The sequence below is a fragment of the Lysobacter firmicutimachus genome (genome assembly GCF_037027445.1).
GTDB classification, from domain to species: Bacteria; Pseudomonadota; Gammaproteobacteria; order Xanthomonadales; family Xanthomonadaceae; genus Lysobacter; species Lysobacter firmicutimachus.
Window position 1 is genome coordinate 4,646,188 of the sequence record NZ_JBANDL010000002.1, and the last position, 56,912, is coordinate 4,703,099.

49 protein-coding genes (2 of these 49 only partly in view) are annotated in these 56,912 nt (G+C 69.7%); 23 read left to right on the forward strand and 26 right to left on the reverse strand.

The genetic code is table 11. From position 1 onward, the window contains the following. From V2J18_RS20140 to V2J18_RS20150, 3 genes are all read right to left on the reverse strand, one after another. Window positions 1–1,520 carry the 5' portion of an alpha-amylase family glycosyl hydrolase gene (locus V2J18_RS20140; protein WP_336132702.1) on the reverse strand. The gene continues 169 nt to the left of window position 1, outside the view, so 1,520 of the gene's 1,689 nt are visible here — the first part of the coding sequence; its start codon is at window positions 1,518–1,520; the stop codon falls past the left edge of the window. Next, window positions 1,517–3,010, reverse strand: a complete 1,494-nt coding sequence (locus V2J18_RS20145) for an MFS transporter (RefSeq protein WP_336132703.1) — start codon at window positions 3,008–3,010, stop codon at window positions 1,517–1,519. The genes V2J18_RS20140 and V2J18_RS20145 overlap by 4 nt, the downstream gene beginning before the upstream one ends. A 216-nt stretch (window positions 3,011–3,226) precedes the next feature. Further along, window positions 3,227–6,037, reverse strand: a complete 2,811-nt coding sequence (locus V2J18_RS20150; protein ID WP_336132704.1) for a TonB-dependent receptor — start codon at window positions 6,035–6,037, stop codon at window positions 3,227–3,229. A 290-nt stretch (window positions 6,038–6,327) separates the two neighbouring features. Here V2J18_RS20150 and V2J18_RS20155 point away from each other — a divergent pair, with 290 nt between their 5' ends. After that, the gene (locus tag V2J18_RS20155; RefSeq protein ID WP_336132705.1) at window positions 6,328–7,980 is read left to right on the forward strand and encodes an alpha-glucosidase; all 1,653 of its coding nucleotides are present in this window, start codon (window positions 6,328–6,330) and stop codon (window positions 7,978–7,980) included. A 28-nt stretch (window positions 7,981–8,008) separates the two neighbouring features. On the opposite strand, the gene yihA is transcribed toward V2J18_RS20155, so the two are convergent. After that, window positions 8,009–8,674, reverse strand: coding sequence for a ribosome biogenesis GTP-binding protein YihA/YsxC (gene yihA / locus V2J18_RS20160; RefSeq protein ID WP_064746679.1), 666 nt, complete (start codon window positions 8,672–8,674; stop codon window positions 8,009–8,011). Window positions 8,675–8,846: 172 nt separating this feature from the next. Here yihA and V2J18_RS20165 point away from each other — a divergent pair, with 172 nt between their 5' ends. From V2J18_RS20165 to V2J18_RS20180, 4 genes are all read left to right on the forward strand, one after another. Then, the gene (locus V2J18_RS20165) at window positions 8,847–9,719 is read left to right on the forward strand and encodes a c-type cytochrome (protein WP_336132706.1); all 873 of its coding nucleotides are present in this window, start codon (window positions 8,847–8,849) and stop codon (window positions 9,717–9,719) included. A 246-nt stretch (window positions 9,720–9,965) separates the two neighbouring features. After that, window positions 9,966–10,631: a thiol:disulfide interchange protein DsbA/DsbL gene (locus V2J18_RS20170; RefSeq protein ID WP_064750031.1), complete on the forward strand. Its 666-nt coding sequence runs from the start codon at window positions 9,966–9,968 to the stop codon at window positions 10,629–10,631. 144 nt (window positions 10,632–10,775) lie between these two features. Then, window positions 10,776–11,651 (forward strand): thiol:disulfide interchange protein DsbA/DsbL, encoded by an 876-nt coding sequence (locus V2J18_RS20175; protein WP_336132707.1) that lies wholly within the window; start codon window positions 10,776–10,778, stop codon window positions 11,649–11,651. A gap of 25 nt (window positions 11,652–11,676) precedes the next feature. Further along, on the forward strand, window positions 11,677–12,435 hold the full coding sequence (locus V2J18_RS20180) for an endonuclease/exonuclease/phosphatase family protein (protein WP_064749379.1): 759 nt from the start codon (window positions 11,677–11,679) through the stop codon (window positions 12,433–12,435). Between the two features lie 574 nt (window positions 12,436–13,009). On the opposite strand, the gene V2J18_RS20185 is transcribed toward V2J18_RS20180, so the two are convergent. Together V2J18_RS20185 and V2J18_RS20190 are read right to left on the reverse strand one after the other, a co-directional pair. Next, complete coding sequence (locus tag V2J18_RS20185) at window positions 13,010–15,937, reverse strand: TonB-dependent receptor (protein WP_336132708.1); 2,928 nt, start codon at window positions 15,935–15,937, stop codon at window positions 13,010–13,012. 276 nt (window positions 15,938–16,213) lie between these two features. Next, the gene (locus V2J18_RS20190) at window positions 16,214–17,011 is read right to left on the reverse strand and encodes a sulfite exporter TauE/SafE family protein (RefSeq protein ID WP_336132709.1); all 798 of its coding nucleotides are present in this window, start codon (window positions 17,009–17,011) and stop codon (window positions 16,214–16,216) included. Between the two features lie 239 nt (window positions 17,012–17,250). Here V2J18_RS20190 and V2J18_RS20195 point away from each other — a divergent pair, with 239 nt between their 5' ends. The 4 genes from V2J18_RS20195 to V2J18_RS20210 all read left to right on the forward strand — a co-directional run bounded on the left by V2J18_RS20195 (window position 17,251) and on the right by V2J18_RS20210 (window position 22,225). After that, window positions 17,251–19,338, forward strand: coding sequence for a lytic transglycosylase domain-containing protein (locus V2J18_RS20195; protein WP_336132710.1), 2,088 nt, complete (start codon window positions 17,251–17,253; stop codon window positions 19,336–19,338). Between the two features lie 7 nt (window positions 19,339–19,345). Then, complete coding sequence (locus V2J18_RS20200) at window positions 19,346–20,260, forward strand: complex I NDUFA9 subunit family protein (protein ID WP_064749382.1); 915 nt, start codon at window positions 19,346–19,348, stop codon at window positions 20,258–20,260. 194 nt (window positions 20,261–20,454) lie between these two features. After that, window positions 20,455–20,832 (forward strand): PH domain-containing protein, encoded by a 378-nt coding sequence (locus tag V2J18_RS20205; RefSeq protein WP_064749383.1) that lies wholly within the window; start codon window positions 20,455–20,457, stop codon window positions 20,830–20,832. A gap of 160 nt (window positions 20,833–20,992) precedes the next feature. Then, a complete protein-coding gene (locus V2J18_RS20210) occupies window positions 20,993–22,225 on the forward strand; it encodes a multifunctional CCA addition/repair protein (protein WP_336132711.1) in 1,233 nt (410 codons plus the stop codon). A gap of 183 nt (window positions 22,226–22,408) precedes the next feature. Here the strand turns inward: V2J18_RS20210 and V2J18_RS20215 are convergent, their stop codons facing one another. The 6 genes from V2J18_RS20215 to tsaD form a co-directional block, all read right to left on the reverse strand. Further along, window positions 22,409–24,907, reverse strand: a complete 2,499-nt coding sequence (locus V2J18_RS20215; RefSeq protein ID WP_075575242.1) for a TonB-dependent receptor plug domain-containing protein — start codon at window positions 24,905–24,907, stop codon at window positions 22,409–22,411. Between the two features lie 215 nt (window positions 24,908–25,122). Continuing rightward, on the reverse strand, window positions 25,123–25,530 hold the full coding sequence (locus V2J18_RS20220) for a VanZ family protein (protein WP_064749385.1): 408 nt from the start codon (window positions 25,528–25,530) through the stop codon (window positions 25,123–25,125). Further along, window positions 25,527–26,711: a class I SAM-dependent methyltransferase gene (locus V2J18_RS20225; RefSeq protein WP_087960758.1), complete on the reverse strand. Its 1,185-nt coding sequence runs from the start codon at window positions 26,709–26,711 to the stop codon at window positions 25,527–25,529. Before V2J18_RS20225 ends, V2J18_RS20220 begins: the two co-directional genes overlap by 4 nt. A gap of 252 nt (window positions 26,712–26,963) precedes the next feature. Further along, a complete protein-coding gene (locus tag V2J18_RS20230) occupies window positions 26,964–27,794 on the reverse strand; it encodes a DUF6159 family protein (protein ID WP_064749387.1) in 831 nt (276 codons plus the stop codon). Window positions 27,795–28,117: 323 nt separating this feature from the next. Continuing rightward, window positions 28,118–28,474, reverse strand: coding sequence for a dihydroneopterin aldolase (folB, locus tag V2J18_RS20235; protein WP_064749377.1), 357 nt, complete (start codon window positions 28,472–28,474; stop codon window positions 28,118–28,120). Window positions 28,475–28,639: 165 nt separating this feature from the next. Then, on the reverse strand, window positions 28,640–29,662 hold the full coding sequence (gene tsaD / locus V2J18_RS20240) for a tRNA (adenosine(37)-N6)-threonylcarbamoyltransferase complex transferase subunit TsaD (protein ID WP_064749376.1): 1,023 nt from the start codon (window positions 29,660–29,662) through the stop codon (window positions 28,640–28,642). A 136-nt stretch (window positions 29,663–29,798) separates the two neighbouring features. Between tsaD and rpsU the strand changes: the two genes are divergently transcribed. The 5 genes from rpsU to dnaG all read left to right on the forward strand — a co-directional run bounded on the left by rpsU (window position 29,799) and on the right by dnaG (window position 33,925). After that, window positions 29,799–30,014 (forward strand): 30S ribosomal protein S21, encoded by a 216-nt coding sequence (gene rpsU / locus V2J18_RS20245; protein WP_031371286.1) that lies wholly within the window; start codon window positions 29,799–29,801, stop codon window positions 30,012–30,014. Window positions 30,015–30,208: 194 nt separating this feature from the next. After that, the gene (locus tag V2J18_RS20250) at window positions 30,209–30,655 is read left to right on the forward strand and encodes a GatB/YqeY domain-containing protein (RefSeq protein WP_064749375.1); all 447 of its coding nucleotides are present in this window, start codon (window positions 30,209–30,211) and stop codon (window positions 30,653–30,655) included. Between the two features lie 272 nt (window positions 30,656–30,927). Continuing rightward, window positions 30,928–31,098, forward strand: a complete 171-nt coding sequence (locus V2J18_RS23185) for an SEC-C metal-binding domain-containing protein (protein WP_425606124.1) — start codon at window positions 30,928–30,930, stop codon at window positions 31,096–31,098. A 53-nt stretch (window positions 31,099–31,151) separates the two neighbouring features. Next, window positions 31,152–32,075 carry a YihY/virulence factor BrkB family protein gene (locus V2J18_RS20255; RefSeq protein ID WP_336132712.1) on the forward strand — a complete coding sequence of 308 codons (924 nt, stop codon included), beginning with the start codon at window positions 31,152–31,154 and terminating at the stop codon, window positions 32,073–32,075. Window positions 32,076–32,176: 101 nt separating this feature from the next. Further along, a complete protein-coding gene (gene dnaG, locus V2J18_RS20260; protein WP_336133148.1) occupies window positions 32,177–33,925 on the forward strand; it encodes a DNA primase in 1,749 nt (582 codons plus the stop codon). Window positions 33,926–34,137: 212 nt separating this feature from the next. Here the strand turns inward: dnaG and V2J18_RS20265 are convergent, their stop codons facing one another. Continuing rightward, the gene (locus V2J18_RS20265) at window positions 34,138–35,280 is read right to left on the reverse strand and encodes a membrane dipeptidase (RefSeq protein ID WP_336132713.1); all 1,143 of its coding nucleotides are present in this window, start codon (window positions 35,278–35,280) and stop codon (window positions 34,138–34,140) included. A gap of 263 nt (window positions 35,281–35,543) precedes the next feature. On the opposite strand from V2J18_RS20265, the gene V2J18_RS20270 reads away from it, so the two are divergent. The 5 genes from V2J18_RS20270 to V2J18_RS20290 all read left to right on the forward strand — a co-directional run bounded on the left by V2J18_RS20270 (window position 35,544) and on the right by V2J18_RS20290 (window position 41,005). Then, on the forward strand, window positions 35,544–37,526 hold the full coding sequence (locus V2J18_RS20270) for a S9 family peptidase (protein ID WP_336132714.1): 1,983 nt from the start codon (window positions 35,544–35,546) through the stop codon (window positions 37,524–37,526). Window positions 37,527–37,680: 154 nt separating this feature from the next. After that, complete coding sequence (locus V2J18_RS20275) at window positions 37,681–38,496, forward strand: DNA/RNA non-specific endonuclease (RefSeq protein WP_336132715.1); 816 nt, start codon at window positions 37,681–37,683, stop codon at window positions 38,494–38,496. Between the two features lie 21 nt (window positions 38,497–38,517). Continuing rightward, window positions 38,518–38,892, forward strand: a complete 375-nt coding sequence (locus V2J18_RS20280; protein WP_336132716.1) for a hypothetical protein — start codon at window positions 38,518–38,520, stop codon at window positions 38,890–38,892. 416 nt (window positions 38,893–39,308) lie between these two features. Beyond that, the gene (locus V2J18_RS20285) at window positions 39,309–40,301 is read left to right on the forward strand and encodes a bile acid:sodium symporter family protein (protein WP_064747956.1); all 993 of its coding nucleotides are present in this window, start codon (window positions 39,309–39,311) and stop codon (window positions 40,299–40,301) included. 83 nt (window positions 40,302–40,384) lie between these two features. Continuing rightward, window positions 40,385–41,005: a hypothetical protein gene (locus V2J18_RS20290; RefSeq protein WP_336132717.1), complete on the forward strand. Its 621-nt coding sequence runs from the start codon at window positions 40,385–40,387 to the stop codon at window positions 41,003–41,005. Window positions 41,006–41,023: 18 nt separating this feature from the next. Here the strand turns inward: V2J18_RS20290 and cyoE are convergent, their stop codons facing one another. The 4 genes from cyoE to V2J18_RS20310 form a co-directional block, all read right to left on the reverse strand. Further along, window positions 41,024–41,956: a heme o synthase gene (gene cyoE, locus V2J18_RS20295; protein ID WP_064747958.1), complete on the reverse strand. Its 933-nt coding sequence runs from the start codon at window positions 41,954–41,956 to the stop codon at window positions 41,024–41,026. Further along, window positions 41,956–43,116, reverse strand: coding sequence for a COX15/CtaA family protein (locus V2J18_RS20300; RefSeq protein WP_336132718.1), 1,161 nt, complete (start codon window positions 43,114–43,116; stop codon window positions 41,956–41,958). Before V2J18_RS20300 ends, cyoE begins: the two co-directional genes overlap by 1 nt. 67 nt (window positions 43,117–43,183) lie before the next feature. Beyond that, window positions 43,184–43,765, reverse strand: a complete 582-nt coding sequence (locus V2J18_RS20305) for a hypothetical protein (protein ID WP_064747960.1) — start codon at window positions 43,763–43,765, stop codon at window positions 43,184–43,186. Continuing rightward, window positions 43,762–44,490 carry an SURF1 family protein gene (locus V2J18_RS20310; RefSeq protein ID WP_064747961.1) on the reverse strand — a complete coding sequence of 243 codons (729 nt, stop codon included), beginning with the start codon at window positions 44,488–44,490 and terminating at the stop codon, window positions 43,762–43,764. The genes V2J18_RS20305 and V2J18_RS20310 overlap by 4 nt, the downstream gene beginning before the upstream one ends. A 66-nt stretch (window positions 44,491–44,556) precedes the next feature. Here V2J18_RS20310 and V2J18_RS20315 point away from each other — a divergent pair, with 66 nt between their 5' ends. Then, on the forward strand, window positions 44,557–44,784 hold the full coding sequence (locus V2J18_RS20315; protein ID WP_336132719.1) for a twin transmembrane helix small protein: 228 nt from the start codon (window positions 44,557–44,559) through the stop codon (window positions 44,782–44,784). Window positions 44,785–45,017: 233 nt separating this feature from the next. Here V2J18_RS20315 and V2J18_RS20320 read toward each other — a convergent pair whose 3' ends face one another. From V2J18_RS20320 to coxB, 5 genes are all read right to left on the reverse strand, one after another. Continuing rightward, entirely contained in the window at window positions 45,018–45,896 is an 879-nt protein-coding gene (locus V2J18_RS20320) for a cytochrome c oxidase subunit 3 (RefSeq protein ID WP_336132720.1), read from the reverse strand. A gap of 30 nt (window positions 45,897–45,926) precedes the next feature. Continuing rightward, entirely contained in the window at window positions 45,927–46,547 is a 621-nt protein-coding gene (locus V2J18_RS20325; RefSeq protein WP_261370108.1) for a cytochrome c oxidase assembly protein, read from the reverse strand. Continuing rightward, the gene (locus tag V2J18_RS20330) at window positions 46,544–46,678 is read right to left on the reverse strand and encodes a hypothetical protein (protein ID WP_255595026.1); all 135 of its coding nucleotides are present in this window, start codon (window positions 46,676–46,678) and stop codon (window positions 46,544–46,546) included. The genes V2J18_RS20325 and V2J18_RS20330 overlap by 4 nt, the downstream gene beginning before the upstream one ends. Before the next feature lie 64 nt (window positions 46,679–46,742). After that, entirely contained in the window at window positions 46,743–48,371 is a 1,629-nt protein-coding gene (ctaD, locus tag V2J18_RS20335) for a cytochrome c oxidase subunit I (RefSeq protein WP_064747964.1), read from the reverse strand. 27 nt (window positions 48,372–48,398) lie between these two features. After that, on the reverse strand, window positions 48,399–49,352 hold the full coding sequence (gene coxB, locus V2J18_RS20340) for a cytochrome c oxidase subunit II (protein ID WP_425606082.1): 954 nt from the start codon (window positions 49,350–49,352) through the stop codon (window positions 48,399–48,401). A 505-nt stretch (window positions 49,353–49,857) separates the two neighbouring features. Between coxB and putA the strand changes: the two genes are divergently transcribed. Together putA and V2J18_RS20350 are read left to right on the forward strand one after the other, a co-directional pair. Next, complete coding sequence (gene putA, locus V2J18_RS20345; protein WP_336133151.1) at window positions 49,858–53,019, forward strand: bifunctional proline dehydrogenase/L-glutamate gamma-semialdehyde dehydrogenase PutA; 3,162 nt, start codon at window positions 49,858–49,860, stop codon at window positions 53,017–53,019. Between the two features lie 433 nt (window positions 53,020–53,452). After that, a complete protein-coding gene (locus tag V2J18_RS20350) occupies window positions 53,453–54,088 on the forward strand; it encodes a LysM peptidoglycan-binding domain-containing protein (RefSeq protein WP_336132721.1) in 636 nt (211 codons plus the stop codon). Window positions 54,089–54,233: 145 nt separating this feature from the next. Here the strand turns inward: V2J18_RS20350 and V2J18_RS20355 are convergent, their stop codons facing one another. After that, the gene (locus tag V2J18_RS20355; protein ID WP_064747967.1) at window positions 54,234–54,623 is read right to left on the reverse strand and encodes a hypothetical protein; all 390 of its coding nucleotides are present in this window, start codon (window positions 54,621–54,623) and stop codon (window positions 54,234–54,236) included. Window positions 54,624–54,840: 217 nt separating this feature from the next. Here V2J18_RS20355 and V2J18_RS20360 point away from each other — a divergent pair, with 217 nt between their 5' ends. Further along, window positions 54,841–55,314 carry a DUF3574 domain-containing protein gene (locus tag V2J18_RS20360; protein ID WP_064747968.1) on the forward strand — a complete coding sequence of 158 codons (474 nt, stop codon included), beginning with the start codon at window positions 54,841–54,843 and terminating at the stop codon, window positions 55,312–55,314. 21 nt (window positions 55,315–55,335) lie between these two features. Here the strand turns inward: V2J18_RS20360 and V2J18_RS20365 are convergent, their stop codons facing one another. The 3 genes from V2J18_RS20365 to V2J18_RS20375 all read right to left on the reverse strand — a co-directional run. Beyond that, window positions 55,336–55,590, reverse strand: a complete 255-nt coding sequence (locus V2J18_RS20365) for a DUF2164 domain-containing protein (RefSeq protein WP_064747969.1) — start codon at window positions 55,588–55,590, stop codon at window positions 55,336–55,338. 41 nt (window positions 55,591–55,631) lie between these two features. Next, window positions 55,632–56,360 carry an MOSC domain-containing protein gene (locus tag V2J18_RS20370; RefSeq protein ID WP_336132722.1) on the reverse strand — a complete coding sequence of 243 codons (729 nt, stop codon included), beginning with the start codon at window positions 56,358–56,360 and terminating at the stop codon, window positions 55,632–55,634. 121 nt (window positions 56,361–56,481) lie between these two features. After that, window positions 56,482–56,912: the 3' end of an OmpP1/FadL family transporter gene (locus V2J18_RS20375; protein WP_064747971.1), read on the reverse strand. Its footprint extends 949 nt past the window's final position; only the last 431 of its 1,380 coding nucleotides appear in the window; its start codon lies off the right edge, out of view — the gene reads right to left on this strand; its stop codon occupies window positions 56,482–56,484.

The following is a 56,912-nucleotide window of genomic DNA, read 5'->3' on the forward strand; positions in this document are numbered from 1 at the left end:
GTGCCCGCCTGCAGGTACTGCGCGACCACGAAGTCCGCCGGCGCATCGCCCTTGTTGAGCAGGACCAGCGCGATCTGCGCCGTGTCGCCGTGCTGGTAGACGCGATAGAACGCGGCGCGGTCCCCCTGCAGCAGCACGTTCAACTGCAAGCCGCGCTGCAGGGCCGGCGAGTCGCGGCGCACGCGGGCGATGCGCTTGAGCGCGGCATGGATCGGATGCGCGGCCCCGGCATCGACCCGCGCCTGGCCGTAGTAGTTGCGATTGCCCGCATGCTCGGCGCGGCCGCGCTGGAAGCCGGTTTCCGAACCGTAATAGATCACCGGGATGCCGCGCGCGGTGAACAGCCAGTGGTTGGCGTCGATGAAGCCTTCGTCGCTGGCGTCCAGCCGCGCCATGTCGTGGTTGTCGTAGAAGGTCATCAGTTCGTACGGGTTCGCGTACGGCCCGTCCTGCAGGTACAGGCGCTCGTCGAGGCGGGCGTAATCGGCGCGGCCGCGGCCGAACACCTCGGCCAGGCGTTCCTTGAGCGGAAAGTCGAGCACGCTGACTCCGCCGTTCTCGGCCCAGGTGAACGGCGCGATGTTCTCGGCTTTGTAGTCGAAGGCCTCGCCGAACATGAACAAGCCCGGCCGCTTGGCCCGCAGGCGCGCGGCGAAACTGCGCCAGAACGGCATCGGCACGTGGCGGATGGTGTCGATGCGCAGCGCGTCGGCGCCCTGATCCAGCCATTGCGAGTAGGCATCGACGAAGTACTCCAGCAGCGCCGGGTTGCTGTCGTCGAGGTTGGACAACTGGACCAGATCCTTCTGGGGGCGAAAGAAGCGGTGCAGCGGCTCGCGCTGCGGGTCCAGCCGCTCAGGCGGCAGATTCTGGTGGTCGGCGACCAACACGCCGTCGCGGTAGATTTCGCCGTATTTGGGCTGATCCTGCGGCATCGTGAACGAGGGCGAGCCGTGGTTGGCGACGATGTCGAGCACCGTCTTGAGCCCATGCCGCTTCAGGCCCGCGGTCAACGCAGCGAAATCCAGCCCCGGGCTGGGCAGGTGCTCGTCGAGGCGGAAGAAGTCCACGCCCCAATAACCGTGGTAGCCGGTCTTGCCGCGGTCCTGGAAGGCGCCGCCCCAGGTCACCGCCTCGCCGCCGGTGAAGGCCTGATCGGGGTTGTCGACGATCGGCGTCAGCCAGACCGCGCCGAAGCCCATGTCGCGGATGTAGCCGGCATTGTCGAGCAGGCCTTTGAAGTCGCCGCCGAGATAGCCGATGTTGTCGCTCTCGCCGGCCGGCGCGCCCGCGACCGGCCGGTCGAAGCTGCGCGTGGCCGGGTCCGGGCCGCCCTGCTCGCGCTGATCGTTGTTCGGATCGCCGTTGACGAAGCGATCGGTGACCACGAAGTACACCGCGTCGGCGGCCATCGGTTCGAGCGTGCCGTAGTAGTCGCGCGCAGCCGCCGGCGCGCTCGACCCGGCCGTCGCGCAACCGGCGAGCGCCAGCGCCAGCGCGGCCAACGCCAAGCGGCTCATGCGCCCGGCTCGCGCACCCGCAGCACGCACAGGCCCGAGACGACCAGGCTCGCGCCGCCGATCACCAATGCCCATACCGGCTCTCCGTGGAAGAAGGTCTTGAGCAGGAAGCCGAGCAAACTCGCCGCGACCAGCTGCGGAATGACGATGAAGAAGTTGAAGATGCCCATGTACACGCCCATCTTGGCCGCCGGCAAACTGTCCGACAGCAGGGCGTAAGGCAGCGACAGGATCGAGGCCCAGGCGAAACCGACGCCGAGCATGGACAGCAGCAACCACTGCGGGTCGCGGATCAACGCGATCGAGATCAGCCCGGCGCCGCCCAGGCAGACGTTGACCAGATGGCTCCAGCGCAGGCCCCAGCGCCGCGCCATCCACGGAATCGCCACCGCCGCCAGCGCGGCGAAGCCGTTGTAGGCGGCGAACAGCACGCCGACCCAGTTCGCGCCGTCGTTGTAGGCGGCCGAGGCGGTGTCGCTGCTGTGGTAGTGCAACTGGGTCACCGCCGGCGTGGTGTAGATCCACATCGCGAACAAGGCGAACCAGGAAAAGAACTGCACCACCGCCAGGCGCAGCATGGTCGGCGGCATGCCGTGCAGGTCGTCCATGACGCTGGCGAAGCCGCTGTCCTCGCCCACCACGCCGCGCAGGCACTGGGCCAGGCCGAACGCGGCGATCATGCCGGCCAACACGTACAACTGGCGGTCCAGCGCGGCCATCGAGATCGCCACGGCCAGGATCGCGCCGACCGTGACCCAGGCCGCGCCGAGCAGCAGGCAACGCACCCGGTCGCGCGGCGGATGCGGCGGCGCCGGCGGCGCTTCGTCGTACTCGGCCAGTTGCTCGGGCGGATACTCGCGCGTGCTCAGCACCGTCCAGCCCACCGACAGCAGCAGCACCGCGCCGCCGGCGTAGAAGGCGTAGCGCACCGTGTCGGGCACCTCGCCGGGCATGGCGGTATTGGCGACGCCGTAGTGCGCCAGCACGTAGGGCAGCGCGCTGGCGACCACCGAGCCGACGCCGATGAAAAAGCTTTGCATCGCATAGCCGGTGGGGCGCTGGCGCGGCGGCAGCTGATCGCCGACGAACGCGCGGAACGGCTCCATCGAGATGTTGATCGACGCGTCCAGCACCCACAGCAGGCCGGCCGCGATCCACAGGAACGGCGCGTTGGGCATCGCCAGCAAGGCCAGCGAGGCCAGCACCGCGCCGATCAGGAAATACGGACGCCGCCGGCCCAGGCTCGGGCTCCAGGTGCGGTCGGACAGATAGCCGACGATCGGCTGCACGATCAGGCCGGTCAGCGGCGCGGCGATCCACAGCATCGGGATGTCGTCGATGGCCGCGCCGAGGGTCTGGAAGATCCGGCTGACGTTGGCGTTCTGCAGGGCGAAGCCGAACTGGATGCCGAGGAAGCCGAAGCACATGTTCCAGATCTGCCAGAACGACAGCTGCGGCTTGCGGGACGGAGCGTCGTGGCGATCGGTCATGGCTTGGATACTGGCATGAAGCGGGTTGGGACAACCGCGCCGGACGGACGAGGCCGGGTCAAAAGCAAATCCCCCTCGATCCCCCCTTTGTCAAAGGGGGGGCGACAAGCAGGGCGGCGACGTCGATCACACCACGTCGCACCCCGAGCGTCCGCATCCGGCTCCCCTTTTGAAAAAGGGGGCCGGGGGATTCGCCTTTGCCTTGCTCTTATCCGGTCAGAACTGCGACGAGAACCGGATCCCGTACATCCGCGGCGTATTCAAGTAACGGATGTTGGTGGCGTTGTTGATGAAGCCCTTGCCCGAATAGACCTCGTCGGTGAGGTTGGAGACGAAGCCGTCGATGCGGAACTGGTTGTCGCTGCCGAAGTTCAGGCCGGCCGACACATTGACCGTCAGGAAGCCGTCGACGTCGTCGCGCATCGCCAGGCCGCTGGCCGGGCCGCCGCCGGCGGCCGGGTTGGAGCCGTTGTTGAAGGCCATGTCGGCGAGCGGAACTTCGATCACGTTGCCGGCCGCGTCCAGACCGAAGCCGCGGCTGTTGAACGCGGTCAGGTAGTAGTCGGAGCGATAGGTCAGGTTGACCGTCCAGTCGAACGAACTCAACGCGCCGCGGCCGATGTCGATGGTCTGCGACAAGCTGACATTGGCGTTGTACTTGGAGGTGTTCGGCAGGCGGTTGCCGTCCAGCGGCACGATCAGGCCGAGCCCGCCGGAGCGCGTGTCCAGCACCTTGGAGTCGTCGAAGGTCGCATCCAGGTAGGTGAAGTTGTAGCCCAGGTCGAAGCCGTACGGCAGGCCGACCCGGCCTTCCAGTTCCAGGCCGAGCACGCTGGCGTTGGCGGCGTTGTCGTTGAACACCTGGCGGCTGGTCGCGTTCGGGTTGGTCGGCGTCGGCGCCGGCACGTCGATCAGGTTCTGCAGCACCTTGTTCTGGTAGTCGTAGTAGAACACCGACGCATTCAAACGCACCGGCGTTTCGCCCCAGACGTAGTCGCCCTTGATGCCGGCCTCGTACGAGGTCAGCTCTTCCGGCTCGAAGGTCGGCGCCAGCGCGGTGCCGTCGTTGAGCGACAGCGGCCGATTGATGCCGCCGGATCGGGTGCCGGTGGACACGGTGCCGTACAGCATTACCTGCGGCGAGAGGTCGTATTCGAAGCCGACCCGCCAGTCGACGTAGCTGTCCTTGTACACGTCCTCGCTCCGGCCGCCGGGGAAGTCCGAGCGCGCGATGACCTGGATCTGGTCGCGGTTCTGGCGCAGGAACTGGGCCCAGTTGTCGTCGACGCCGAAGCCGGCGAAGCCGCCGAGGAAGTAGTCGAGCGTGTTGGCGCCCGGGTCGCAGCGCAGTTCGGCCGGGGTCCAGCCGGTGCATACGCTGGGATCGCCGCCCGGACGCCCGCCCGGCGCGGCCAGGCGGAAGCCCGGCGAGCCCAGCACCAGGCCGGTGGTGTAGGGGTTGGTGGCGGTATTGACCGGCTGGCCGGTGAATTGCTGGAACAGGCCTTCCGGAATCACGAACTGGTACTTCAGGTTCGATTCGCGCGCGATCTTCTTGTCGCGGGTGTAGCGCACGCCGCCGATCAGGCGCAGCGAATCGGTCGCGGCGAAGCTGAAGTCGCCGTACACCGCATTGGATTCGACCTTGGAATTGTCGCCGCGGTTCTCGCCGCCCAGGCCGTCCTGCCAACCGCAGATCGTGCCCGGACGCCACCAGTCGCAATCGCCGAAGTAGCCGTTGCCGACGTCCCAGGACACGTAGTCGTACTTCTCTTCGTAGTTGAACAGGCCCGCCGACCAGATCAGCTTGCCGGTGTCGCCGAAGAAGCGCAGTTCGTTGATGGTCGAGCTGGACTTGTCGGCCTGATAGAAGGTGTCGTACCAGGCCAGGCGTTCGGGGTTGTGGTAAGCCTCGCGGTCCGAGCCCGGGTACACCGGGCCCAGCTGCCACTCGCGCGAGGCGTTGCGGTTGTAGAAGTCGTACTTGCGGTAGGAGGTGTTGAACTCCACCGACACCGCGTCGTTGAACGCGTAGGTGAAGGTCGCCGCGACGCCCTCGATGTCGTTGGTGGTCTTGCCCTGGGTGCGGAAGTACTGGCGGAACGGATCGGACAGGTCGTCGATGTCGTAGCCGGCGGCGAGGCCGCGTTCGGCGAACAGGCCCGGGTCGCCGGTGCCGCGCTCGGTGACCTTGTCCAGCATCACGTAAGCCGAGAACTTGTCGTTCGGCTCCCACAGCGCCGACAGGCGCAGGGCCTGATTGTCGATCGCGCCCGGGCCCTCGGCGCCGAACAGCGATTTGGGATAGCCGTTGTCGATGTAGGACGAGCGCTCCTCGTCGAACAGCGCCGCACGCAGGGCGAAGGTTTCGCCGATCGGCAGGTTGAGCACGCCCTCGGCGGTGGTGAAATCGTGGTTGCCGGCGCCGACCTTCAGCCCGCCGCTGGTCACGCCGAGCTCGGGGCGCTTGGAGATCACGTTGATCGAGCCGCCGGTGGCGTTGCGGCCGCGCACCGTGCCCTGCGGGCCCTTGTTGACCTCGATCCGGTCGACGTCGAAGAACATCGGCCCGATCGAGCGCGGACGCGGCAGGTAGATGCCGTTGTAGTAGGTCGCCACCGACGGATCGGAGGAGAAGTCCGAGTCGGCCGCGCCGATGCCGCGCAGGAAGATCTCGTACTTGCCTTCCTGGCGGGTGATCTGCAGGCCGGGCACCACCGCCTGCAGGTTGCGGAAATCGGTGTTGATGCCGAGCTTGGTCAGGTCCTCGCCGCTGAACGACTGGATCGTGCCGGCGTACTTCTGGATCGACTGCACGCGGCGGTTGCCGGTGACCTGGACCGCGTCGAGTTCGTGCGCGGCGGTCGAGGGCTCGGTCGGCGCGGCGGCGGCCGGCGCGTCCTGCGGCGCGGGAGCGTCGGCGGCCCACACCGTCCACGAACTGCACAGCCCGAGCGAAGCCAGGGCCGCGGTCAGCAGGTGGCGGTTGAATTGCGATTGCGGCGTAGCCGGCTTGAGTGTCGACATGCTCCCCTCCAGAAGCGCTGTGTGTCGTGGCGCGCGCGCACTGTCGTCGCGCTGCGTCCGCCGGGGCGATGCGTGCGCCCTCGGTCCGAGCGCATGTTAGGCAAGCCGCTCGCCGCGCAGCGGGTTCTGCATACGTATTCATGGCGGGCAGTCGCATTCATGTCGCAGTTCTTCCGGCCGCGCTCCCATGAATACGTATGCAGTTGCGACGGCGCCCGCAACCGGCGGCGGTAAGCTGCCGCGCATCGCGGCGATGCAGCACGCCGACCGCACACCATCAGGGGTTTCTCTTGCCAGCCGCCAGCCTTCCGACCGCCGCCGCCCAACGCAACGACGCATGGTGGCGCGGCGCGGTCATCTACCAGATCTACCCGCGCAGCTTCCGCGACCTCAGCGGCGACGGCGTCGGCGACCTGCCCGGCATCATCGACAAGCTCGACTATGTCGCCGGCCTCGGCGTCGATGCGATCTGGATCTCGCCGTTCTTCAAGTCGCCGATGGCCGACTTCGGCTACGACATCGCCGATTATCGCGCCGTCGATCCGCTGTTCGGGCAATTGGAGGATTTCGACCGGCTGCTGGCCAAGGCGCATGCGCTGGGCCTGAGGGTGATGATCGACCAGGTGCTCAGCCACACCTCCGACCAGCACGAGTGGTTCCAGCGCAGTCGCGAAAGCCGCGACAACGACTACGCCGACTGGTACGTCTGGGCCGACGCGCGTGCCGACGGCACCGCGCCGAACAACTGGATGTCGCTGTTCGGCGGCGTGGCCTGGCGCTGGGAACCGCGCCGCCAGCAGTACTACCTGCACAACTTCCTGTCCTCGCAGCCGGACCTCAATTTCCACAACCCGGCGGTGCGCGCGGCGGTGCTGGACAACGTGCGCTTCTGGCTCGACCGCGGCGTCGACGGCCTGCGCCTGGACGCGATCAACTTCTGCTTCCATGACGCGCAACTGCGCGACAACCCGCCCAAGCCGCCGGAACTCCGGGTCGGGCGCGGTTTCAGCGCGGACAATCCCTACGCGTTCCAGTATCACTATTACAACAACAACCAGCCCGAGAACCTGGACTTCCTCGCCGACCTGCGCGCCTTGCTGGACCGTTACCCGGGCGCAGTGTCGCTGGGCGAGATCTCCTCGGAAGACTCGATCGCGACCATGGACGAGTACACGCGCCACGGCCGCCTGCACATGGGCTACAGCTTCGAGTTGTTGACCGACGACTATTCGGCGGCGCACATCCGCGGCACCGCCCAGACCCTGCAGTCCGCCATGCGCGAAGGCTGGCCCTGCTGGGCGATTTCCAACCACGACGTGCAACGCGTGGTGTCGCGCTGGGGCCGCGGCGGGACGCCGCCGGAGTTCGCCAGCATGCTCAGCGCGCTGACCTGCTCGCTGCGCGGCTCGGTATGCATGTATCAGGGCGAGGAACTCGGCCTGCCGGAAGCCGAACTGCCGTTCGAGGCCCTGCGCGACCCGTTCAGCATCGCGTTCTGGCCGACCTTCAAGGGCCGCGACGGCTGCCGCACCCCGATGCCGTGGGACGCGAGCGCACTGGCCGGCTTCAGCGAAGCGACGCCCTGGCTGCCGATCGCCGATGCGCACCGCGGCCTCGACGTGGCCGCGCAGGAGCGCGATCCGGACTCGCCGCTGCAGCGCCTGCGCCGCTTTCTCGCCTGGCGCAAGCGCCATCCGGCGCTGCTGCAGGGCGCGATCGCCTTCCTCGACACGCCCGAACCGGTGCTGGCCTTCGTCCGTGGCGAGGGCCCGCAGGCGATGCTGCTGGCGTTCAACCTCGGCCCCGCCCCGGTCGCGCTGGAACTCGGCGAACGCGCGGCCTGGAGCGTCGACGAAGGTCACGGCCTGCCGTCCGGCACGGTCGAGGCCGGCCGCCTGCGACTGCCGGGCTACGGCGTGTACGTGGCGCGCGCGCCGGGTTGAGCGCCGCGCGCGGGCACGCCGACGGCGCTCAGGGCGCGGGCGCCGCCTCGGCGGGCGCTTCGTTCAACCCCAGCCAGCCCATCACCACCGCGCGCGCTTCGTCCACGCCCTGCTTGGACTCGCCGGAGAAGGTCTGCACGCTGACCGTGTCGCCGAACGCGGACTGCAGTTCCTTGCGCACCGCCATCAGCTGCTGCTGTTGCTGGCCGCGACCGAGCTTGTCGGCCTTGGTCAGCAGCGCGTGCGCGGGCAGGCCGCGGCCGGCGGCATAGCCGATCATGTGCCGGTCGTAGTCCTTGAGCGGATGGCGGATGTCCATCACCACCACCAGGCCGCGCAGCGCCTGGCGGGTTTCGAAGTAACGGTCGAGAAACGCCTGCCAGTGCGCCTGCAGGTTCTGCGGCACCTTGGCGTAGCCGTAGCCCGGCAGGTCGACCAGGAACCGGTCCGGTTCCGGCGCCGGCTCGGGGCCACGATAAGGCGGGCTGACGTCGAAGAACACCAATTGCTGGGTGCGGCCCGGGGTCTTGGACACGCGCGCCAGCGCGTTCTGCTGGCACAGGGCGTTGAGCGCGCTGGACTTGCCGGCGTTGGAGCGGCCGGCGAACGCGACCTCGTAGCCGCCGTCGGGCGGCAATTGCTTGTGGTTGTGCGCCGACAGCAGGTAGCGGGCACGGGCGAGGTGATTGGTCATCGCACTAGGATCGCATGCGCCGGCGCCTCGGCGCGCCGCCGGCGCCTGAACCCGCGTTGACCCGGTCCGGGCCGACCCTGATAATTCCGAGGTTCCGGCGCGCGTGCCGCGCCGGGCGCCAGCCGTCCGCCAGCCCATCCCGCAGCAAGCCAGTAGTTCGGAGCCCAGCTACATGAGCCAAGCCCGCGTCTTCGGCCTCGTCGGCCTCGTCGCCCTCGCGGCTGCCGCCGTTGCGTATGCACAGACCACGGTCACCCCGATTCCCGACAAGGAACCGGTCCAGACCGCGCCGTTGTCCGGCAGCCCGAAGCCGGTGTGGGGCGACGTCAAGGCGGGCGCGACCAAGGCCGGCACCTGCGCCGCCTGCCACGGCCTCGACGGCAACCCGACCGATCCGCAGTACCCGCGCCTGGCCGGCCAGAGCGAGCGCTACATCGCGCACCAGATCGCCCTGTTCAAGAGCGGCGAGCGCAACACCGGCATGGCCGCGGCGATGAAGCCTTACGCCGACGCGCTCAGCGACCAGGACGCGCGCGACCTGGGCGCCTATTTCGCGACCCAGAAGTCCGGCGCCGGCGTCGCCGACGACACCGTGATCGCGGCCGGTCCGAACAAGGACAAGAAGTTCTACCAGGTCGGCGAGCAGCTGTTCCGCTCCGGCGACAAGGCCCGCGGCATCCCGGCCTGCATGGCCTGCCATGGCCCCGGCGGCGCCGGCAATCCCGGCCCGGCCTATCCGCACATCGCCGGCCAGCAGGCGGCCTACTCGCAGCGCCGGCTGGAGGAATACCGCGCCGGCACCACGGCGCAGAAGGACCCGCACCTGTTCAACATCATGGCCAGCGTGGCCAAGCAGCTGACCGACGAGGAAATCGGTTCGCTGTCCAGCTACCTGCAGGGCCTGCACCCGCGCGCCGACGACGTGGCCGCCGCTCAGGCGCCGGCTCCGGCCGCCAAGCCGGCCACGCCGGCGGCAGCGCCGGCCCCGGCGGCGGCGCCCGCCGCAACCCCGGCCGCCGCGCCGGCGCCGCCCGCCAAGGGCTGAACCGCACGCGCAACGCGATCCGACGCCGGCCTGGCGACAGGCCGGCGTTTTCGTTTCCGCGGCCGCCGCGCCGAGCGTGACCCCGGTCACTTTGCGCAACGCGGGAACTTCCGTGCCGCCGCGCCGGTCCATTCCGACACTCCTGGTTGAGACGCCGGCCGTTATCCTTAGCGCCGGCGTTTTTTATGTCCGCCCTGCCCCGCGACGAGCGCCGTTCGCCGCGAGCCACCACCGACGAGATCACCGATGAAACTGCGCTTGGCCGCCCTGCTGTTGCTCGCCGCCCTTCCCTTCGCCGCCGCCGCCGCGCCCAAGGCCGGCACCCCGGCCGGCCCTGCGCCGGAGATCGGCGTCGACTACGTCGTGATCGAAGGCGGCAAGCCGTTCGCGCCGGCCAAGGGCAAGGTCGAAGTGGTCGAGGTGTTCGGCTACACCTGCCCGCACTGCGCCCACTTCGAGCCGCAGGTCGCGGCCTGGCGCGCCAAGCAGCCGGCCGACGTCAGCTTCGTTCCGCTGGCCGCGCCGTGGGGCGGCTACTGGACCCCGTACGCGCAGGCCTTCTACACCGCGCAGTCGATGAAGCTGCTGGGCAAGACCCACGAGGCGGTGTTCAAGGCCCTGCACGAGCAGCGCAGCCTGCCGATCCAGAACGCCACCCCGGCCGAGATCGCCGCCTTCTACGCCAAGTTCGGCGCCAACGCCCAGGCCTTCGCCGCCGGCATGGCCGGTCCGGCCACGAACCAGGCGATGGAAAAGGCCAAGGCCTTCATCATGGCCAGCGGCGTCGACGGCACCCCGTCGATGGTGGTCGCCGGCAAGTACCGCATCACCACCCAGAAGGGCTTCGACGACATGCTGCGCGTCGCCGACCATCTGATCGCGCGCGAGCGCGCCACCGCGGGCAAGCGCTGAACCCGGCCTGCACTCCCGCTCGCCCATGACGGCCGCTATCCTGGCGGCCGTTCCCGGCGGAGCCGCGACGCACCGGCGCGCGCCCGCCCCTTCGACTGATCGCATTCCGATCGCTTTGTGGAGACTCCATCGATGAATTCACGCATGGCTTCGCTGTCCCGGTTTCCGCTGATGCTGACCGCGCTGGTCGCGCTGGCGGCCTGCAACAAGACCGAAACCCCGGCCGACACCGCCGCAGCCCCGAGCGCGCCGATGGCCGACGCCGCCGCACCGGCGGCCGACAGCGCCCCGGCCGCGCCGGCCGCCCCGGAAGAACCGGCGATCCAGCCGGCCGCCGTCGCCACCCCGCCGTCCGGCCCGGCCCCGGTCGCCGGCACCGACTTCCAGGAAATCCCCGCCGGCCAGGCCTACGAGCCGGTCGCCGGCAAGATCGAAGTCGCCGAAGTGTTCAGCTACACCTGCCCGCACTGCGCTCAGTTCGAGCCGCAGCTGCTGGATTGGCGCAAGAAGCAGACCGCGGACGTGAAGTTCACCCCGGTCGCCGGCCCGTTCGGCGGCAACCCGATCCCGTTCGCCAAGGCCTTCTACACCGCCCAGACCCTGGGCCTGCTGGAGAAGACCCACGAGGCGATGTTCCGCGCCGTGCACATCGAGCAGACCCTCCCCTACCAGAGCGTGACCGACCAACAGTTCGGCGACTTCTACGCCAAGTACGGCGCCAAGCCGGCCGACTTCATCGGCACCATGAACAGCTTCGCGATCAACGCCAAGCTCAAGCGCGCCGAGCAGTTCATGCAGCGCTCCGGCGTCAGCGCCAGCCCCTCGCTGGTGATCAACGGCAAGTACCTGGTCACCACCGAGAAGGGCTTCGCCGACATGCTGCGCGTCGCCGATCACCTGGTCGCGCGCGAACGCGCCGCGATGCAGGCCCCGGCCGCCGCACCGGCAGCGCCGGCCGACGGCGCCTCCGCTCCGGCGCCGGCCGCGGCGGCCGCCCCGGCGGCTCCGGCCAAGGGCTGATCGGCCCGCAGCTCAGGGACCTGGCATGACCACACGCCGGCTGCGCCTGCTCAGCGCGAACATCCAGGCCGGCTCCAGCACGCGCCGCTACAGCGATTACGCGACGCGCAGCTGGTCGCACGTGCTGCCCGCCGGCAACAAGCGCGGCAGCCTCGACACGATCGCCCAGTTGGCCGGCGAGCACGACATCGTCGGCCTCAACGAAAGCGATCCGGGCAGTCTGCGTTCGGGCTTCACCAACCAGACCCACTACCTGGCCCAGCGCGCCGGCTTCGAGTACTGGAGCCACCAGCCGAACCGGCGCGTCGGCAGCGTCGCCTCCAGCGCCAACGGCCTGCTCAGCAAGCTCGAACCGCGCGAAGTCGTCGACCATCCCCTGCCCGGCCGCATTTCCGGCCGCGGCGTGCTGATCGCCCATTACGGCCAGGACGACGACGGCCTCACCGTCGCCGTCGCCCACCTTTCGCTCGGCTCCGGCTCGCGCGCCAGCCAACTGGCCTTCATCGCCGAACTGCTGCACGACCACCCGCACGCGGTGCTGATGGGCGACTTCAACTGCTCGCCGGATCGCCCGGAAATGCAGACCCTGTTCCGCAACACTCGCCTGCAGCCGCCCAGCGAACCGCTGGCCACCTTCCCCAGCTGGCGCCCGCAGCGCGCGATCGACCACATCCTGCTCGGCGACGGCCTCAGCTTCGCCGGCGCCCGCGCCGTGCCAGCCGCGCAGTCCGACCACCTCGCCCTGTCGCTGGAACTCGACGTCCCGGAAAGCGCGTTGCGCTGAAGCCCCCGCGCTTCAGAGCAGGAGCGGCGCAAGCCGCGAACGCGACCCCGCGGCGACGGCGCAATCGGCAGTAGCGCGTCGCGGCTCACGCCGCTCCTACAGAGGCCACGGCGCGAGATCGCGGCTACGCGGTCGCGACTCGCGTCGCTCCTACCCCCGACCGAGCGCCGCCCGATCGGGACCGAGACGTCGACCCGCCTGTAGGAGCGGCGTCCCACGGGGATTTCCTCCGGTCATAAGCCGCGACCGGGAGCGCGCAGAACCAACACCGTCATCGTCGCCACCGAAGCGACAGACGGCTTTAGGGGTAAGGAGCGGCGCAAGCCACGACCGCGATCTCGCGGCGACGGCGCAATCGGAACAACGCGTCGCGGCTCACGCCGCTCCTACAGAGGCGACGGCGCGAGACCGCGGCTACGCGTCGCGACTCGCGTCGCTCATACCCTATGCCTGTCCCCTTCGGGTTCTACTCAAGCGGCGGCACAAACGAAACGGCCGGTGGTCGCCCACCGGCCGTTCGGGTTGCTGCGGGTAGCGAGCTACGCCGCGATCGGGTCTATCAACCGAGCCGCGATCAGAAGCGCAGGTCCGCGCGCAGGTAGAAGAAGCGGCCGCCCGGGATGTCGTAGGTGGACGCGTCGTAGCCGTTGAGCGAGCACGACAGGCACACCGGCGGATCCTTGTCGAACAGGTTGTTGACGCCGCCGGTGATCTGCAGCCCCTTCAGCCAGTCGATGTGATATCCCACCTGCAGGTCGTGGTAGGTGATCGCATCGAGCTTGTTCTCGCCGGTCACCGAGTCGTCGCAGTACGGCGAGTCCAGCGCCGAGGCCTGGCAGATTTCGTCGAGCTCGGAGATGTGGCGGATGGTCCACGAGGCGTTCCAGGCGTTGCGCTTCCACGACACGGTGGCGTTGGAGGTCCACTCCGGAATCGCGCTGTCGTTGACTTCCACGCCCGGCTTGCGCGGCTGCACCTGGCCGGCGGCGCCGACCGCGTCGTACTGGGTCACCCAGGTGTTCTGCCAGCTGAGCTTGAACTGGCCCCACGAGGTTTCCGGCAGGGTCCAGAAGACGTCCATGTCCCAGCCGGAGGTCTTGATCGAACCCAGGTTGGTCAGCTTGTTCTCGAACGAGTTGATGCCGCCGACACTGGAACGGGTGATGCCGTTGCAGTAGGTCGGGTCGAGGGTCTGCACGCACAGGTTGAGCTGGGTCTGGGCGTCGATCGCCTGCACTGCGCCTTCCAGCGAATGGCGGTAGTAGGTGACTTCGAAGTCGAACTTGTCCGACCACGGCACGCCCGCGGCCCAGGCCGGGCTGTAGACGAAGCCGGCGGTGAAGCTGCGCGCGGTTTCCGGCTCCAGGTCCGGGTTGCCGCCGGTCTGCACCGAGATCTGGCTGTTGGCCTGGGTCGCGCCGGCCGGCACGCCGAGCGCGGCGCAGTTGGCGCGGTTGCCGGTCGGCGGCGCGCCGGTGATCGAGATCAGGCAGGGATCGCTGAGCTGCAGGTCGGCGCGGCTGGCCGAACCGAACAGTTCGCCGATCGACGGCGCGCGGAAGCCTTCGGCGTAGGTGGTGCGCAGCAGGAACTCGTCGGCGACTTGCCAGCGCAGACCGTACTTCGGCGTGAACTGGCCGCCGAAGGTCGAGTAATCCGAATAGCGGCCGGCCAGGCTCAGGTCCAGGCTCTTGCCGAACGAACCTTCCTTGATCAGCGGCAGGTTCAGCTCGACATAGGCTTCGTTGACGTCGTACTCGCCCTTAGTCGGCAGCGACTGGGTGCCGTTGTAGAAGCCGGCGACGGTGATCGGATCGGGGCGGTAGAAGCCTTCGTACTTGCGGTACTCGTAACCGGCCGCGAACGACAGCGGGCCGGCCCACAGGTCGAACAGGTCGCCCGACAGGTTGGCGGTGAAGGTCTGCAGCTTCTGCTCGCTGCGGTCGCGCACGATCGGGCTGATCCAGCTCAGCATCTGCGGGGTGATCGTGCCCGGACCGCCGAACAGATTCAGCGGCACGCAGCCCGGGGTCGCAGCGCACACCGCCGGATCGCCGAGGGCGATGTTGATGTTGCGGATGTTGTAGCTGCCGCGGTTGGTCTGGTCGGCCTCGTTCTTGTTGCTGGCGAAGTTGACGTCCCAGAAGTAGGTGCGGTCGCCGGCGTCGAAGCTGCCTTCCACGCCCGCGGCGATGTATTGGGTGTCGACCTGCTGCTCGAAGATGCGCGGGCCGCCCTCGACCGGACGGCGGCCGAGCAGGACCAGGTTCGGGTTGGCGCCCTCGGTGGTCAGGTCGAAGCCGAACGGGTTGAACGGATTCAGGCGCGAGATGGTGATGTGCTCGGACCAGATGTTGCCGGTGCCGGCGTCGAGGCCGAGGAACAGCGGTTCCGGCGCGGCCTGGTTGACCGATTCGCGACGGTTGTACAGCGCCTTGACGTAGGCCTGGACGTTGTCGTTGAAGTGATAGCGGAACTGGGCGAAGGCGCCGGTGCGCTTGGACGGCGTCAGCAGCATGTTCTCGCGGGCGAAGTTGTAGCGGTTCGCGCCGGTGAACGGAATGAAGTCCTGCGGGTAGCGCACGCCGTTGGGGAAGCTGCTGCCGTTGGGCGTGGTGATGTTGCAGAACGGGATCGGCGGGGTGCTCGGATCGTCGTCGGTGTCGGTCAGCGGGCAGGCGGTGCTGGCGGTCGGCGGGGTGATGATGAAGCGGCCGTTCGGGGTCGCCGAGCTGCCGGTCTCCACGCCCAGGCCGGGCACCGGCACGCGCGACAGCGCGCGGTCGCGCGAGAACACCGGATCCTGGTCGACGTAGCTCAGGCCGAGGAACAGATTGGCCTTGTCGGTGTTGAAGCCGTAGGCCAGGTCGACGCCCTGCAGCTCGCCGTCGCCCTTGCCGTACTGACCGTAGTTGAGGGTGACCTGGCCGCCTTCGAAGTTGCGCCGGGTGATGATGTTGACCACGCCGGCGATGGCGTCGGAACCGTACAGCGAGGACGCGCCGTCCTCGAGCACTTCGATGCGCTCGACGATGGCCAGCGGAATGGTGTTGAGGTCGGTCGCCGCGCCCACGCCCGAGGCGGAGGACTCGTTGACCCAGCGCATGCCGTCGACCAGGACCAGCACGCGCTTGGGGCCGAGGTGGCGCAGGTCGACCTGGGCCGAGCCGGCGCCGATGCCGTCGCCGTTCGGCGAGAAGCCGAAGTTGCCCGAGGAGTTGAACTTGGTGTTGAGCGCCGAGCCGGCGCCGGTGAGTTCCTGCACCACGTCGCCGATCGAGGTCAGGCCGGTGCGTTCGATGTCGTCGCGGGTCAGGGTCTGGACCGGGACCTGGCTTTCGATCTCGGCCTTCTTGATACGGGTGCCGGTCACCTGGACCGTGTCGAGCGTGGTGGCGTCCTTGGCGGGAGCGGCGTCCTGGGCTGCGGCGAACCCGGGCAGTGCGATCAACAGGGACAACTGGATGGCTTTCGCCAGGGCATGGCGACGCGACACTTTCATCGACTCTCTCTCCCTCAAGTTATGTGACTTAGCTCTGCTGGCTATTGGCACGCCGTCCGATCGGTCGGAAGGCATCGAGAGGTTGTAAACAATCTGTGAATCCGCCACAAGGCGCAAACAGGAGGGTCTTGCCAAACCGGTCCCAGTTTCGGCCGGGATTCGACGCCGGCAACGGACGCACGGTCGATACGGCGTCGTGCAGTCGCCCGTTCAGCCCGGCCCGGGGACGGGCGTCCTCGTGCGGCCCGCGCGCGCCGCGGCCGCGCCGACGCCGGCTCAGCCGCCCAGCAGCAGGCTGACCGCGACCAGGATCAGGAAGCCGGCGAACACGCGCTTGAGGGTGTCGCCGTGCAGGCGGTGTGCGAGCCGGGTGCCGTAGGGCGCGGCCAGCACCGAGGCCAGCGCGACGCCGATCGCCGCGGGCAGGTAGACGTAGCCGATCGCGTGCGCCGGCAACGCGCCGGCCGGGGCGTTGAGCGCATAGCCCACCGCGCTGGCCAGGCCGATCGCCACGCCGCAGGCCGACGAGGTGCCGACCGCGCGCACCGGCGCGACGCCGCGCCAGACCAGCAGCGGCACGGTCATGCTGCCGCCGCCGATGCCGACCACCGCCGACACCGCGCCGATGCCGACGCCCGCCGCCGACAAGGGCAGTCCCTGCGGCGGCGGCGCACCGTCGGCGAGCGCGGCGCGGTTCTTGCCGAACAGCAGCTGGGCCGCGGCGATCAGGCAGTAGCCGGCGACGATCAGGCGCAGCCAGTCGCCGTCGATGCGCACCGCGACCAGGCTGCCGAGCCAGCCGCCGAGCAGCAGCCCCGGCACCATCCAGCGCACCGTCGGCCACATCACGCTGCCGCGCTTGGCGTGGGCGCGCGCCGAAGCGGTCGCGGTGAGCACGATGCTGGCCAGCGAGCTGGCCAGGGCGGTGTGCATGGCGGCTTCCTGCGGAATGCCCATCCATGGCGCGATCCAGGCCAGGGCCGCGACCAGCACCAGACCGCCGCCGACGCCGAGCAGGCCGGCGAGTACGCCCGCGACGGCGCCGAGCGCGAGAAACACCAGCCATACCGCCATGCATGCACTCCCATCGGGACGATTCGCCGGGACCCGACGCCGGAACGGCATCGGCGCGGGTCGTCGATCGCGCCGCCGGATTACGTTTCCGACGCGAAGGCCGCATTCTGCACGCCGTCCCGCGCGCTGGCGACCGTGCGCGCGGCGCGGACACGGCGAGCGCGACGGCGATAGCAATCCGTGCGCATCGCAGGTGTGTTCACATAAGGCATTCATCCGCTGTGGGCTATAGTCCGGCGATGCTCCCGCGCCCTCTCCGCCTCGCCGTCGCCGCGTTCGTCGCGGCCCTCGCCACCACCGCCTGCGCCCAGACCACGGCCTCGGCGCCGAGCCCCGCGGGCACGCCGGTCAAGCCGCGCGCGATCGCCAATCCGCTGCCGGCGCCGGCGGCCGATCCGCAGTTGCCGCGCGTGCGCGCAGCGCTGGAAGCGGCCGAGCGCGGCGGTTTCGATGCCGGCCAGTACGCCGATCTGTCCCGCCATCCGCTGTACGGCTGGATCGAATACGCGAACCTGCGCCGCAACATCGATGCGGTCAACAACGGCCAGGCCGCCGACTTCCTCGCCCGTCGCGGCAAGGAAGCCTCCGGCGACGCCTTCCGCGAGATCTGGCTGGCCGCGACCGCGCGCCGCGAAGATTGGCCGAGCTTCCTCGCCGCCTGGACCCCGCGCAGCACCGGCGGCAAGGAACGCAGCGTGGCCCTGCGCTGCGCCGAATTGAACGCGCGCCAGGCGCTGGGCCGGGCCGACGCGGCCTGGAACCGCGAAGCGCAGGCGATCTGGCGCAGCAGCGGCAAGTCGCTGCCCGACGGCTGCGATGCGCCGTTCGCGGTGTTGGCCGCACGCGGCGGTCTTTCGCCGGAGCTGCGCTGGGAACGCATCGAGGCCGCGGCTGCGGAGTGGCAGCCGGCGGTGATGCGTGCGGCCGCGCGCGGCCTGCCCGCCGCCGAGCAGGCCCAGGCCAACGACTACGCCGCGTTCCTGGACAACGTCAACGAGCGCGCGCTCGCGTGGCCCAAGACCGAGCGCAGCCGCAAGATCGCCTCCTATGGCCTGGCCAAGCTGGCCAAGGCGCAGCCGGCCAGCGCCGAAGCGCAACTGCCCAAATACGCCGGCGCGCTGAACTTCAGCGACGAAGACCGCGGCCGGGTGCTGTACCAGACCGCACTGTGGTCGGTGGCTTCCTACGATCCCGAATCCGCGCGCCGGCTCAACGCCGTGCCGGAGGTGTCCTACGACGAGCGCCTGCACGAGTGGCGCGCGCGCGAGGCGATGGCGCGCTCGGACTGGGCGGCTGCGCTGGCGGCGATCCGCAAGATGGGCGCCAAGCAGCGCGGCGAGTCGCGCTGGCAGTTCTTCGAGGCGCGGCTCAGCGAGCGCGCCGGCGACAAGGCCACCGCCGCGCGGCTGTACGGCGAAGCCGCGCGCAAGACCGACTTCCACGGCTTCCTGTCCGCCGACCGGCTCGGCGCGCCCTACGCACTGTGCCCGGTGCAGCCGACCGACAGCCTCGCCGCCAAGACCGCGGTCGCCCGCGACGGCGCGGTGATGCGCGCGATGGGCCTGTTCCAGATCGACCGCAGCGGCTGGGCGGTGCGCGAATGGGACGAGGCGCTGAGCCGCTTCGACGACACCCAGCGCCGCCTGGCGATCGAGGTCGCGCAGGGCTACCAATGGTTCGACCGCGCGGTGTTCTCGCTCAACAAGACGCCGCAGGAACAGCGCCTGTACTACTTGCGCTTCCCGCTGCACCACGGCGACACCATCCGCCGCGAGGCCGCCGCCAACCGCATCGACCCGGCCTGGGTCGCGGCCGAGATCCGCGCCGAAAGCGTGTTCAATCCCAAGGCGCGCTCCGGCGCCAACGCGATGGGGCTGATGCAGGTGCTGCCCGGCACCGGCGCGCAGGTGGCCAAGAGCCTGGGCCTGCCCTGGGGCGGCGCCGCCAGCCTGTACGACTCCGACACCAACATCGTGCTCGGCACCGCCTACCTGCGCCAATTGCTCGACAAGTACGGCGGCCAGCCCTACTTCGCCATGGCCGGCTACAACGCCGGCCCGGCGCCGCTGGCGCGCTGGCAGTCGCAGCGCCCGGGCATGGAGCCGGAGTTCTGGATCGAGACCATCAGCTACAAGGAGACCCGCGAGTACGTGGCGCGCGTGCTCGCCTTCAGCGTGATCTACGACTGGCGCCTCAACGGCGACGCGATGAACGTCGGCGACCGCCTGCGCGGCGTGGTCGACGGCAAGCGCAAGGCCTTCGTCTGTCCGGCCGAACCGATCGCCGCGGCGCCGGCGGCGGCCGCGGCAAGCGCCGAAGGCGAGTGAGGCCGCGATGGCGCGCCGTCACGTCCTGGTCCTCGGCGGCACCGGCTTCGTCGGCCGGCATCTGGTCGAGCGTCTGCTGCGCGAACGCTGCCGCATCACCGTGCTCAGCCGCGGCGTCGAGCCGGCCAAGAAGCGCCTGCTGTCGCGCGACGCCAGCCTGATCGAAGGCGACGTCGGCAATCCGGATTTCCTGCGCGCCGTGCTCGACGACGTCGACGCGGTGGTCAACCTGGTCGGCATCCTCAACGAGCGCGGCGACAGCGGCGCCGGCTTCGAGCACGTGTTCGTCGAACTGCTCGACGCCCTGATCGAGGCGATGCGCGACATGGGCGTCCAGCGCCTGCTGCAGATGAGCGCGCTCAATGCCGGCACCGGCCAGAGCCATTACCTGGAATCGCGCGGCCGCGCCGAACAGCGGGTGCGCGCGAGCAAGCTCGACTGGACCCTGTTCCGGCCGTCGGTGATCGCCGGCCCCGGCGACGGCCTGTTCTGCCGCTTCGATCAGTTGCTGCGCTATGCGCCGGCGCTACCGATCGGCCGCGCCGGCGCGCGCTTCCAGCCGGTGTGGATCGGCGACGTCGTCCAGGCGTTCGCCAACGCGCTGAACGACGACCAGCACATCGGCCGCAGCTACAACCTGGTCGGCCCGGACGTGCTGACCCTGGGCGAGATCGTGCGCGCCACCGCGCGCGCGCGCGGCCGCCTGCGTCTGGTGCTGCCGCTGCCGGATGCGCTGGGCAAACTGCAGGCCGAGGTCGGCGAGCACCTGCCGGGCAAGCCGATCAGCCGCGACAACTGGCGCTCGCTGCAGACCGATTCGACCAGCGTCGAGAACGGCCTGCTCAAGCTCGGCGTCGAACCGACGCCGGTGCTGCCGAAGTTGCCCGAGATTCTCGGCCTGGCCCCTGTAGCAGCGGCCTAAGCCGCGACCGCCGCAGAGGCGATCGGCAGCGTTGTCGCCGAAGCCCGGACGTTCGGACAATACCGCTCCATGCGCCGCGGGTCTTCGGGCGCTACGCTCGCGCGCACCGCTGCAGCGGTCGCGTCTCACGCCGCTCCTACCAGCGCCGCAGCGCTGCGCTAGGATGGAGCCATCTCACGCGAAGGGAATGCGCCATGGGCCTGCTCGACACCCTGCTCGGCCACGCCGGGGCCAAATCCGCCGACAAAGTCAACGACGACTTCGCCCCGCTGCTGGCGCCGGGCGAGACCGTGCAGCGCGCGTTCGGCGAGATCCGCGACCTGATCGTATTCACCGACCGGCGCCTGATCCTGGTCGACAAGCAGGGCGTGACCGGGCGCAAGACCGAGTTCCTCAGCCTGCCCTACCGCAGCATCGTCATGTTCTCGCTGGAGACCGCCGGCCATTTCGACCTGGAAGCGGAACTGCGGCTATGGGTGTCCGGACAAGCGAACCCGATCGTGCGCCACCTCGGCCGCAGCGCCGGCGCCGAAGACATCATCGCCCTGCTGGCGCAGAATTCGCCGCGCTGAAGAGCCGGGATTCGGGATTGGGGATTCGGGATTGGCAAGAGCAAAGGCTCCCGCAACTGAACAACTCCGACGAATCCGCCCCCGCCCCAGCGAGGCGACACGCATCGCCGCCCCGCTTTTACCCATCCCGGATCCCCAATCCCGAATCCCCGTCCCAAGCATGAAAACCTATCTCGTCGGCGGCGCGGTCCGCGATGCCTTGCTCGGCCTGCCGGCCGGGGATCGCGATTACGTGGTGGTCGGCGAAACGCCGGAGGCGATGCTGGCCGCGGGCTTCAAGGCGGTGGGCAAAGACTTTCCGGTGTTCCTGCATCCGGACAGCGGCGAGGAGTACGCGCTTGCCCGGACCGAGCGCAAGTCCGGCCGCGGCTACCGCGGTTTCGTCGTCGACGCCGATCCCTCGGTGAGCCTGGAAGAGGACTTGGGCCGGCGCGATTTCACCATCAACGCCATCGCCCGCGCCGAGGACGGCCGCCTGGTCGACCCCTATGGCGGCGCGCGCGACATCGAGCGGCGGGTGCTGCGCCACGTCGGACCGGCCTTCGCCGAAGACCCGCTGCGGGTGCTGCGCGCGGCGCGCTTCATGGCCCGCTTCGCCGCGCACGGTTTCCAGGTGGCGCCGGAAACGATCGCGCTGATGCGGCGCATGGCCGAATCCGGAGAACTCGCCGAGCTGGTCGCCGAACGGGTCTGGCAGGAACTGCGCCGCGCCCTGGCCTGCGCGCAGCCGTCGGCGTTCGTGCGCACCCTGCATCAGGCCGGCGCGCTCGGTGCGGTGCTGCCCGAAGTCGAAGCGCTGTACGGCGTGCCGCAACGGCCGGAGTACCACCCCGAGGTCGACACCGGCGTGCACACCGAGATGGTGATGGACATGGCCGCGCGGCTGGCGCCCGGCGACGACGTGATCGGCTTCGCCGCGCTGACCCACGACCTGGGCAAGGCCTTGACCCCGGCCGAACGGCTGCCGCGCCACCACAACCACGAGCACGCCGGGCTGGAACCGCTGGCGCAGCTGTGCGCGCGGCTCAAGATTCCGACCGAGCACCGCCTGCTGGCCGAAGCGGTCTGCCGCGAACACCTCAACGTGCATCGTCTGGCCGAACTGCGTCCCCGCAGCGTGTACGAACTGATCGCGCGTTGCGACGGCTTGCGCAATCCGAAGCGGATCGAGCAGATGAGCCTGGCCTGCGAAGCCGACAAGCGCGGCCGCCTGGGCCTGGAGGACCAGCCCTATCCGCAGGGCGCGGCCCTGGTTGCGGCCTTGCGTGCCGCGCTGGCCGTGCGCGCCAGCGACCTGGCGCCCGGCCTCAGCGGGCCGGCGGTCGGCGAAGCCATGCGCCGCGCCCGCATCGAAGCCATCGCCGCCCAGCGCAAGGCCGACCAGCCCCTGTAGGAGCGGCGTAGCCGCGACCACCGCCGCGGTGGTCGCGAGCGTCTCGTCCGCAGCTTCGGGCTTCGGAGGCCGCGCTTTCGAACGTCGCTGCGGTGGTCGCGGCTTACGCCGCTCCTACAGGGGGCCGATCAAAAAAGCCGCCGCGGGTGAGCGCGGCGGCTTCGGTGCGACGGTCTTGCGCGATCAGAAGCGGTAATCGATCCGCGCGTAGTAGCTGCCGCCGTTCATGCCGAACGGCAGGGTTTCCCAGCCGTACTTGAAGCCCAGCTGCGGGAACGGCGCGCCGCTGACCTTGTCCCACTTGTCGGGATAGGTGTCGAAGATGTTGTTGCCGCCAACGGTCAGGCTGAGCTGGTCGCTGAACTTGTAGCGCACCGCCAGATCGCCCAGCCACTTGCCGCCCCAACGCTGCTTGACGCCCGGGGTAAAGCCTTCGCCGGCGACCGAGCCGTAGTAGTTGGCGCGCGCGGTCCATTCCCAGGCGCCGACCTCGTACACGCCCTGCAGCACGTGGTGCGAGCGCGGCTGGCCTTCCTCGATCAGGGTCACCTGGGTGTCGTCGAACAGCACGTTCGGCGGCAGGATCGCCGACTGCGAGCGGCGCGACTTGACTTCGGTCTTGTTGAAGTGGACCAGCGCGGTCAGATTGAGCTTGGAGCCGCCGGCGAACTCGGTGTTGTGGTTGGCGACCAGGTCGACGCCGGTGGTGCGGGTGTCGATGGCGTTGGTGAAGAACAGCACCTGGCCGACGCCGATCGGATCGAGGATGGCGCGGATCGGGCAGTTGGCGTTGTTGGCCGCGCACGGCAGGCCGTTGTTGCCGACCGCCTCGGGCTGGATGTTGCTGGAGAAGATGATCCGGTCGTCGATGTCGATGCGGAACACGTCCAGGGTCAGCGAGAAGCGGTCGTTGGGCTTGAGCACGAAGCCGACCGATGCGCTCTTGGAGGTTTCTTCCTTGAGCGGCTCGATGCCGAAGGCGCGGGTCACCGCGCTGTCCTGGCGCGCGGTCAGGGTGTCGGTCAGCTCGCCGGCGGCGTTGAGGTTGGTCGAACGCTGGCTGTAGAACAGCTGCTGCACGCCCGGCGCGCGGAAGCCGGTCGATACCGTGCCGCGCACCGCGAACGCGTCGCTGGCGTCAAAGCGCGCCGACAGCTTGCCGGTGGTGGTGTTGCCGAAGTCGGAGTAGTCCTCGTAGCGGATCGCGCCGCCGAGCAGGAAGCGCTCGGTCAGGTTGGTTTCCAGATCGAGGTAGACGGCGTAGTTGTGGCGGCCGTCGTCGACCGCTTCGTTCGGCGAGAAGCCCGGGAAGCCCTGCATGCCCGGCTGCGCGGTCTCGCCGGCCTGGCCGAGGATCGGAATCGAGCGGTCGTTGTTGCGGCCGTAGGTGTAGGTCACCGGCGCGCCGGGGCGGATCTGGTAGTCGTCCTTGCGGTATTCCAGGCCGGTGCCCAGGTACAGCGGGTTGTCGTTGAAGCCCTTGAGCGTGCCGCGGAAGTCCAGGTTGAAGGTGGTCTGGTCGGCCTGCAGGGTGCCGGTGTCGGCCTTGGTCGGCGAGGCCGCGTAGATGCCGCCGCCCGGCTTGGGCTCGTACCACCAGCTGACGTTGACCGAGTTGCTCTCTTCGAAGCCGAACTTGCTGCGGCCGCGGTTGATCGAGACGTCCCAGTCCCAGTTGTCGTTGATCGGCGCCTTGTAGCCGACCGCCAGCGAGTGGTCGTCGACCGTGGTCAGGATGTTGGGCAGGAAGCCGTTCGGGTACAGCGCCGGCACCGTGCGGTTGTCGCCGGCGCTGCGGAAGAAGCCGGAGGAGTCGCCTTCGCGACGCGACAGGCCGCCGAACCAGTACAGCTCGCCGGTGCCGACCGGCAGGCCGCCGTTGAACCAGAAGTAGGCGTCGGTCGCGTCGGCGTCGCCCAGGCGCTGGGTCACCCGCGGCGGGTTCACGCGCAGGCTGTCCGGGCCGGCCCGGTTGGTCTCGGCGCGGTCGCGGTATTCCAGCGACAGATTGAGGTAACCGCCGTCGCCGCCGAGCTTGAAGCCGTGGTTGACCGAGGCCGAGTAGTTCTCGCCGTCGCCGGCGTAGTACTGGCCGGCCTGGAACGAGAGCTGGGTCTCCTCGGTCTGCTTCTTGAGGATGATGTTGATCACGCCCGAGATCGCGTCGGAACCGTACTGCGCGGCGGCGCCGTCGCGCAGCACTTCGATGCGTTCGATCGCCGACAGCGGGATCGCGTTGATGTCGGTGCCGGCCGAGCCGCGGCCGATGGTCTGCTGCACGTTGACCAGCGCCTGCTGATGGCGGCGCTTGCCGTTGACCAGCACCAGCACTTGGTCGGGACCCAGCGAGCGCAGGGTCGCCGGACGCAGGATGTCGGTGCCGTCGCTGACGAAGGTGCGGGAGAAATTGAACGAGGGCTCCAGCATCTGCAGGATCTGGCCGATCTCGGTCGCGCCGGTCGCGGTCAGTTCTTCCTGGCCGATCACGTCCACCGGCGCCGCGGTGTCTTCGGCGGCACGGCCGCGCACGCGCGAACCGGTGACCTGGACCGCATCGAGGGTCGTCGCTTCGCGGCTGGGCGCCGGCGCAGGGTCCTGGGCGAAAGCGGAAGGGGCCAGCAGGGTGGCGGCCATGGCGGTGGCCACGGCCATGGCCAGACGGTTGCGGTGCGCTACGGACATGAAAGGGGTTCCTTGCGAGGGACGGGCAGGCCGGATCAGCCCGCGGTGGAGCCTCACAAGTTTTTAACCTTTGCGCAAGTCGCCACGTGACCTTGCCGACCTTGGCACTGTGACAAGCCTCGCCTTACTGGCGCGAGGCTCATCCATGGTTCAGGGGGATGTGTGCTCTCGACGCACTGAACAGGGAAAACTGCGCAAAACCCGCGCCACCGCCCTTACCCGGCGCGCGGCGCCAGACGGCGGTCCAGGCGCTGCAACCAGCCGGCGATCGGCGTCGCCGCCAGCAACAGGCCGAACAGCGCGCCCAGGCTGTTGGCGAGCGCATCGACGACGTCGCCGGTACGCGACTGGGTCAGGCCGGCCTGGGCGAACTCCAGCGCCACGCCGAGCGCGATCAGCGCCGCAGCGGCGACCGCCTGGGCGCGGCGGCGCGCGAACAGCATGCCGGCGTAGACCGACATCGCCGCATAGGCGGAGAAGTGCTCGATCTTGTCGAAGCCGGAGAACGGCGTGGGCGGCAAGTCGTGCGCGGGCAGCAAGGTCGCGCCGACCACCGCCAGCACCATCGCCGCGCCCAGCGCGCACCACAGCGCGGGCCGGCGGAATTCGCGCAGGACGCTCACAGGCGGAAGCTCAGGTCGCCGGCGAGAAAGGCGACGCCGAACTCGACCTCCTTCTCGAAGCCCATCACCTGGAAACGCTCGCCCATTTCGCTGGGCAGGGTCAGGCGCTTGACCTCATCGAGGCGACGCTGCTTCTCGACCGGATCGGCGATGCGCTCGATCCTTTCCAGCACGCCGGCCAGGCCATTGCCGAGCAGGAAGCTGGCCTGATTGCAGTAGCCCGCCAGATCGAAGCCAGCGGCCACGCCGGCCTCGACCAGGGCGGTGAAATCGACCGAGGCGGTGAGGTCCTGCAACCCCGGCCACAGCAGCGGCTCGCCGTGGACGCGATGGCGGTAGTAGGCGCGCAAGGTGCCGTCGGCGCGCTCGGGCGCGTAGTACTCGCTGCGCGGATAACCGTAGTCGACGAACAACATCGCGCCGCGGCGCAGACCGCCGGACACGGCCTGGATCCAATACGGCAACTGCGGCAGCAGTTCCGAGCGATAGCCCTCGGCCAGCGGCCGCTCCAGCCGGCGCTCGGCCAGCCGCACGGCGTTGGCGAGGAAATCGTCGGCCGGGCGCAGCGTGCGGGCGAAGCCCTCGCCGTCGGCGACCACGTACTCCTCGAACACTTCCTCGTTGCGGATCGCGAAACGCGGCGTCGGCAGCGCGTCGATCACTTCGTTGGCGAACAACACGCCGTCCCACTCGTCGCCGAACGGGCCGTCCGGCCATTCCAGCAAGTCGAACACCGGCGGCACCAAGCGTTCGCGCAGGCGCTCGCGCTGCCGGTGGCGCAGTTGCGCGCTGGGTTCGAGGATGGCGTAGCGATCGGGCAGCGCGTCGAGTTCGAGCAAGCGCTTGAGCACCACTTCGGCGAACGCGCCGGTGCCGCCGCCCAACTCGAGGAACCGCGCCTGCGGACCGATCTGCCGCAGCACCGGCGCCACCGCTTCGGCGACGCAGGCGGCGAACACCGGCCCCAGTTCGGGCGCGGTGACGAAATCGCCCTCGGCACCGAACTTGCTCGCGCCGGCGCTGTAGTAGCCCAGACCCGGCGCGTACAAGGCCAGCTCCATGAAGCGCGAGAACGGGATCGCGCCGCCATGAGCGGCGATCTGCTCATGGATCAGGGCGGACAGGCGCGCGCTGTGCGCCAGCGCATCGGCGTCGGGAGTGGGCAGATCGAAGGAATTCACGTGATTCGGGGCGCGCACGGGCGCACGGCAAGCGGGCCGTCAGGATACGGCCCGCGGCCCATCCGCGCGACCGCCGCCCCGCTGCAGGAGCGGCGTGAGCCGCGACAGTCGCAGCGGTTTATATCGGCGCTGCGGCCGCAGACCGGGCAAACGGCGCAATCCGCACGATCCGACTGTCCGGACTGCGGCTAGCGCGCTTTGGAACGTCTCTTCGGTTCGCCGCGGTTCGCGCCGCCCTTACAGGCAGCGCGCTCAGCGCCGGACCAGCGCGCTTTCCAGCTGCAGGCCCTCGAAGCCGGCCGGCAGCTCGCCTTCGTTGGCGTAGCGGTACAACGCGGCCGAATACACTCCGCCGAGCGCGCTCTGGTACACCGCCAGCGCGAGCAGGGCGAGTACGGTCAGCGCGCCGACCAGTACCGCCAGCGCCGACGACACCAGGCCCAGCAGCCAGGCCAGGCCGAAGCCGGCCAGGCCGGTGCCGACCATGATCGCGGCGAAGGCGAAGCCGATGCCGACCATGCCGGCGGCGCTTTCGCCCCAGGTGCGCTTGAACAGCGCGACACTGCGCTTGACCGCGTCGACCGGGCCGATGTCCTCGGCCACCAGCACCGGCACCACCAGGAAAGTGGCCATGGTCCAGGCCGCGCCGAGCGCGCTGCCGATCAGGCGCACGATGAAGTTGTTGTCGCGATCCTTGAGCGCCTGCAGGATCATGCCGACGGTCGCGGCGATGGCGGCGTAGCCGGCGATCGAGCCCAGCCGCGCGGTCGCGGCGCGGAAACCGTCGGCCAGGGTCGGGTTGCCGCCCTCCAGCCGGATCATCGCGCCGCTGACCAGGGCGCAGTTGCAGAAGATGATCACGAAGTACTGGCAGAAATAGAACGCGAACGTCAGCACCGCCGCGCCGGCGCCGAAGCCGTCGGCGAACGCGTCCATGACCACCACCGGGATCAGGAAGGTGGCCAGCACCACCAGCACGCAGATCGCCGAAATCACCGGGAACAGCATCAGCTCCCGATCCGAACGCAACACCGCGGCGCTGGCCTTGACCAGCTCCCAGCTGCGCGAAAGTTTGTCGAACATCGTTCTTCCCCTACGAATTCCCCGCCGCATCGTCGAACCTGGCGCGGCGATGCGCAAGAGGGGCCGTCGACGGCCCCGGCAAACGATCGCCTTGCGGGCCGGAGGCACGGCAGCGCGTGCGGCGGGCCGGCGACCGCAAGGCCGGCCGGGAAGTCGGGATTGCACGCCGGCGCGCCGATGCCGAACGCCGCACCCACGCCCCCCCCCTCATGCGGCCGTTCGCAAGATCGGCCGAGAACGGAACGGGGCCGCCACGCCGGCGCTGCGCGCGTCGCGCACGGCCGGCTCCGGACCACCCTGCGCGATCGCTCAGCGCACGCGCCTCACGCCGCGCGCGAGCGCTCGATGCGCACTCCCACCCCGCGCGCGCCGCGGATCGCGCTGGGCTTGGTCAGCTTGAGCCGTACCCGGCTCACCCCGAATTCCTCGATCACGATCGCCGCGACCCGCTCGGCCAGCGTCTCGACCAGACCGAACTGCGACTGCCCCACGTACTGCGCGATACGGTCGCTGATCGCCTTGTAGTCCAGGGTATCGCCGATCGCGTCGCTGGCCGCCGGCACCCGGTTGTCGAAGTCCATTTCCAGATCGAACACCAGCGGCTGACGGATCTTGCGTTCCCAATCGTAAATGCCGATCACGGCCTCGAGCTCGAGGCCTTCGATGAAGACGTGGTCCATGGGGGCGGGGATTCGGGATTGGGGATTGGGATTGGTAGAAGCGGGGCCATGGTAGGCGGTGTAGCGGGGATTGGTGATTGAGGATTGGCAAAGGCGGGGAACGGGCAAGGCGCCAGCCATTCGCGGACCCGCTCTTGCCAATCCCCAATCCCCAATCCCGGCCCCTCAGACCTCCCGCAATAACGCCATGTCCCAGCGCGGCGTCACCTTGACCGCGGCGTCCTCGTGCTGGCCGGCTTCCAGGCGCAGTGCGCCGGCGTAGGCGATCATCGCGCCGTTGTCGGTGCAGAAGGCCGGGCGCGGGAAGCAGACCCGGCCGCCGCGCTTTTCCGCCATCGCCGCCAGCTTGGCGCGCAGGCGGCGGTTGGCGCCGACGCCGCCGGCGACCACCAGGGTGTCGCAGCCGGCCGCGTCGAGGGCGCGCTGGCACTTGATCGCCAGGGTGTCGACCACCGCGTCTTCGAAGCCGCGGGCGATGTCGGCGCGGGTCTGGTCGCTGCGGTCGCTGTTCTGCCAGGCCAGCAGGACCTGGGTCTTGAGTCCGCTGAAGCTGAAGTCCAGGCCGGGCCGGTCGGTCATCGGCCGGGCGAACTTGAACCGGCCCGGCACGCCGAGCTCGGCCTGGGCGGCCAATTGCGGTCCCCCCGGATACGGCAATCCCATCAGCTTGGCGGTCTTGTCGAAGGCCTCGCCGGCAGCGTCGTCCAGGGTCTCGCCGAGCAGGCGGTAGCGGCCGATGGCGTCGACCGCGACCAGTTGGGTGTGGCCGCCGGACACCAGCAGGGCCACGAACGGCGGTTGCGGCCGGCCCAGCGGGTCGTCCTCCATCAGCGGCGCCAGCAGGTGGCCTTCCATGTGGTGGATGGCCACCGCCGGCACGTCCAGGGCCCAGGCCAAGGCGCGGGCGACCCCGGCCCCGACCAGCAGGGCGCCGACCAGGCCCGGGCCGGCGGTGTAGGCCACCCCGTCCAGGTCTTGCGGGCGCAGGTCCGATTCGGCCAGGGTCTGGCGGATCAGCGGCAGCAGCTTGCGCACGTGGTCGCGACTGGCCAACTCCGGCACCACCCCGCCGTATTCGGCGTGCAGGGCGATCTGGCTGTAGAGGGCATGGGCGCGCAGCCCGGCCCGGGTGTCGTAGACGGCGACGCCGGTCTCGTCGCAGCTGGTCTCGATGCCGAGGACCTTCATCGGAGCACCCCGCCGGCCGCCGTTTTCTGGGAGAATGTCGCGTTCATGGGGGTGTATGTTGCACCTTCCGCAGGACCGTCGCTATAATGCGCGGCTCTCCCGGTCTGCCCGGGCCGGTTCCCTAACGAGATAACGTATGCCCAGCGTCAAAGTCCGCGAAAACGAGCCTTTCGAATTTGCCCTGCGCCGCTTCAAGCGCACCTGCGAGAAGGCCGGCGTTCTGGCCGAGACCCGCAAGCGCGAGTTCTACGAAAAGCCGACGCAGGAACGCAAGCGCAAGGCCGCGGCTGCGGTGAAGCGTCAGGCTCGCCGCGCTTCGCGCGACGTTACCAAGCGTCAGCGCCTGTACTGATCGCCCGTTCCGCGCCGCTCGGCCTCGGGTCGATGCGCGCGCGTAGCGAGCAAGAAGCCGGCCGCGCCTCGGGCGCCGCCGGCTTTTTGCGTTTCCAGCCGGGATGACGGGATGGGAGAGTCGGGATTCGCAAAGCCCGCAGCCTCCCGTTCCTTCGCCCGCCCCTGCCAATCCCCCATCCCGAATCCCCGCCCATGAGCCTCAAACAACGCCTCACCGAAGACATGAAGGCCGCGATGAAGAGCGGCGACAAGCAGTCCCTGGGCGTGATCCGCCTGATCAACGCCGCGCTCAAGCAGAAGGAAGTCGACGAGCGCATCGAGCTGGACGACACCGCGGTGATCGCGGTGCTCGACAAGATGGTCAAGCAGCGCCGCGACTCGGTCAGCCAGTACCAGGCGGCGGCCCGCGAGGACCTGGCCCAGGTCGAGCGCGACGAAATCACCGTGATCGAACGCTATCTGCCGGCCAAGCTGGGCGAGGCCGAGATCCTGGCCGTGGTCGACGCGGTCATCGCCGAGGTCGGCGCGAGCGCGCCGGCCGACCTGGGCAAGCTGATGGGCCCGCTCAAGGCCAAGCTGGCCGGCAAGGCCGACATGGGCCAGGTTTCCGCCCTGGCCAAGCAGCGCCTGGCCGGCTGAGCAGCCGTCGCCGCACAACCCGCCGCGCCTTCGCGCGCGGCCGCAGGACCCGGACGCCGCCCACGGCGGCGTCCTTCACCGGCCACGAGCGATTCTCTGGCCGCACATCAGGAGGTGTCCCATGAAACTGCGCCATCGCGCCCGCCCCGACTGCTTTCGAGACCGCGCCCGCGGTTGAGCTCACCCGCAAGCGTCGCCAGGGCTATCCCTCCGAAACTCAGGTCGGCCGCGGCCGCCGCTTCGTCCACGGCGACAAGGAACTGGTCGAGAAGCTGGGCCGCAACGACCTCTGCCCCTGCGGTTCGGCACGGAGGTTCAAGAGAATTGCTGTCTGCACAGCGGTCGTCACGACGGCGTCGGCCGTCACGACTACCATCGCGACCGCCGCTGCGACTGAACGCGGCGCAGGCACGCGCCTGAGCATCGCCGCCACGCCCGCCTGAGCCGACCCCGGCATACTGAGGGCGACGCCGCACGCGTCGCCCTCTTCGGCCGCATGTCCCCCGACCCCAGCCCGCCCGCGCCGCCTTCCGACTCCGACGCCCCGGCCGAGCGCATCAGCGCCCTGCAGGCGCGGCTGCAGCGCAGTGCGCCGGCGCAGTTGCTGGAGCGCTTCTTCGAGTACGACCTGCTGGCCCTGGCCGCGGCGCTGTCGTTCTACACCCTGCTGTCGCTGGCGCCGCTGGTGCTGTTGCTGCTGTGGCTGACCACGGCGCTGTATCCCTCGGCGCAGGAAGAATTCTTCCGCCAGATCGGCCAATTGGTCGGCAGCGAAGTCGAGGGCACGGCGCGGCTGATCGTCGCCAATGCCGAACACCGGCCCGACACCGGGTCGCTGGCCGCCGGCTTCGGCGTGCTGGCGCTGCTGGTCGGCGCCTCGGCGGTGTTCGGCCAGTTGCAGGCGGCGCTGAACCGGGTGTTCCGCAGCGACGCCCAGCGCCTGGGCGGGGTCTTGGCCTGGCTGCGCAAGCGCCTGCTCTCGTTCGGCATGGCGATCAGCGTCGGCTTCCTGCTGGTGGTGTCGATGGCGGTGCAGGCGGCGCTGCAGCTGCTGATCGCCTACCTGCCCGACCTGCTGCCGCTGGTCGCCGGCGTCGTCTCGTTCCTGCTCTACGCGCTGGTCTTCGCCGCCATGTACCGCTGGCTGCCGGACCGGCCGGTCGGCCGCCGCCGCGCCCTGCTCGGCGGCGCCCTGACCGCGGCCATGTTCATGCTCGGCCGCAGCGCGATCGGCCTGTACCTAGGCCAGGCCAGCCTCGGCAGCGCCTACGGCCCGGCCGGCGGCCTGGTGGTGATGCTGGTATGGATGTACTACTGCGCCGTGGTGTTCCTGCTCGGCGCGCTGATCACCGCGACGCTGGAGGAACGCGCACGGCTGCGCCGGCGCCTGAGCGAGGCGCGCGCCGCCGCATCGGCCTGAGCCAGCGGCCGCACCCGGCCACGCCCCGCCGACGCCGCGCATGGCATCCTAGGCGCCGATCCATCAAGCAGCGATCGCGCCCGATGCCCGGGCGCCCCGGCATGGCGCGCATTCCCGACGGCTTCATCGACGACCTCCTCGCCCGCACCGACATCGTCGAGGTGGTCGGCTCGCGCGTGCCGCTGAAGCGGCAGGGCAAGGAGTATTCGGCGCGCTGCCCGTTCCACGACGAACGCTCGCCTTCGTTCTGGGTTTCGCCGACCAAGCAGTTCTATCACTGCTTCGGCTGCGGCGCGCACGGCACCGCGATCAGCTTCCTGATGAACTACGACCGGCTCGAGTTCCTCGACGCGGTCGACGAGCTGGCCAAGCGGATCGGCGTGGAAGTTCCGCGCGACACCCGCTCGCGCAACCAGGATTCCGACACCCAGGACCTGTACACCGCGGTCGAGGCGGCGCAGCGCTTCTTCCTGCGCCAGTACGCGGCCAGCGGCAAGGCCCAGGGCTATCTCGACGCGCGCGGGGTCAGCATCGACATCCGCGACCGCTTTGGCATCGGCTACGCGCCGGACGGCTTCAACGGTCTGCGCGACGCGCTCGGCACCGATGAGCGGCGGATGAAGCTGCTCGAACGCGCCGGCCTGTTCTCCAAGAACGAAAGCGGCCGCGTGTACGACAAGTTCCGCGACCGGGTGATGTTCCCGATCCACGACCGCCGCGGCCGGGTGATCGCGTTCGGCGGCCGCGTGCTCGACAAGGAAGACGGCCCCAAGTACCTCAACTCGCCGGAAACCCCGCTGTTCCACAAGGGCCGCGAGCTGTACGGGCTGTGGCAGGTGCGCCAGGCGCACAACAAGATCCCGCGCCTGATCGTGGTCGAAGGCTATATGGACGTGATCGCGCTGTTCCAGCACGGCGTCGACACCGCGGTGGCGACGCTGGGCACGGCGACCACGCCCGATCACGCCGAGCTGCTGTTCCGCAATGCCGCCGACGTCTACTTCTGCTTCGACGGCGACCGCGCCGGCCGCGGCGCGGCCTGGAAGGCGGTGGAGTCGGTACTGCCGCGGATGAAGGACGGGCGCCAGGCCTTCTTCCTGTTCCTGCCCGACGGCGAGGACCCCGACAGCCTGGTGCGCCAGGAAGGCGCCGAAGGTTTCGACCATCGCCTGCGCGAGGCGATGCCGCTGTCGCAGTTCCTGTTCGACACGCTCGCCGCCGACGTCAATCTCAACACGCTGGAAGGCAAAGGCCGCCTGGCCGAGCGCGCCAAGCCCTTGCTGGCGCAGATTCCCGACGGGGCCTTCGGCGACCTGATGAAGCAGCGCCTGACCGAGCTGACCGGGGTCGGCGCGCGCGCCGCCGCGCCGGAAACGCATGTGCCGGCGCAGCGCGCCCACGGCGGCGGCCGCGCCGCGCCGACGCCCAAGCGCTCGCTGGTGCGCAGCGCGATCGCGATCGTGTTGCAGAAGCCCTCGCTGGCCGCGGCGTTGGCGCCGCCCTACCGCTTCGCCCAACTGCGCCAGCCGGGCATCGAACTGCTGACCGCGATCGTCGACCTGGTCCAGCAGCGGCCGGAAATCAGCACCGGCGCCCTGCTCGAGCACTTCGCCGAGCACGAACAGGCCGCCGCGCTGCAGAAGCTGGCCAGCCAGACGCTGCCCGGCAGCGACGACACCCTGCAGCGCGAATTCCTCGATGCGATCGCCCAGCTCGACAAGCAGACCGTCGAGCAGCGCCTGGCCGAACTGCAGAGCCAGCAGCGCGAAGCCGGCCTCAACGAGGACGAAAAACGCGAGCTGCTGTCGCTGCTGCAGGCGCGCCTGGCGCGGCCCACGGCCAAGGCCTGAGCGACCCCGCTTCCTGCAGGAACGGCGCGCCGCTTTTTCCTGTAGGAGCGGCGTGAGCCGCGACCAACCGCAGCGATGATCGAAAGCGCAGTGGCCGAAGCCCGGCCATTCGGATCGCCATGGCCGCTCATGCCGGCCATCCGGGCTTCGGCGCGAACGCTTGCGCACGCCGCTGCGGTTGGTCGCGGCTCACGCCGCTCCTGCAATGGCCGCTAGCCCCACACCTCGCTCATCACCCGGGCGAAATTGCCGCCCAGCAGCTTGCCGATGCGCGCGTCGGAATGGCCGCGTCGCGCCAGCAGGGCGGCGATGCGTTCGAAGCGGCGGGCGTGGTTGAGTTCGGGCACGAACAGGTACACGTCCTCGTGTTCGCCCGGCGCCGACACGCCCAGGCGCCGGCGCTCGCGCACCGTATCGCGGTGCATGCGCTTGTAGGCTTCGGTGAGCCGCACCGGCGACAGCGCATTGTCGGTGCCGATGCCGACATGGTCCTCGCCGCAGACGCGCACCGCGTGCTCCAGATGCGCGATCACGTCGGCCGCGGTCGCCTGTCCCTGCTCGCGCAGGAACGGCATCAGATAGATCCCGACCACGCCGCCGCCTCCGGCCACCGCACGCAGCTCGGCGTCGGTCTTGTTGCGCGGCCGCTCGACCAGGGCGGCGCAGCCGGTGTGGCTGATCAGCACCGGCGCCTTCGACGCGGCGATCGCCTCCAGCGCGGTGCGGCGCCCGCTGTGGGCCAGGTCGAGCAGCAGGCGACGCTCGTTGAGGCGCTCGATCAGCTGCTGGCCGAACCGGCTCAGGCCGGCGTCGCCGGGTTCCATGCAGCCGTCGCCGGCCAGGTTGCGCAGGTTGTAGGTCAGCTGCACCGTGCGCACGCCCAGACGCTGGAAATCGTCGACCCGCTCCAGTTTCTCGCCGATCGGCGCGCTGTCCTGGAACTGGAACACGATGCCGAGCTTGCGCTCGCGATGAGCGCGCTGCAGGTCGGCGGCGTTGCGCACCGGCAGCAGCAGGTCGGGATGGCGGGCGAACTCTCGCTCCCAGTAAGCCAGATCGCGCACCGTGGACTCGTAGGCGTTCTCGTAGCGCGCCACCGGCCCGACCGTGACCTGCAGCGCGCGCAAACCGCTGTCGCGCACGTCGGCGATCACCGCCGGCGTCAACGGCGCGTCGGCCTCGCCGCCGTCGTTGCCGAGGAAGGCGCAGCCGTCGATCGGCATCGCCTGCGAATAGGGCGCCCATACCGACGCCCCCGCGGCCGGCGACGCGTCCGCGCCGGCGCGCGCGCGGCCGGCGCAGGCCGCGGCCAGCCAGCCCGCGGTCGCGAGCAGGAATCGTCTGCGGTCGATCATGTCCCCTCCCTGATGGCGCCGCGCGCGGTCGCGCGGCGCGTTCGTCCCTGTCCGCCGCGTCACAGCGAACGCGGCGCTCTTTCCTGCAAACGGCTCCCGGCGCCGATCGCGGCACTGTAAGCCAAACGGGTCGCCGCGCCGCCCGTGACTTTCGGGAGAGCGACGAGCCTGCGGCGCCGGGCTAAGCTCGGCTGTCCGCCGGCCGCGCCGCGGCCCGGCGCGCTCGGATCCGCTCGACCGGATTCGCTCAGGGGAGACCGCCGATGTCGCTGCGCCACGTTCTGTCCGTCACCGCCCTGGCCCTGGCCTGCGCCGGCGTCCACGCCCAGCCTTCGTCCGCGGTCGAACGCGAACGACACGGCAACCGGGTCAGCGAGAATCTGCCGGAGATTCCGGCCGAGCTGCTGGAGCGCCTGAACCGCTACCAGAACACCCGCGGCGCCGGCCTCGGCGGCTGGACCCGCGAAGGCTGCCTGCTGATCGGCACCCGCTTCGCCGAGACGGTGCAGGCGCACCGGGTCTGCCAGCCGCTGGGCATGCGCGAGCAACTGACCTTCTACCGCGAGCCGGTCGGCAGCCTCGGCACCGCGCCGGCCGGCGCCGACGGCTTCGTGTTCGGCAAGGACGTCGGCGGCAACGAGTTCTGGCAGTTGTACTGGTTCGACCTGGCCAGCCGCGAAACCACCCTGCTGACCGACGGCAAGTCGCGCAACGACAGCCCGCTGTTCTCCCACGACGGCAAGCAACTGGCCTACAGCAGCACTTTGCGCAACGGCAAGGACACCGACGTGTGGGTGATGGACCTGGCCACGCGCAAACCGCGCACGGTGGTGACCGAAGGCGGCAGTTGGAGCGCCTCGGATTTCTCGCCCGACGGCAAGCAGCTGCTGGTGATCAAGTACGTGTCCGCGTCCGAGTCCTATCCGGGCGTGGTCGATCTGCAGACCGGCAAGCTGCAGATGTTCCCGGTCGACGGCGGCAAGGCCGCGATCAACCATTTCCGTTTCTCCCGCGACGGCCGCGCGGTGTACTACGTCTCCGACGAGCCCATCGATGGCAAGCCGCAGGAGTTCGCCACCCTGCGCCGGCACGAGCCGGCGAGCGGCAAGTTCGAAGTGCTCAGCGCCGGCATTCCCTGGGACGTGGATAATCTCGCCCTCGCCGCCGACGGCCGCCATCTGGCCCTGGTCAGCAACGAGGACGGCATCGGCAAGCTGCGCGTGCTGGCGCTGCCGGAGCACCGCGAAGTGGCCCTGCCCGAGCTGCCGGTCGGGGTGATCGGCGGGGTCGAGTTCTCGCCCGACGGGCGCCGCATCGCGTTGTCGATCAATACCGCGACTTCGCCCAGCGACGTCTACGTGATCGATCTGGCGCCGGCCAAGCTGAGCCGCTGGACCCGCAGCGAAGTCGGCGGCCTGGACGCGTCGAAGTTCGTCGCCCCGAGCCTGGTGCGCTACCCGACCTTCGACCGGGTCGACGGCCGGCCGCGCACGATTCCGGCCTTCTACTACAAGCCGGCCAACACGGCGGCCGGCAAGAAGCTGCCGGTGGTGGTGCAGATCCACGGCGGCCCGGAAGCGCAGTCGATGCCGAGCTTCAGCGCCACCGCTCAGTTCCTCGCCAACGAACTCGGCGTGGCGGTGCTGGTGCCAAACGTGCGTGGCTCCTCCGGTTACGGGCGCACCTATCTGGGCCTGGACAACGCCGAGAAGCGCGAGGATTCGGTCAAGGACATCGGCGCCCTGCTCGACTGGATCGCACAGCAGCCCGAGCTCGACGCGCAGCGCGTCGGCGTCTACGGCGGCAGCTACGGCGGCTACATGGTGCTGTCCTCGCTGATGCACTACAGCGACCGCATCCGCGCCGGCGTCGACGTGGTCGGCATCTCCGACTTCACCACCTTCCTCAACAACACCGAGTCCTACCGCCGCGACCTGCGCCGCGCCGAGTACGGCGACGAGCGCGTGCCGGAGATGAAGGCGGTGTTCGACCGCATTTCGCCGCTGAAGAACGCCGGCAAGATCCGCTCGCCGCTGTTCGTCGCCCAGGGCAAGAACGACCCGCGCGTGCCCTACACCGAGGCCGAGCAGATCGTGAAGGCGGTGCGCGACAACGGCCAGCCGGTGTGGTTCCTGATGTTCGACGACGAAGGCCACGGCTTCCAGAAAAAAGCCAACAGCGATTTCTTCGGTGCGGCGACGATGCGGTTCTGGCTGGAGCACCTGATCGGCGATAGCGGGAAGTGAGCGAACGCGCAGGCGACCGGTAGCCGCTGTCGACCGCTCGGCCCCGGCGTCGCTGCGCCGGCATCCAACGCCGCGCGCCTGGGGTTTTCCCTAACTGGGCCCGGCGCCGCCGCGCCGCTAAGGTCGGCGGCGACCTGAGCTGCCGGCCCTGGCGATGACCGACCCGCTGAGCTTTCGTTCCGTCGATGCGCCGATGCCGCCGAGCGCTTGGCCGTCCGGCGATGAGACCGCGGCGGACGCCGCTGCCGGCTTCGGCCCGGCAGCGCTGAACGCGATGCCGCTGGCCGAGCGCGAGATCCTCGCCAACGGCCTGGCCGAACGCCTGGACGCTTCGCAACTGCACGCATTGCGCAGCGCGTTCGGCGACACCCTGGACCGCGCGGTGAACGAGCGCAGCGGTCCGGCGGTGCGCGAGGCCTATGCCGGCCGCGTCGCCGCCGAGACCCAGGAGATCGATGCGCGCGTGGTCAATCCCGACGGCGGCGAAGTCAACCAGGCACGCTGGACCGTAGACGAACAAGGCCGGCCCGTGCGCGCCGAAGCCACTCTGCGCACCGTGTTCAGCCAACTCGAACGCGGCGACGCCGAGACCCAGGCCCAGCGCGATGCCGCCGACCGCGGCATCGACGGCGATCAGGGCGGTCATGTGTTCGGTCATCGTTTCGTCACCGACCAGGGCCTGAAGAACCTGTTCCCGCAGAACGGCAACTTCAACATGGGCGCCTACAAGACCTTGGAGAACGAGTGGGCGGCCTGGATCGACCAGGGCATGGAGGTGCGCATCGCCATCGACCTGAACCCGCGCGGCGCCGACCGACCGGACCGGGTTCGCATTTCCTATGAGGTGATCGACCCGGCCGACGGCGGCAGGGTTTACGATCAGCGCGTGAGCTTCGACAACCGCGCCGGACAGACGTACGACCGGATCGACAGCGAACAGATGGACGAGCTGATCGCAGCACGCGCCTAACCCGAACGCCCAAGGCTGGACATGAACAGAGACGAATTGCTCGGCGAGATCGCGCGCCTGATCGTGGTCGACCCCAAGGCCGGCGAGCGGCCCTGGGACGGTTATGCCCTGATCGCCTGGTACGGCGAAGGCATCAGCCGCCTGAACGGCTTTCGCTACGACAAGGGCCAGCCCGGCGAGGCGCTGACGCCGTCGGGCGCCGAGATCGAGAACCGCCTGGAACAACTGCGCCGGGCCACCCATGTCGCCGGCAAGGCGCCGTGGCGGGTCTGCATCATGCGCATCAACCGCGAAGCGGCGGAGGTAGCGATCGACTTCGAGTACGAGGACCCGGGCCGCTGGTACGTGACTCCCGACAGCGCCGCCGAAATCGCCGAACGCGTGCGCCCCTGCTGAGCCCTTCCACGCGCGGCCCGCGGTCCGATGGGCGCACCTCGCCGCCTGGCGTCGTCCCCGCGAAAGTGGGGGCCCGGGGCTCCATCGCGGCATGACGCCGAAGTCGCCGGATGCCCGCGTGCGCGGGCACGACGACCGGGAGCGATGCAGCCAAACCCGGCGGCCGCGATGGGGCTTCTAACGCGACGCGGCGCGCCGTCCCGCGTGCCGGCAAGCCGGGACGGAAAGGGTTGAGCGCTTAACTCCCGCCGCCCCTTCGCAGACCAGCTACCGTCGCTCCCGCCAACGCGGAAAGCCAGGGCTCCATCGCGCCCCGCCCCCACACCGGCCGGCGCTCCGCAGCGCATCGGCTCACCCGACCACGCTCCGGCGCGGCAAGATCGCCCTGCCAATCCCGAATCCCCCATCCCGGCCCCATGCGCCTGCACGTCGACCGCTTCACCCTGGCCCTGCTCGCCGCCGTCGCGCTGGCCTGGGCCTGGCCCCTGAGCGGCGCGCCGGCCGCGGCGCTGGATCGCTTCACCGACGTCGCCATCGCGACGCTGTTCTTCCTCCACGGCGCACGCCTGTCGCGCGAGGCGATTCGCGCCGGCGCGACGCATTGGCGGCTGCATCTGCTGATCTTCGCCGCGACCTTCGTCCTGTTCCCGCTGCTCGGCCTGGCGCTCACGCCGCTGGCCACGCGCGGATTGACCCCGGAGCTGTACCTGGGCTTGTTGTTCCTGTGCTGTCTGCCCTCGACCGTGCAGTCCTCGATCGCGTTCACCTCGATGGCCGGCGGCAATGTCCCGGCTGCGGTCTGCAGCGCCTCGGCCTCGAGCCTGCTCGGCGTGTTCCTGACTCCGTTGCTTATGAGCGCATTGGCCGGTGCGCACGGCGGCATGGCCGATCCGGTCGAGGCGATCGGCAAGATCGTGCTGCAGTTGCTGGCGCCGTTCGTCGCCGGGCATCTGTTGCGGCCGTGGATCGGCGCCTGGGTCGCGCGGCGGCGCGCGCTGCTGCGCTATACCGACCAGGGCACGGTGCTGCTGGTGGTCTATGCCGCATTCGCCGCGTCGATGGGCAGCGGGCTGTGGCAGAGCACGCCGGTGGAATCGGTGTACCTGCTGCTGGCGATCTGCGCGCTGCTGCTGGCGGCGGTGATGATCGCGCTGACGATGGCCGCGCGCCGGCTCGGCTTCGACCGCAGCGACGAGATCGCGATCGTGTTCTGCGGTTCGAAGAAGAGCCTGGCGACCGGCGTGCCGATGGCCAAGGTGCTGTTCGCCGGCCCGGCGCTGGGCGCGATCGTGTTGCCGGTGATGCTGTTCCACCAGATCCAGTTGCTGGTCTGCGCCCAGGTCGCCGCGCGTTACGCGCGCCGCCGCGCCGCGCCCGCGCCGGGCGCGGGCGACGACGTCGCCGACTGAGCCGGCTTCGCGCCGGTTCGCCGCCAGTCAGGGTTGGCGCCGGACTCGCATCTACACTCCTCGCACTGCATCGCGAGGACGTCATGCATTCGCCAGGCAAGGATCGCCACGACCGCCTCGTCGCGGGCGCCACCGTCGTCATCGTCCATGCGCTGCTGGCCTGGACTGCGCACAAGCTGCTGCGCCACGCACCGCCGATCGCGACCGCGGTCGACACCCAGCTGTATTGGATCGTGCGTGCGCCCGCGCCACCGACGCCCGCCCGCAACGAACCGCGCCGGCCGCAAGCGCCGGCACGGCGCTCGACCGCCGCGGCAAGCGCCATCGTGCCGCCCGCGTCGGGCCCCATCGATCCGGTTCCGGCGCCCGCGGTTCCAGCCGCAGCGTCCGCCACGGCCAGCGGGCCGTCGGCCGACTTCGTCGATCAAGCCCGCCGCCAGGCCGATCGCGGCCCGAGCTTCGCCGCGCGCGATCCGTTCGCGCGCGCCGCGCCGGCCTTGCCGGGCGCCGGCGTCGAACGCTTCCGCATGGCCGCGCCACGCTCGCCGCAGAGCGTCCTGCGCTCGCTCGGCCGCCTGTTCGGCGGCGGCGACCCGGCCGCGCCCTGTCGCGAGCTCAATCGCCAGATCGAGGAAATGGCCCAGGACGGCGATTCGCCGGCCCTGCAGGAGGCCTACGCCAGCCAGCAACGCTGGTGCCGCTGAGCGCGGCCGACGCGCCGGTCAACCGGCGCGCTGCAACTCGAACAAGGGCGCCGGCTGCAGCGAGGTCGGCAGCCAGTGATCGATCATCAGGAACGCGAACAGCACCATCAGATACACGATGGAGTAGTTGAACACCTTCATCGCGTACAACTCGTCCGGCGGGTTCATCAGCCGCCAGGCGTAGTAGAGGAACATCGCGTCCAGCACCAGTACGCCGAACAGGTAGAAGTAGCCGCTCATGCCGAACACGCAGGGCAGCACCGACACCACCGCCAGCAGGATGGTGTAGAACAGGATCTGCCAGCGGGTGTAGGCCACGCCGTGGGTCACCGGCAGCATCGGCACCATCGCCCGCGCATAGTCGGCGCGGCGGAAGATCGCCAGCGCCCAGAAATGCGGCGGCGTCCAGACGAAGATGATCAACACCAGCAACAGCGCATGGGCCCAATCCCAATCGCCCCGCATGCCGGTGACCGCGGCCCAGCCGAGCAGCGGCGGCGCCGCGCCGGCGATGCCGCCGATGACGATGTTCTGCGGCGTAGCGCGCTTGAGGTAGACGGTGTAGATCACCGCGTAGCCGATCAGCGAAGCGAAGGTCAGCACCGCGGTGATCGCGTTGACCCAGACCACCAGGATCAGCATCGACGCCGCGGCCAGGATCAGCGCGAACACCAGCGCCTGGGTCGGGCTGACCTGGCCGGCGACGATCGGCCGCCACGAGGTGCGCGCCATCTTGGCGTCGATGCGCGAGTCCAGCAGTTGGTTGATCGCCGCCGCCGAGGACGCGGCCAGCCAGATGCCGAGAAAGCCCAGCACCGACTCGCGCAGCGGCGGCCAGCCCGGCACCGCCATGAACATGCCGACGATCGCGGTGAACACGATCAGCGCGACCACGCGCGGCTTGGTCAGGTCCCAATACTGCTTGAACGTGGGGCGGGTGGCGGCGTTCATCACGGCTCCGGCGTGCGCAGGCGCGCGAGCAGGGACACCAGTGCGAACAGCAGCAGCGCGGCGCCGCCGTTATGCGCCACCGCGACCGCCAGCGGCAGGCCGAGCTTGACGTTGGCGATGCCCAGGCCGACCTGCAGCAGAGTCAGCGCGGCGAGCAGGCTGCCCCAGCCGCGCAGCCCGGGGGTGCGCAGCAACTTGGCCGCCAGGCCGATCAGATAGGCGAACACCGCCACCGCCATGATCCGGTGGGCGAGCTGGATCGCGATCCGCGCCTCGCCGTCGAGGATGCCGCCCTCGTAATCCACGCCGATGCCGCGCCAGAGCACGAAGGCCTCGCCGAAATCGTGGCGCGGCCACCACTGGCCGACGCAGGTGGGGAAATCGTTGCCGCAGGCCAACGCGGCATAGTTGGCGCTGGTCCAGCCGCCCAGCGCGATCTGCACGCCGAGTACGCCGATGCCGAGCGCGATCCAGCGGCACAGCGCCGGCGCATCGGCCAGCCGGATCGGCCGGTCGATCGCGCGCCAGGCGATCCACACCAACAGCGAAAAGGTCAGCAGGCCGCCGAGCAGATGGCCCATGACCACGATGGGCTTGAGCAGCCAGGTCACCGTCCACATGCCCAGCAGGGCCTGGAAGATGATCACCGCCAGGGTCAGCGCGCAGGCCCGCGACAGGTCGGTATTGCTCCAGCGCAGCGCCGCGGCGAGCAGGATGCCTTCGCCGACGATCGCCAGCGCCGAGGCGGCGACGTGTTGGCCGCGCATGTACAGCGGAATCGCGACCGCGACCACCGCGGCAGCGGCCAGCACCTGGACCATGCCCTTGCTGCGGCGGCGCGCCGAGACCAGGGCCAGGGTCAGGGTCAGCACGCCGAGCAAGCCGGCGATCATGCGGTGGAACTGCTCGCGCCAGGCCTTGTCGACTTCGACCGGGCGGATCTGGGTCGCGGCGTGGTCGCCGATCTCGTGCGGGTTGGTCGGCCAGGCCGCGCGGCCGTAGCAGGTCGGCCAATCCGGGCAGCTCAGGCCGGCATGGGACAGGCGCACGAAGGCGCCGAACACGATCACGCACAGCGCCAGCCCCACGGCCAGCCAGGCGATACGGTGGAAGTTCTTGTACAGGCCCGGGGTCGCCAGGCCTTTGCCGGTTACGCTCATTCTCGAAAGGGTTCCCGCGGCGCCCGGTCGCGGCGACGCCCCCGGGGCGCGCACGACCGTCGGTCGCTCACATCAGTTTCAGCAATTTGGCCAGATCCGCGCGCAGCCCGCCCGGTTCGAAGCCGGGAGCGTAACGCAGAATCACAAAACCGTTCGGGTCGACCACATACACCGGCACCCCGGCCGGGTCGTTCAGGCGCGGCAGAGCCGCGCGCAGCGCCGGCGACGGCGCCAGCACCCGCAGCGAGGCCGGGCGAGCCGCACCGGCCGGCGGCTCGCCGACCCACAGCAGCTCGACGTGGTCCGCGTCCTTGCCGAACAGCTGCCAGACCGTGTCGAGCTGGCGCGACAACGCGACGCAGGCGGCGGCGCAACCGGCGGGCGGCGCGACCACTATCCGCCAGATGCGCGCGCCTGGGTTCCAGGCGTAGGCGCGACCGTCGGCCAGCTGCGGCGGCTGCCGGCGCAGGTCGGGCTTGGGCTCCAGCAGTTCGCCGTGCTGGCGGTTCACCGCCGGGTGCAGGTCTGCGAACCGCAATACCCCGGCGACCAGCATCGGCACGAAGAAGAAGGCGGCGATCAGCAGCAGGGTCAGGCGATTGCGCTTGCGCTGCTGCGCGGAAACGGTGTGGCTCGGGGTGGGGGTCATGGGCGGGCGCGGCGTGGGCGGCGGAACGTCAGGATCAGGGCGGTGGCCAGCACCGCGACGGCGAGCGCGAACCACTGCAGGGAATAGCCGCGGTGCTTGTCCGGCGGCAAGGTGTTGGCGAGCAGCTCCAGGTCGCGGTCGTAGCCCAGGCGCAGCGCCGGGTCCAGGCGCAGCACGCGCGGCGCCAACGGTGCCGACAGCCCGGTCGCAGCGGCGATCGCCGCCGGATCGACCCGGGTCAGCAGCCAGCCCTCGCCCTCGCGCGCCAGCCCGGCGCCCAGGGCGATGCCCGGCGACGGCGGCGGCGCGAGCAGTCCGCTGAGCGCGAGCTCGCCTTCGGGACGCGCGATCGCCGGCAGGCGGCGGTCGCCGGTCAGCGGCAGCCAACCCAGGTCGACCAGCAGCGGCGCGCCCTGGCGCGGCAGGAAAATGCGATAGGCGCGCACCCCGGCGCGACCGTGGCGCTGCTGGTTGTCGAGCAGCAGCGCGCCGCGTTCGTCGAAGCGGCCCAGGCCCGCGGCCCAATCGACCGTGGCGCGGCGCGCCGGATCGGCGGCCGCCGACAACGGCCGCGGCAGACGCTCGCGCAGCACCTGTGCCGCGGCATCGAGCATCGCCTGCTTCTCGACCGCGCGTCGCGCCTGCCACAGGCCCAAGTGGGCGAACAGCGCGATCGCGCACAGCGCCAAGGCCCAGCCCAACAGCAAGGTGCCGCGACGGCTCACCCCAAGCTCCGGGCGGACTGCGATAATCCGCGCTTCGCACCGGCGCGCGCACCGAAGGAGGCCGCGATGAGCCAAGAGCTGAAGGTCCTGCTGGTAGTCGCGTTCCTCGGGGTCATTCTGTGGAATCTGGGCGCGGGCCTGTATTACATGCTGGTGGACAAAGGGCAGAGCAAACGCACCGTCAACGCGCTGACCCGGCGCATCGCGCTGTCGGTGGCGCTGATCCTGATCGTGATCCTGTCGATCTGGATGGGCTGGATCACCCCGCACGGCGTCGGCGCCAACCCGGGCTGAGGCGACGCCGAGCGATACGGCCCGGCGGCCTATTATGGCGCTGAAGTCTCTGGATGCCCGCCTGCGCGGGCATGACGGCCTGCCGGTTGCGCGGGCGCAGCAAGCCGCGGGCAAGCCATAGGGCGGCGACGGAGGGGTCGACCCGCTTGAGCCCCTGCGTCCCCACGGACGCCGCCAAACGCGAAAGGCCGGCATCGCTGCCGGCCTTTCCTCGTCTTGCGGTCCGTCCGCGCTTACAGCACGTAGACGAACAGGAACAGGCCCAGCCAGACCACGTCGACGAAGTGCCAGTACCAGGCCACCGCTTCGAAGGCGAAATGGTTGTCCTTGCTGAAATGGCCCTTGAGGCAGCGGAACCAGATCACCGCCAGCATGATCGTGCCGAGGGTGACGTGGGCGCCGTGGAAGCCGGTCAGCATGAAGAAGGTCGAACCGTAGATGCCCGAGCCCAGGGTCAGGTTCAGTTCCTTGTAGGCGTGGATGTATTCCTCGGCCTGGAAGAACAGGAACAGGCAGCCCAGGGCCACGGTCAGGCCCAGCCACACCAGCAGCGCCTTGCGGTGCGCGCCCTTGAGCGCATGGTGCGCCAGGGTCACGGTCACGCCCGAGGTCAGCAGGATCAGGGTGTTGAGCAGCGGCAGGCCCCAGGCCGGAATGGTCTGGAAGTGGCCACCGACCTGGCCCGGGCCCGAGCTCGGCCAGGCCGCGCTGAACTCCGGCCACAGCAGGCTGTTGGTCATCACGCCGTCGCCGTCGCCGCCCAGCCACGGCAGGGCGAACTGGCGGGCGTAGAACAGCGCGCCGAAGAAGGCGGCGAAGAACATCACCTCGGAGAAGATGAACCAGATCATCCCCATCCGGAACGAGACGTCGACCTGCTTGTTGTAGTTGCCGCGCACCGATTCGCGGACCACGTCGCCGAACCAGCCGTACAGCACGCCGACCATCATCGCCAGGCCGACGAAGAACACCGGCTTGCCCCAGCTGACTTCGTTGAGCCAGCTCGCGATGCCGATCATGGTCGTGAACAGGCCGATCGAACCGAGGAACGGCCAGCGGCTGCTGTGCGGCACGAAGTAGTGATTGGCGTCTGGCGTGTGGGCGTGGGCCATGGCGGCGTTCCTGGTGGGTGCTGAGCCAGCTTACGGCGCCGCCAGCGGCGAGGGGGCGGTCTTGGCGACCGGTCCCTGCTGCAGGCGCGCGGTGAGCACGTCGTTCTTGAAGAAGGTATAGGACAGCGTAATCGTGTGCACGTCGGCCGGCAGGTTCGGATCGACGATGAAACGCACCGGCATCTCCCGCGACTCGCCCGCCTGCAGGGTCTGGGCGGTGAAGCAGAAGCACTCGGTCTTGTTGAAATAACCCGACGCGCGCGCCGGCGCGACCGACGGCGAGGCGCTGCCGACGATGGCGCGGTCGGTGGTGTTGCGGGCGTAGTAGGTGGTCTCGTACTGCTCGCCCGGACGCACCTTCATGCTCAGCTGGTGCGGCTTGAAGTCCCAGGGCAGCTTGGAATTGACGCTGCCGTCGAACTGCACCGTGACCAGGCGCGCCGCGGCCGGCGCGGCCTGGCCGGCAGCCTGGGCGTCGCCGGCGCCGCGTTCGAGGCGGATGCCGAACACCTTCTCGCAGGCGATGCGGTACATCGGCACCAGGGCGAAGGTGAAGCCGAACGCGCCCAGCGCGACCAGGACCATGGTCCGGGTCATCTTCGGCCCGGCCTGACGGCGGGCTTCGGCGGTCTGGGCGTCGCGTTCGCTCACTTCGACAGCACTCCGCTGAGGATGAACAACACGTAGATCGTTACCGCCGCCGCACCGAACCACAAGGCCGTGCGTCGGGCCGCGGCGCGGCGGCGGGCGAGATCCTGCGGATCGGTCGGCGGACGGTTCATCGTCTGGGGCCAGGAAGGCGGCGCGGCGCCCGGGGCGCGCGCCGCGCTCCGCGGCGCGGTCCGGTCAGTGGGTGATGTCGCCGTGGGCCAGGTCGCCGTCGCGGATCACCGGCGGGGTGGCGAAGGTATGGTGCGGCGCCGGGCTCGGCACGGTCCACTCCAGGCCCTTGGCGCCTTCCCACGAACGCGCGTCGGCCTTGACGCCGGCGACCTTGGAGCGCCACAGGATGAAGGCCATCATGAACGGCGTCAGGAACATGCCGAAGGCGCCGATCGAGCTGACCAGGTTCCAGTCCGCGAACACGACGTTGTAGTCGGGGATGCGGCGCGGCATGCCGGCCAGGCCGAGGAAGTGCTGCGGGAAGAACAGCAGGTTCACGAACACCATGGTCCACCAGAAGTGGAACTTCGCCATGCCCTCGCTGTAATGGCGGCCGGTCCACTTCGGCCACCAGTAGTAGACGGCGGCGATGATCGAGAACAGCGCGCCGGTCACCAGCACGTAGTGGAAGTGGGCGACCACGAAGTAGGTGTCGTGGTACTGGAAGTCGGCCGGCACGATGGCGAGCATCAGGCCGGAGAAACCGCCGATGGTGAACAGGATCACGAACGCGATCGCCCACAGCATCGGCGCCTCGAACGAGATCGAGCCGCGCCACATGGTGGTGACCCAGTTGAACACCTTCACGCCGGTCGGCACCGCGATCAGCATGGTCGCGAACATGAAGTAGATCTCGCCACCGAGCGGCATGCCGACGGTGAACATGTGGTGCGCCCACACGATGAACGAGAGGAAGGCGATCGAGGCGGTGGCGTAGACCATGGCCTGATAACCGAACAGCGGCTTGCGGCTGAAGGTCGGGATGATCTCCGACACCACGCCGAAGGCCGGCAGGATCATGATGTAGACCTCGGGGTGACCGAAGAACCAGAAGATGTGCTGGAACATCACCGGGTCGCCGCCGCCGGCCGCGTTGAAGAACGAGGTGGCGAAGAACTTGTCGGTCAGCAGCATGGTCACCGCGCCCGCCAGCACCGGCATCACCGCGATCAGCAGGAAGGCGGTGATCAGCCAGGTCCAGCAGAAGATCGGCATCTTCAGCAGGTCCACGCCCGGGGCGCGCATGTTGAGGATGGTGGCGATGACGTTGATCGCGCCCATGATCGAGCTGATGCCCATCATGTGGATGGCGAAGATCGCGAAGGCGACGTTGGAGCCGCCCTGCAGCGACAGCGGCGGGTACAGGGTCCAGCCGCCGGCCGGGGCGCCGCCCGGCAGGAACAGGGTCATCAGCAGCAGGGTGAAGGCGAACGGCAGGATCCAGAACGACCAGTTGTTCATGCGCGGCAGCGCCATGTCCGGCGCGCCGACCTGCAGCGGGATCATCCAGTTGGCCAGGCCGACGAAGGCCGGCATCACGCCGCCGAAGATCATCACCAGCGCGTGCATGGTGGTCATCTGGTTGAAGAACTCGGGACCGCCCGGCAGCTGCAGGCCCGGTTCGGCCAGTTCGGCGCGGATGTAGACCGAGAATCCAGCGCCGATGATGAACATCACGAAGCTGAAGATCAGATACAGCGTGCCGATGTCCTTGTGGTTGGTCGAGAAGAACCAACGCTCGATGAAGCCCTGCTGGTGGGCATGATCATCGTGGTGATCGTGTTGATCGGCGACGGGGTGCGTGACTGCCATGGCCTACCTCTGATGAATGCTTGACGATCAACCGGCGGACGCAGCGCGCGGAGCGGCGGCGGCCGTGGCGTCGGGATTCGGAGCGGCGGCCGGAGCCGGCGTAGCGTCGGCCGGAGCGGCCGGAGCGGCGGCGGGCGCCGCCGGCGCAGCGGCCGGAGCCGGCGCATTCTTGGCCTTCTGCTCGGCCAGCCACTGCTGGTATTCGGCCTTGGGCAGGGCGCGGACCACGATCGGCATGAAGCCGTGGTCCTTGCCGCACAGCTCGGCGCACTGGCCGCGGTAGATGCCCGGCTGCTTGATCTCGGTCCAGGCCTCGTTGACGATGCCCGGGATCGCGTCCTGCTTCCAGCCCAGCGCCGGCACCCACCAGGCGTGGATCACGTCGTCGGCGGTGATGACGAAGCGGATCTTCGTGTCGGTCGGCAGGACCAGCACGTTGTCGACGTCGAGCAGGTAGTGCTCGTGATCGGCGGCGGCGATGACCTTGCCGCTCTGGCGCAACTGGTCGCTCTTGCGGTCCAGGCGGCTGGTGAAGGCCACGTCCTGGCCCAGGTACTCGTACTTCCACATCCACTGGTAGCCGGTGATCTTCACCGTCATCGCCGAGTCGCGGGTGTCGTACATGTTGATCAGCTTGCTGGTGGCCGGGAAGGCCATCAGCACGAGCAGGGCGACCGGGACCACGGTCCAGACGATCTCCAGCTTGGTGCTGTGGGTGAAGTCCTTGTCGGGCACCGCGCCCTTGGACTTGCGGAACTTGAACATGGCCACGGCCATGGCGCCGAACACCAGCAGGCCGATGATCACGCAGATCCACAGCGCCAGCATGTGCGCCGAGTAGGCATTGGCCGACTGCGCGGTGACGCCCTGGCCCATATTGAGCTGCCACGGCTTGGGATCGGCCGCCTGCGCGACTGCGAGAACCGGCAACGCCATCGCGGCGATGCCCACTGCCCACTGCTTGAAACGACCGGCTTTCATCAGTTCGAGCCCCAGAAAATCAGTGTTGGTGTGCAACGCGCTCCGCGGGCTGCCCTTCCCGGCGCGTACCGCGCCGATTCTGGCTGAGCGCGGCGGCCTTGCGGGAAGAGGTGGCTGGCGAGCCCTGATGATGAGGGCCCATCACGCCGGCATCGGCGCTACGGATAACCGCGAAATGGTAGCGGTCGCCCCGCCCTGCGGCAACCCGCCGCATGGACAGGAAAAATCGCGCGCAAAGCCCGCAACGGCGGGGTTTCGCGCATTCGCGGCGGGTTCCGGCGCGCATCCGCGGCGGCGGCCGCTTGCGGCAAGGCGGCGCGGCAGCGCGATCCGGCCGTCCCCCGCCAGCGGCGGCGAAGCCGATCGCGTACAGGCCGGGACCGATAGAAAGCTCTAAAATGGCGCTCTTCCTCCCCCCGTCTCGGGTCCGATGTCCACCAACGCCTCCTCCGCCGTCGCCAGCGACGGCCCGCCGCCGCACTCGCGCGCCTCCGCACCGAGCGCGATGATCAGTCCCGAACTGCCGCCCGCCCCCGCCGGCCCGCGCGCCGCGCTCACTGCCGGCTGGGTCCGCGACGAGGCCGAGCACGTGCGCGGCCTGCTGGAACTCGCGCGCCTGCCGGAAGCCGACCGCGCCGCCGCCCAGGCCACCGCGGCCGACCTGGTCAAGCGGGTCCGCGCCCGCGCCCAAGCCCAGGGCGCGATCGAAGCCTTCATGCGCCAGTACGACCTGGGCAGCGAAGAAGGCGTGCTGTTGATGTGCGTGGCCGAGGCGCTGCTGCGCATTCCGGACCAGGAGACCGCCGACAAGCTGATCCGCGACAAGCTCGGCGACGCCGACTGGAAGCGCCACCTCGGCCAGTCCGACTCGGTCCTGGTCAATGCCTCGACCTGGGGCCTGATGCTGACCGGCAAGCTGGTCGACCTGGCCGACGACACCAAGCGCGACGTGCACAACGCGTTCAAGCGCCTGGTCGGTCGGGTCGGCGAGCCGGTGATCCGGCTGGCGGTGCGCCAGGCGATGCGGATCATGGGCCATCAGTTCGTGATGGGCCGCACCATCGGCGAGGCGTTGGCGCGCTCGAAGAAGGGCGACAACGCCCACTACCGCTACTCCTTCGACATGCTCGGCGAGGGCGCGCTGACCACCAAGGACGCGCTGCGCTACCTGCAGGCCTACCGCGACGCGATCCACGCGATCGGCAAGAGCGGTAACTACAAAAACAGCGACGTGTTCGCCGCCCCGTCGATCTCGGTCAAGCTGTCGGCCCTGCACCCGCGCTACGAGCACGCCAAGCGCGCCCGGGTGTTCGCCGAACTGACCCCGCGCGTGCTCGAGCTGGCCCAGCTGGCCAAGGGCTACGGCATCGGCTTCACCATCGACGCCGAGGAGGCCGATCGCCTGGAGATGTCGCTGGACGTGATCGCCGGCGCCTACGCCGACCCGTCGCTGGACGGCTGGGAGGGCTACGGCCTGGCGATCCAGGCCTACCAGAAGCGCGCGCCGGAGGCGATCGACTTCATCGCCGACCTCGCCCGCCGCACCGGCCGCCGCATCCCGGTGCGCCTGGTCAAGGGCGCGTACTGGGACAGCGAGATCAAGCGCGCCCAGATCGACGGCCAGGAAGGCTACCCGGTGTTCACCCGCAAGCCGAACACCGACGTGTCCTACCTGGCCAACGCCCGGCGCATGCTCGAGGCCGCCGACGCGATCTATCCCATGTTCGCCACCCACAACGCCCAGACCATCGCCACCATCCACCGCCGCGCCAAGGCGATGGGCCGCGAAAAGCACTTCGAGTTCCAGAAGCTGCACGGCATGGGCGACGACCTGTACGCCGAAGTGATCCCGGCCGACCGTCTGGATGCGCCCTGCCGCGTCTACGCCCCGGTCGGCTCGCACGAAGACCTGCTGCCCTACCTGGTCCGGCGCCTGCTCGAGAACGGCGCCAACTCCAGCTTCGTCAACCGCATCACCGATGAGGACATCGCGATCGAGGACCTGATCCAAGACCCGGTCGAAACGGTGTCCGGCTTCGACAGCATCCCGCATCCGCGCATTCCGCTTCCGGCCGACCTCTACCGCAGCTTCGGCTACGACAGGACCAATTCCATGGGCGTCAATCTCGCCAACGATCAGCAACTGCAGTCCCTCGCCGCCGCCGTCAACGCCGCCGTCGGCGACTGGCGCGCCGCTCCGCTGGTGCCGGGCGCGACCGTGCAGGGCCCGGACATCGCCGTCACCAATCCGGCCGACCGTCGCGAAACCGTCGGCCAGTGGAAGGCCGCCGACAGCGCCACCGTCGAGCTGGCGCTGAAGAACGCCGTCGCCGCCCAGGAAGCCTGGGACGCGACCCCGGCCGCCAGCCGCGCCGCGATCCTCGAACACGCCGCCCAACTGCTGGAAGAGCGCATGCCGCAGTACATCGCGCTGTGCACCAAGGAGGCCGGCAAGACCATCCCCGACGGCGTCGCCGAAGTGCGCGAGGCGGTCGATTTCCTGCGCTACTACGGCGCCCAGGCGCGCAAGCTGTTCGCGCCGGAAGCGCTGCCGGGCCCGACCGGCGAATCCAACACCCTGCACCTGTCCGGCCGCGGCGTGTTCGTCTGCATCAGCCCGTGGAACTTCCCGCTGGCGATCTTCATCGGCCAGATCTCCGCCGCCCTGGCCGCCGGCAACAGCGTCATCGCCAAGCCGGCCGAGCAGACCAATCTGATCGGCTATTACGCGGTCAAGCTGCTGCACGAAGCCGGCATTCCCGAAGCCGTGCTGCAGTTCCTGCCCGGCGACGGCGCCACCGTCGGCGCGGCGCTGACCCGCGACCCGCGCGTCGCCGGGGTGGCCTTCACCGGCTCGACCGACACCGCGCGCGCGATCAACCGTTCGCTGGCCGCGCGCGACGCCGCCATCGGCGTGCTGATCGCCGAAACCGGCGGCCAGAACGCGCTGATCGCCGACTCGTCCTCGCTGCCGGAACAACTGGTCAAGGACGCGATCGGCTCGGCCTTCACCTCGGCCGGCCAGCGCTGCTCGGCGGCGCGCGTGCTGTTCGTGCAGGACGACATCGCCGACAAGGTCACCCACATGCTCGCCGGCGCGATGGCCGAGCTGAAGGTCGGCAACCCCGGCCTGCTGTCGACCGACGTCGGCCCGGTGATCGACGAGGACGCGCTGAAGATGCTGGTCGAGCACGCCGCGCGCATGGACAAGGAAGCGGTGAAGATCGGCGAAGTCGCGGTCGACGGCGACGCCGCCCACGGCAGCTTCTTCGCCCCGCGCGCTTATGCGCTGAAGTCGCTGGACCAGCTGCACAAGGAAGTGTTCGGCCCGGTGCTGCACGTGATCCGCTGGAAGGCCGATCAGCTCGACGCGGTGATCGACGCGATCAACGCCACCGGCTACGGCCTGACCCTGGGCATCCACTCGCGCATCGACGAGACGATCGACCGGATCAGCGCACGGGTCAAGGTCGGCAACTGCTATGTCAACCGCAACCAAATCGGCGCGGTGGTCGGCGTGCAACCGTTCGGCGGGCAGAACCTGTCCGGCACCGGGCCCAAGGCCGGCGGCCCGCACTACCTGCCGCGCTTCACCACCGAGAAGACCATCACCGTCAACACCACCGCGACCGGCGGCAACGCCTCGCTGCTGACCCTGGGCGATTGACCGGCACCGCGGCCCGACAGGCCGCACTGCTCGCAACACCGAAACGGCGCGCCGCCAGGCGCGCCGTTTTTTATTGCGCCCGGCTCTTGTAGGAGCGGCGTGAGCCGCGACAACCGCAGCGATGTGCGCGAGCGCGGCATCCGAAGCGCTGGAGCATCGAGCGCGAGTGGTTTCGACGCGCTTCGGATGCTGCGCTTACGTGCGTCGCTGCGGTTGGTCGCGGCTCACGCCGCTCCTACAGGAACCTGCCGCCCAGATACGCGCCGCACGCGAACGTTCGTTTCGTGCGCGCGATCGCATTGCGCTGCTCGGGCGCGCCCTAGCTAGGGCACGCCCCGGCTGTCGCACGCCGCCGCTGCGCAGGACACTCGCCCGCAGACGCAGTCAGGGGGCTGCTCTCCGCATCCGGCACACGCTCGACGGGAGAGTCACCATGATCCACAACATCGTCCGCGGCGACACGTTGTCCGACATCGCCCTGCTGTTCCAGACCACGGTCGAGCGGCTGATGTCGCTCAACGACCAGATCCAGAATCGCGACCTGATCTTCGCCGGCGACACCCTCCGGCTAGACGGGTTGAGCGAGGGGCGCGGCGACGGCCGCATCGACACCGACAACCGCGTCGATGCCGACACCCGGGTCGACACCGGCCGCGGTAACGCCGCCGACATCGCCAAGCGCTTCCTCGGTCGCGACGCCAGCGACCTCAAGCGCAGCGGCGAGATTCCGATGAACCCGAACGTGCCCAGCGACGTGTGCTGCGCCAACTTCGTCACCGCTTGCCTGCAGAAGGCCGGCGCGATCGACTGGCACACCGACTCGGTGGTCAATCTGCGCGACCGCCTCATCGGCGAAGGCTGGAAGCGCGTCGACGTCAGCCAGGCCAAGCCCGGCGACGTGGTGATCATGCAGAACGCGAGGCAATCGCACACCGTGCTGTTCGCCGGCCTCGACGCCAACGGCAAACCGCAGTTCATCGGCTCCAACAACCGCAACGCCGACGGCACTCAGGAAATCAGTTGGGGCGGCGCCAGCGGCGATTGGTACATCCTGTCCAGGCCGCGCTGAGCGCAAAATCCACGCTAGCCGCGCCGAGCGCGATCCGCGCGCGGCATCCGCTGCCCGCGTTGCAAGCGACGCCGCAGCGCGGCGCCGGCGCGGCGTCCGCAAAGCCTCCTCCGGCCGGCGCGGCCCCACGGCGCGAAACGCTCGCTCAATAGCCGAACAGGCTCGCCGGCGCGCCGAATTCCTGCGGCCACGACTCCCAGGCCACGTCCCCGGGCGCGACCGCCTGCGCGACCAGGCGCCACGGCCCCTGCTCGTCGCGCTTGAACAAGGCGGCATAGCGCTCCGACATCGCCCCGGCGGCGGCTTGCTCGGCGTATTCGCTGCGCTTCCAATCGATGCGGCTGCCGTCCGGCGTACGCATGCGCGAGAGCAGGAAGGCCCAATCGCCCAGGCGGTCGAGGCGATCGACCTGCAGCTGCAGCGGCAGGCCGACCGCCTGCTCGGCGCGCGGCTGCGCCGTCGCCAGCAAATGCGCGTAGTCGGCGTCGCCGGGCTGCAGGGCCTGCAATTGGATCTGCGCGAAAGAAGTGCTCATGAGCGCTCCCAGACTGAGGAACACGAACGCAGGCGGCGCGAAGGCATGCCGGAGGCGCGGTCCGCAGGCGCCGCGCGCGGTTCGAATCGAATCCGCAGGTTAGGCCGGCATCGCGTACGCACCTGCGACGGCCATCGCAGATACGCCGTGCCGCGACCGGCATATCTGCGCGGTTCATCCTGGCAAGATGGCGCCATCGCCGCTATCCGATGCCGTGATGCCGTCCATCGCCGATCCCGTCACGCAGCGCTCGCCGTCCCACTGGGTCCTCGCTGCGCTCTGGTGCGCGCTGGCCGGCTGCGCCTCGCTGGCGCCGCTTCCGCTGCCGCGCGAAGCCTGCAGCGAACGCCGCGCGGACCGGTTGCTGTTCGGCATGAACAGTCCCGACGGCCCGGTGAGCGACGCGCAGTGGCAGGCCTTTCTGGCCGAAGTGGTGACGCCGCGCTTTCCCGACGGGCTGACCGTGTACCAGGCCAAGGGCCAATGGCGCGGCGCCGGCGGCGAGATCGAACAAGAGGATTCGCGCGCGATCGATCTGGTCCACGCCGACAGCGCGGACGGTCGCCGGCGTGTGGTCGAGATCGCCGAGCTGTACAAGCAGCGCTTCCGCCAGGAAGCGGTGCTGATCCTCAGCGCGCCCGCGCGCGCCTGCTTCGCCTCCGCAACCCGTGCGGATGCGCCGGCCGGCTGAACGCCGTCGCGCCGCGCGGGTTCAAGGCCGCAGTTCGGTCGGCTGTTCGAGCTGATAGCAGGCGTCGGCGAGGTCGTCGAACTTGGCCGCCAGCAACGCCTGCGCATCGCGCACGCCGCGGTTGTAGTAGTGAGCGCCGATCTGCTCGGAAACGAAGTCGAGCAGGAACTCGCCGTCGAAGCGTCCCAGCGGCTGCCCCAGTTCGCGTTCGAAGTAGCTTTGCAGCTTGCCGACCAGCAGGGCCTTTTCTTCGGCATCGAAACGGATGGCGGGCATCGTGGAGCTCGCAGGCGGGATGGCGTCGCAGTGTACGCAACTCAGCCGGCGGCCGGCCCCTCGATGCGCGAACCCCAGTCCTCGACCGCATCGCGCGCAAGCCGGTTCTCGACCAGCTTGCGCCACGACGGCACCAAGGGCAGCGCCGAGGCGGCGCGCAACTCGTCGCGGTCCAAGGTGCGCGTATACAGCAGGGTCGCCAACCGCTGCAGGCTCCATTGCGGCCACGGCCGTTCGATCAGGCTCAGGGCGTCGCCGGCCTCGGCCTCGCCTTGGATCACCCGGTAGTACCAGCCGGTGCGGCCGCTGGCCTGCACCCGCCGCGCCATGTCGGCGACGCCGAAGCGGTCGTTGAGCTTCCAGCACGGCTGCCGGCCCTGGCTGACCTCCAGCACCGCGTCGCCGCAGCGATAGCGGTCGCCCAGGCATACGCTCGCCTCGTCGAGCCCGATGCTGCTGAGGTTCTCGCCGAACGCACCGGGCGCGGCCAGCAGCGCGTGCGCGCCGAGCTCCTCGCGCCATGCCGGGTAATGATCGAACGGGTAATGATGCACGGCCTTGTCCGGCCCGCCGTGCACGCGCCGGTCGCCCTGTTCGTCGCCGTCGAGTCCGTGTTCGCCGATGCGCACCCGTCCGGCGACGGCGCGCTTGTCGATCGCGCTGAGGCTGCCCGGCCGCGTGTACGGCCGCGCGCGCCCGCTCAGCCAGGCCAGCACCGGCACCGCGGCAGCGGCTTGCAGGGCGGATCGGGGTTCTGAAGCGGTGTCCATGCTTGGCACGGCGACGGGCGGAAGACCGCATCCTGGCACGCGCGCAAACGAAAAACCCCGCCGAAGCGGGGCTTTTCGTTCAGCTATGCCGTTCGGACGTTCGGTCCGAACGCAGACCCGGTCAGAACTTGTACTGAGCGGCGATGCCGAACAGGTCGGCGTGGCCCTTGTAGGTACCGGTCAGGCGCGAGCCGCTGCTCGAGACCACGTCGATCTTCGGGCTGTCGATCTCGATGCGGGTGTAGGCCGCGTCGACGCTCAGGTGCTCGTTCGCGTTCCAGGTCAGGCCCAGCGAGTACAGGGTGCGATCGTTGTCCGGCAGACGCGGGGTGCGGTGGTGATCGTTGGTCGGGGTCTCGTCCAGCGCGATGCCGCCGCGCAGGGTGATGGCGTCGCTGAGGTCGTACTCGGCGCCCAGCGCGTACATCATCGTGTCTTCCCACTCGAACGGCTCGCTGGTGATCGGCGTGCCGTTGGCGCGGACGATGTCGACCGACTTCAGCGAGTGCCAATCGGTCTGCTGCGCATCGAACATCATGCGGAACTGATCGG

Coding starts and splice junctions, on each gene's coding strand:
- V2J18_RS20315 (WP_336132719.1), top strand. CDS start 44,557: ATGAGCCAAGAGCTGAAGGTCCTGCTGGTAGTCGCGTTCCTCGGGGTC.
- V2J18_RS20350 (WP_336132721.1), top strand. CDS start 53,453: ATGATCCACAACATCGTCCGCGGCGACACGTTGTCCGACATCGCCCTG.
- V2J18_RS20320 (WP_336132720.1), bottom strand. CDS start 45,896: ATGGCCCACGCCCACACGCCAGACGCCAATCACTACTTCGTGCCGCAC.
- ctaD (WP_064747964.1), bottom strand. CDS start 48,371: ATGGCAGTCACGCACCCCGTCGCCGATCAACACGATCACCACGATGAT.
- tsaD (WP_064749376.1), bottom strand. CDS start 29,662: ATGAAGGTCCTCGGCATCGAGACCAGCTGCGACGAGACCGGCGTCGCC.
- V2J18_RS20285 (WP_064747956.1), top strand. CDS start 39,309: ATGCGCCTGCACGTCGACCGCTTCACCCTGGCCCTGCTCGCCGCCGTC.
- V2J18_RS20215 (WP_075575242.1), bottom strand. CDS start 24,907: ATGTCCGTAGCGCACCGCAACCGTCTGGCCATGGCCGTGGCCACCGCC.
- V2J18_RS20300 (WP_336132718.1), bottom strand. CDS start 43,116: ATGAGCGTAACCGGCAAAGGCCTGGCGACCCCGGGCCTGTACAAGAAC.
- V2J18_RS20305 (WP_064747960.1), bottom strand. CDS start 43,765: ATGACCCCCACCCCGAGCCACACCGTTTCCGCGCAGCAGCGCAAGCGC.
- V2J18_RS20355 (WP_064747967.1), bottom strand. CDS start 54,623: ATGAGCACTTCTTTCGCGCAGATCCAATTGCAGGCCCTGCAGCCCGGC.
- V2J18_RS20250 (WP_064749375.1), top strand. CDS start 30,209: ATGAGCCTCAAACAACGCCTCACCGAAGACATGAAGGCCGCGATGAAG.
- V2J18_RS20230 (WP_064749387.1), bottom strand. CDS start 27,794: ATGTTCGACAAACTTTCGCGCAGCTGGGAGCTGGTCAAGGCCAGCGCC.
- V2J18_RS20270 (WP_336132714.1), top strand. CDS start 35,544: ATGTCGCTGCGCCACGTTCTGTCCGTCACCGCCCTGGCCCTGGCCTGC.
- V2J18_RS20195 (WP_336132710.1), top strand. CDS start 17,251: ATGCTCCCGCGCCCTCTCCGCCTCGCCGTCGCCGCGTTCGTCGCGGCC.
- V2J18_RS20290 (WP_336132717.1), top strand. CDS start 40,385: ATGCATTCGCCAGGCAAGGATCGCCACGACCGCCTCGTCGCGGGCGCC.
- V2J18_RS20205 (WP_064749383.1), top strand. CDS start 20,455: ATGGGCCTGCTCGACACCCTGCTCGGCCACGCCGGGGCCAAATCCGCC.
- rpsU (WP_031371286.1), top strand. CDS start 29,799: ATGCCCAGCGTCAAAGTCCGCGAAAACGAGCCTTTCGAATTTGCCCTG.
- cyoE (WP_064747958.1), bottom strand. CDS start 41,956: ATGAACGCCGCCACCCGCCCCACGTTCAAGCAGTATTGGGACCTGACC.
- V2J18_RS20200 (WP_064749382.1), top strand. CDS start 19,346: ATGGCGCGCCGTCACGTCCTGGTCCTCGGCGGCACCGGCTTCGTCGGC.
- dnaG (WP_336133148.1), top strand. CDS start 32,177: ATGGCGCGCATTCCCGACGGCTTCATCGACGACCTCCTCGCCCGCACC.
- V2J18_RS20370 (WP_336132722.1), bottom strand. CDS start 56,360: ATGGACACCGCTTCAGAACCCCGATCCGCCCTGCAAGCCGCTGCCGCG.
- V2J18_RS20190 (WP_336132709.1), bottom strand. CDS start 17,011: ATGGCGGTATGGCTGGTGTTTCTCGCGCTCGGCGCCGTCGCGGGCGTA.
- V2J18_RS20365 (WP_064747969.1), bottom strand. CDS start 55,590: ATGCCCGCCATCCGTTTCGATGCCGAAGAAAAGGCCCTGCTGGTCGGC.
- V2J18_RS20175 (WP_336132707.1), top strand. CDS start 10,776: ATGGCTTCGCTGTCCCGGTTTCCGCTGATGCTGACCGCGCTGGTCGCG.
- coxB (WP_425606082.1), bottom strand. CDS start 49,352: ATGAAAGCCGGTCGTTTCAAGCAGTGGGCAGTGGGCATCGCCGCGATG.
- V2J18_RS20180 (WP_064749379.1), top strand. CDS start 11,677: ATGACCACACGCCGGCTGCGCCTGCTCAGCGCGAACATCCAGGCCGGC.
- V2J18_RS20145 (WP_336132703.1), bottom strand. CDS start 3,010: ATGACCGATCGCCACGACGCTCCGTCCCGCAAGCCGCAGCTGTCGTTC.
- V2J18_RS20265 (WP_336132713.1), bottom strand. CDS start 35,280: ATGATCGACCGCAGACGATTCCTGCTCGCGACCGCGGGCTGGCTGGCC.
- V2J18_RS20185 (WP_336132708.1), bottom strand. CDS start 15,937: ATGAAAGTGTCGCGTCGCCATGCCCTGGCGAAAGCCATCCAGTTGTCC.
- V2J18_RS20255 (WP_336132712.1), top strand. CDS start 31,152: ATGTCCCCCGACCCCAGCCCGCCCGCGCCGCCTTCCGACTCCGACGCC.
- V2J18_RS20170 (WP_064750031.1), top strand. CDS start 9,966: ATGAAACTGCGCTTGGCCGCCCTGCTGTTGCTCGCCGCCCTTCCCTTC.
- yihA (WP_064746679.1), bottom strand. CDS start 8,674: ATGACCAATCACCTCGCCCGTGCCCGCTACCTGCTGTCGGCGCACAAC.
- V2J18_RS20330 (WP_255595026.1), bottom strand. CDS start 46,678: ATGAACCGTCCGCCGACCGATCCGCAGGATCTCGCCCGCCGCCGCGCC.
- V2J18_RS20280 (WP_336132716.1), top strand. CDS start 38,518: ATGAACAGAGACGAATTGCTCGGCGAGATCGCGCGCCTGATCGTGGTC.
- V2J18_RS20210 (WP_336132711.1), top strand. CDS start 20,993: ATGAAAACCTATCTCGTCGGCGGCGCGGTCCGCGATGCCTTGCTCGGC.
- folB (WP_064749377.1), bottom strand. CDS start 28,474: ATGGACCACGTCTTCATCGAAGGCCTCGAGCTCGAGGCCGTGATCGGC.
- V2J18_RS20165 (WP_336132706.1), top strand. CDS start 8,847: ATGAGCCAAGCCCGCGTCTTCGGCCTCGTCGGCCTCGTCGCCCTCGCG.
- V2J18_RS20150 (WP_336132704.1), bottom strand. CDS start 6,037: ATGTCGACACTCAAGCCGGCTACGCCGCAATCGCAATTCAACCGCCAC.
- V2J18_RS20275 (WP_336132715.1), top strand. CDS start 37,681: ATGACCGACCCGCTGAGCTTTCGTTCCGTCGATGCGCCGATGCCGCCG.
- putA (WP_336133151.1), top strand. CDS start 49,858: ATGATCAGTCCCGAACTGCCGCCCGCCCCCGCCGGCCCGCGCGCCGCG.
- V2J18_RS20360 (WP_064747968.1), top strand. CDS start 54,841: ATGCCGTCCATCGCCGATCCCGTCACGCAGCGCTCGCCGTCCCACTGG.